A 56,603-nucleotide genomic window follows, 5' to 3' on the forward strand; every position below is an offset into this window, starting at 1 on the left:
CGAGCACCGGCAGGCCCAGCTCGAACACGCACTGCGGCGCACGGGGCGAGTCGAGCTCGATGACGGATTCCGGGCCACCGGCGAGGATGATGCCGTTGGGAGCGTACTCGCGGATCTCGGCCTCGGTGATGTCGAAGGCGCGGATCTCGGAGTAGACGCCGATCTCGCGCACGCGGCGGGCGATCAGCTGGGTGTACTGGGAGCCGAAGTCGAGGATCAGGATCTTGTGGGCGTGAATGTCGGTCATGAAGGGGCCACCGGCGGTTGCAAGGCAAGCAGCCGTGACGAGACGTCACGCGCTGCCGGTACGAAAACGGACGACAGAAGGAAGCAGGAAGGGTGAAGAAGGAAGGGGTTTCTTCCCTCTGACCTCTTCCTTCTTCCGTCTCGGGCGGGGTTAGCCGGCGCGATAGTTCGGCGCTTCCTTGGTGATCTGCACGTCGTGGACGTGGGACTCGTTGAAGCCGGCCCCGGTGATCTTCACGAACTCCGGCTTGGTGCGCATCTGTTCGATGTCGCGGCAGCCGGTGTAGCCCATGGAGGCGCGCAGGCCGCCCATCAGCTGGTGAACGATGGCGCCCATCAGGCCCTTGTAGGGCACACGGCCCTCGATGCCTTCCGGCACCAGCTTCTCGACGCCGGCGTCCTTGTCCTGGAAGTAGCGGTCGCTGGAGCCCTGATTCTGGGCCATGGCGCCCATCGAGCCCATGCCGCGATAGGCCTTGTAGGTGCGGCCCTGGTAGAGCTCGATCTCGCCCGGGGCTTCTTCGGTGCCGGCCAGCAGACCGCCGATCATCACCGCGCTGGCGCCGGCCGCCACGGCCTTGGCCAGGTCGCCGGAGTAGCGGATGCCACCGTCGGCGATCAGCGGGATGTCGTAGGGGGCAAGCGCCTCGGCGACGTTGGAGACCGCGGTAATCTGCGGCACGCCCACGCCGGCCACCACGCGGGTGGTACAGATGGAGCCCGGGCCGATGCCCACCTTGACGCCGTCGGCACCGGCCTCGGCGAGCGCCCTGGCGGCGTCCGCGGTGGCGATATTGCCGCCGATCACCTGGATCCGCGGGAAGTGCTCCTTGACCCAGGCCACGCGCTCGATCACGCCCCGGGAGTGGCCATGGGCGGTATCGACGATGATGGCATCCACGCCGGCCTCGGCCAGGGCGGCGATGCGGTCCGGCGTCTCGGGGCCGGTGCCCACGGCGGCGCCGGCCAGCAGGCGACCGTCGGCGTCCTTGGCGGCGTGGGGGAAGGTGCGGGCCTTCTCGATGTCCTGGAAGGTGACCAGGCCGCGCAGGCGGAACTCGTCATCCACCACCAGCATCTTCTCGACGCGGTGCTCCTGCATCTTGCCCTTGATCACGTCCAGGCCGGTGCCCACCGGCACGGTGACCAGCTTCTCGCGGGGCGTCATGATGTCGGCCACGCTGTCGCCGTGATTGGGCTGGAAGCGCATGTCGCGCTCGGTGACCAGGCCTACTAGGGCCTCGCCTTCCACCACCGGGAAGCCCGAGAAGCCATGCTCCTTGGCCATCGCCAGCAGGTCGGCCAGCTTGGCCTTGGGCCCCACGGTGACGGGGTCCTTGACGATCACGCTCTCGTGCTTCTTGACCTTGCGTACCTCGGCGGCCTGTTGCGCGATAGTCATGTTCTTGTGGATGATGCCGATGCCCCCTTCCTGGGCCATGGCGATGGCCAGGCGCGCCTCGGTGACGGTATCCATGGCGGCGGAGACGAGGGGGATGTTGAGATAAAGGTCGCGGGACAGGCGAGTCCGCAGGCTGACGTCCTTGGGCAGGACCTCGGAGTAGCCGGGAAGGAGTAATACGTCATCGAACGTAAGAGCTTCTTGGGCCATACGTAGCATATCGGCAACACCCAATTTGAACAGATGAGGAGTGGGGCTGGGAGAAGTTAATCTACCATTATAACGGCCAGGGCCAGGGTCGGGCAATCGGGGGCAGCCTTGCCGCCCTCAGTCGTCGCGGCGCTGGGGGTCGACGAAGGCCAACAGCGAGGCATTGAGGGGAATCGGGTAGAGCCGCTCGCCCACCTGGTCACGTAGCCGCGCCGCCGTGTAGGGGCCGACGACGTCGGGGCGCACACTGAACAACGGGGTCTGGCCGGCCAGCACCCGCTGACCCTCGCGGCCGAGCAGGAAGTCGACAAAGGCCTCGGCGGCCTCGGGATGCGGCGCGTCGCGGTGGATGAAGGCCATGCGCATCATCACCAGCGCGTAGTCCTGGGGCACCTGCACGATCACCTCGGGATGGTCCTGGGCCCAGACCATGGCGTAGGAGCCCAGCAGGTTGTAGCCGAGCCAGTAGCGCCCCTCGCTCAGGCCCTCGAGCATGGCCCGGGTGCTGGCCTCGAGGCGGGCGTCGACCCGGCCCATGCCGGCCACCAGGTCCCAGAAACGCGGCGTGTAGCGGGCGTCCTGCTGGAAGAGGGTGTAGCCGACGCCGCTCTCCAGCGGCGAGTAGGTGGTCACCCGCCCCGCCAGCCGCGGCTGTTCGGTGGTCAGCAGGCGGTGCAGGTCGGCGTGGGTCTGGGGCGGCTCCATGTGCCGCGACAGGTCGAGCCGGTAGGCCATGACGATGGGCTCGAAAGTGAAGCCGAAGACCTCGTCACGCCACTTGGCCCAGGCCGGCCAGCGCCGGGCCGCCGGGGAGTCGAGCCGCCGCGCGTAGCCCTCGTTGACCCGGGCCATCTGCCAGGGCATCGCCGAGCTGATCACCACGTCTGGCGCCGGGCGCTCCTCCACGCTGGCGTCCACCTCCAGGGTGGAGCGGTCCTGGAAATCGAGGGCAATGTCGGGATGCGCCTCACGGAAAGCCGCCAGCAGCGGCGCCACCACCTCGCGATCCAGTGCCGCCTCCACCACCAGCGCCGTGCCCTGGGCCCGGGCCGGGTCGCCGAGAACCAGCGACAGTCCCAGGGCCATCAGCGCCCCGATGAGTCGGCCGCCAGGCCGCAGGTGTGTGAAGATCATGGCGTGTCCTCTGGAACGCACAGGGGCAGATGGAGTGTCACCACCAGGCCATGGGGCTCGCGCCCTTCCAGCACCAGCCGCGCGCCGAGCCGCCGAGCGATGGAATCGACGATGGCGAGCCCCAGCCCGGAGCCGTCGGTGTCCTGGCGTCCGCCCCGTTCGAAGGGCTGCATCAGGCGCTCGCGGGCCTCCATGGGCACGCCCGGGCCATCGTCCTCGACGAACAGCACCACCTCGTCGCCGTGCCCCGCCACGCCCAGGGTGATCACGCTGCCCGGCGGCGTGTAGCGCAGGGCGTTGTCGATCAGGTTGCCGAGCAGTTCGCGGATGGCCCACCCCTCGGCACGCACCCACAGGGGGCCGGCGGGCAGCTCGGCGAGGCCCAGGTCATGGTGCCTGGCCACCTCGCGTCCGGCCCAGTCGAGCACGACTTCGCGCAGCACGGCGACGAGATCCAGGAGGGGCACCTTCGCAGCCTCGCCGAGATGGCACAGGCGGGCGAGGCTCAGCAGCTGACCGGCCAGGCGACTGGTGCGCCCGGCCCCCTCGTGCACCGCCGTCAGGGCCGCCTGCCAGTCCGCCGGGTCCTCGCTCTGCAGCCCGGCCAACGGCGTCTTGAGCTGATGGCTGGCATCGGCGGTGAAGCGCAGCAGGGTTTCGCGGCTCTGGCGCTGGCGGGCGAACAGGTGATCGAGGGTCTGGGCCAGCTCACGCATCTCCTCGGGCACCCGGCCATCGAGGGGCCGCATGTCGTCGGCATCCCGATGGCGGAGCTGACGACGCAGCCGGCGCATGGGGCCGAGCGCCACGCGCAGGGCCATGGCCATCAATACTCCGGCCAGCAGCACCATGGCCACGAAGCGGGTCAGGGTGCGCTCGAACAGCGTATCGGCAAGCGCTCGGCGGCCCTGTCGGGTATGGCCCACCCAGATCTGCACCGGCTCCTGGGAGACCCAGCCTGCCGAGTCGACCTCGCGGCCGTAAAGCCGCCAGGCAGCGCCGTCGAGGCGGGTGGTCAGTGCCATGGGCGCGCTGGTCACCTGCTCACGCCAAGCCGGGGCGATGACGAAGGGCAGGTTGGTGGATACCGCCAAGGCGGGCGACATCAACCCGCGCGACCTGCGCTATGTGGCCTTCGAGGGCGGCGGCGAGGCGCTGGCGGCGCTGCTCGGCGATCACAGGCGACCTCTCCGAGCTTCGCTCACAGCTCGAGAGCGGCAAGATCCGCGTACTGGCCGCCCTCTCCGAGGAGCGCATGGGCGGGCCCTACGCCGAGAAGCGTGAGGCCCGCGGCCTGTTCCCGATGTCGCGCTTCGGGGACGACTTCGACAGCTATGTGAAGGAGCAGGTCGCCGGCTTCAAGACTCTGGCCGAAGAGGTTGGCCGGAAATGAAGCTTGCCGCGGACCGGCTTCTAGGCATTGTCCTGATCGGCCTGGCGGCGTTCGTCGCCGTCCAGGCCATCAACCTGGAAGTTCCCTTCAGCTACGAGCCCGTGGGACCACGGGCGTTTCCCCTGGGTCTTTCGATCCTGCTCGCCGCCCTGTCGCTGGTACTAGTGCTCAAGCCCGGCACCGACGGCCACTGGCCCCACCAGGCCCTGGCGCTGAGGCTACTGCTGGTGCTGGGACTGCTGCTGGCCTACGCCATGCTGTTTACCCGCCTGGGCTTCATGCCCACCTCGCTGCTGGTGGTGGCGGCCCTGGCACGGCTGTTCGGTGCCAGCTGGGGCAAGGCGCTGATCACCGGGGCCTTGATGGCAGTGGGCAGCGACTTCCTGTTCACCGCGGGGCTGGGCATCGCGTTGCCCACCGGGTACTGGCTCGCCGCCATCCTCTAGAGGAGCGCCACCATGTTTGATTTCCTGATCGAGGGCTTCGGCGTCGCGCTGAGCCCGTTGAACCTGGGGCTGGCCTTCCTCGGCGCCCTGCTCGGCATCCTCTTCGGGGCCTTGCCGGGCATCGGCCCGATCAACGGCATCGCCATCCTGATGCCGCTGGCCTACACCCTGGGCCTGCCGGCCGAGTCGGCACTGATCCTGCTGGCCGGCATCTACACCGGCGCCGAGTACGGCGGTCGCATGTCGAGCATCCTGCTCAACGTGCCCGGTGACGCCGGTGCGGTCATGACCACCCTGGACGGCCACCCGCTGGCCAAGAAGGGCCTGGCCGGCCCGGCGCTGGGCCTCTCGGCGGTGAGCTCCTTCGTCGGCGCCACCATCGCCATCATCGGCCTGACGCTGTTTGCACCGCTGCTGGCCGAGGTGGCGGTGATGTTCGGCCCCGCCGAATTCTTCGCGCTGATGGTGTTCGCCTTCTCGTCGATGGCGGTGATGATGGGCAAGGACCCGGTCAAGACCGCCATCGGTGCGGTGCTCGGGGTGCTGATCGCTACCGTGGGTGTCGATGCCGGCACCGGCGTGATGCGCTACACCTTCGGCATGGCCGAACTCTATGATGGCATCGACTTCGTGGTGATGATCATCGGGCTGTTCGCGATCAGCGAGATCCTGCTGATGCTCGAACACGCTCACCGCAAGGACGTCGACACCGAGATGCCGCCCTTGGGCCGGGTCTTCGTCAGCCTCAAGGAGGTGCTCTACTGCAAGGGCGCCATGGGCCGCTCGGGGCTGCTCGGTTTCATCATCGGCGTGCTGCCGGGTACCGGCGCCTCGGTGGCCGGCGCGGTGTCCTACACCACCGAGAAGCGCCTCTCCGACAAGGACGGTACCTTCGGCCATGGCGACATGCGCGGCCTGGCGGCCCCGGAGGCGGCCAACAACGCCTCGGCGGCAGGCTCCTTCGTGCCCATGCTGACGCTGGGCATCCCCGGCTCCGGCACCACCGCCGTGCTGCTCGGCGCGCTGATGCTCTACAACATCACCCCCGGGGCCGATGCTGTTCACCGAGCGCCCCGAGGTGGCCGGCGGCCTGATCGCCTCGTTGTACATCGGTAACATCGTGCTGCTGGCGCTCAACCTGCCGCTGGCCGGGGTCTTCGCCCGGCTGCTGGTGCCGGCCATCGCCATCCTGGCCTTCGTCGGCGTCTATCAGTTGCACTCGGACCTCACCGCCATCTACCTGATGCTGATCATCGGTGTGTTCGGCTACCTGCTGCGCAAGCTGGGCTTCTCGCTGGCGCCGGTCATCCTCGGCTATGTGCTGGGCGGGCTGATGGAACAGAACCTGCGCCGGGCGCTGTCGATCAGCGGCGGCGACGTCGATATCCTTTGGCAGTCCGGCATCTCGCTGGGACTATGGATCGCCGCGGCTGCATTGCTGGTCTTGCCCTGGCTGCTGCCGAAGCTGCTGGCAGGCGCTTCACCCCGTGAGGATGTCGAGAACGGTTGAGATCATCCCCTTCCCTTCAGTGCCCCGGGCCTGTCACGACGGGCCCGGGGCGTTTGATCAGAGCTCATAACGATCAGAGGCCATGGAATAGTGCACGATACCCTCACCACCCGGCTGGCCGCCCTGGGCCGCTTCCTGCCGACACTGGCCCTGGGGCTGGCCGGCGGCGGCCTCGCCTACTGGCTCGAGGTTCCCCTGCCCTGGCTGCTCGGGGCCATGTTCGCCACTACGCTGGCGAGCCTGGCCGGCGTCCGGCTGCGCTCGCCGGGGCGCGGTCGCAAGGGTGTGCTGGTGGTGATCGGCGTGATGCTCGGCGCGGCCTTCACCCCGGAGATGTCCGGCGATCTGACGCTGTGGGGCGCCAGCCTGAGCATGATGCTGCTGGCCACGGCGGTGATGATGGCTTTCTCGGTATGGTTCTCGCGGCGGGTGGCCGGCCACTCGCTGGACACCGCCCTCTACGCCGGGGTGCCCGGGGGCGTGTCGGCGGTTACCGGCATGGCGCTGGACTCGAACGCCGACCTGCGGGTGGTCGGCATGACCCATGCGGTGCGCATCCTGGTGCTGCTGGTCGCCATTCCCCCGGTGCTGAAGGCCATCGGCCACGTCGACCTGGGCAGCGCCACGCCGGACCCGGCCCAGTGGCTATGGTTGCCCGGCCCGGTGGATAGCGCCTGGCTGGCCGGCGCCGGGGTGCTGGGCGCCTGGCTGGGACACCGCGCGCGCCTGCCCAATGCGCTGTTGTTCGGCCCGGCGCTGGTCTCGGCGGCGCTGCATCTGAGCGGCGTGACCCATGCCGCTATTCCGCCGACGCTGATCGCCCTGGCCCAGGTGATCATCGGCATCTCGGTGGGGGTTCGCTTCACCGGAACCTCGCTGGCCCGGGTCGGCCATACCCTGGTGATGGCCACCCTGCAGGCGCTGTGCCTGCTGGCGATCGCCATCCTCGCCGCCTGGGGCATCCACGCCGCGATGGGGGTGTCGCTGCCGGCGGCGCTGCTCGCCTATATGCCGGGCGGCGCCCCCGAGCTGAGCCTGGTCGCGCTGTCGCTGGGCATCGACCCGGCCTTCGTCACCGCGCACCACCTGCTGCGCATCACGGTGCTGATCCTTTTGATGCCGGTGGTGTTGAGTGCCTGCCGGCGCTCGAGCGGCAAATTATGGCCTTGACCTATCCTCACAGCCGTTTTTTTGTACCAGATTAGACGGTCGGTACAGCTCACGTTCACTACCTATCGAAATAGGCTGTTAGGCCTGGGAGAGGCCAATCAGCACTACTCCGTCGCCGCCTTGATGCGCGTGATGAACGGCGCGGTCGTGAAGGTGAAGTCCTGGTCGGCGACCTGGCGATGGCACTCGAAGCACGAGTCCATGCTCTGATCGTCCCGCCGGCTGCCGTCGGATCGGAACCAGGCATATTCCCACTCGCCGTTGCGCTTGTCCTCAGCATACTCCGCCCCCCAGCCGGGCTGTTTTTCCTGTACGAAGACGTTGGTGACTTCGTGGGTGGGGATGAAGCGCCCATCGGCGTCGCGGCGCGGCTCACCGGACTCGTTCAGCTCGGCCTCGTGATCCTCCATGACCACCACGGTGCCGTGCGGCAACGGCTCACCCGGCCGAGCCTCCGCCAGGGCATCGGGATTGATATACAGAAAGCGGATGATGGGCGGGTCGCGATCCGGCTTGTCCACCGTCGTGTAACGCACGAAGGTACCGGCATAGTTCTCCGGGAAGTCGACGTTCTCCGGTCCGGCCGCGACGCTGCCAGCCATCAACAGCGCGAGGCTCGCCGTCAGGCCCGATCCGCGAATGTGCCATGAGTGTGCCATGGTGCCCCTCCGGTCGGTGGGCCCCCGGGCCCTGTAAATCTAGGCTTAGGTCAGCGCCTCCCGGCCGTCAAACCCCGACCAGCTGAAAGGTGGCCAGTAGCCGGCCCCGCCACCTGCTGGTGCTCACCTCGCCCATTCAGCGGCATCACACTCCGAAACGGTCCGAAACCGACTTTGACTTACAGCCCCAAGAACGTGATCTAGCTTGAAGTGCACACAGTGGCCCCGGACAGGAGAGTGCTATGCAAAAACGTCTACTGACGATCGCCGTTGCAGCCGTTACGGGAAGTTTCGCCTTTGGCACCCAGGCGGTGGCAGCTGAACATGGCAACGAAAACGGACAGCAGAATAACCAACAGCAGAACGAACAGCGGTCGGCACAGGGACTCTATTCCGCCAATGACCTGATCGGCTCCGATGTCTATCTGGAGAGTGATCCCGAGGAAGATGTGGGTGACGTCGAGGATATCTTGCTCGACGACCAACAGAAAATCAGCTCTCTGGTGATTTCCACGGGCGAGGTCCTGGGCTTGGGGGGTCGCGAGATCGTTGCCGACATCAAGGACATCAGCCTGGAAACCGAACATGATGAGAGCCAGGAGTTCGGAGAGGGCTACGTCACGCATCGCATCTTTATCCATGCCGAAACCGAGGATCTCGAGGGCTTTCCGGAGTATGAACGAACGTGGTTTGATGAGGAGCGCGAGCGGCGTCGCAGCGATCTCATCGGTCCCGGCACCTGGCAAGCTGACGGTGTCCCCGGTGGCACCATGGGCAACGAGGAGTGATGTCCACGCACGAACAAGTGCCGGGCCTGGCTCGGCGCTTTTTGTGCCCTGCTTTCCGTCAGCCGGCATCGCTTGCCCCACCGGCCAGACGCCCTGGCCTGTGGCGACCATGCTAGGATAAGCGGCGTTTCGACCCGAGTTGACGCCATCATGACCCGCAATCAGGACGCTTCCCTCTCCGTTACCGAGCTCAACCGCCTCGCCCGCCAGACGCTGGAGCAGGAGGTCGGCGAGGTCTGGGTGGAGGGCGAGCTGTCCGGGGTTTCGCGGCCGTCCTCGGGGCATGTCTACTTCACCCTCAAGGACGCGCGGGCCCAGCTGCGCTGTGCGCTGTTCCGCCAACGGGCACGCTTCGTCGCCACGCCGATGCGCGACGGCGACCACGTCAAGGTGCGCGGCCGGGTCTCGCTGTTCGAGCCACGGGGCGACTACCAACTGATCGTCGAGGCGGTGCAGGCGGTGGGCGAAGGTGAGCTGCTGGCCGCCTTCGAGCGTCTCAAGGCCAAGCTCGACACCGAGGGGGTGTTCACCAACGCTCGGCCCCTGCCCTACCCGCCGCGCCACCTGCTGGTGCTCACCTCCCCCAGCGGAGCGGCGATCCGCGACGTGCTGGCGGTGCTCTCCACGCGCTGGCCGCTGGTCCAGGTGACGCTGATCCCGGTGCCGGTCCAGGGCCGCGAGGCGGCCCCGGCGATGATCGCCGCGCTCGGGCTGCTCAATCGCCAGTCGGCCCTGGACCCCGCGCGGGACGCCATCCTGGTCACCCGTGGCGGCGGCAGCCTGGAGGACCTGTGGGCCTTCAACGACGAGCACCTGGCCCGGGCGATCTTCCATTCTCGGCTGCCGGTGATGTCGGCGGTGGGCCACGAGGTGGACGTGACGCTCGCCGACTTCGCCGCCGACCGGCGCGCGCCCACGCCCTCGGCGGCGGCGGAACAGCTGGTGCCGGACCGCGCCGAGCTGCTCGCCCGGCTGCGCATGCTGGAGACCCGGCTGGTGCGCGCCCAACGCGCCCGGCTCGACACCGAGGCCCAGCGTCTGGATCACCTGCGCGCCCGGCTGCGCCACCCCGGCGAGGTGCTGGCCTTCCGGCGTCGGCAGCTGGAGCAGCTGGAGGGCCGCCTACATCGAGCGATGCGCGCCCGGCTCGAGACGGCCCGGCAATGGGAACACCAGTTGCGTCAGCGCCTGGCGTTGCGCTCACCCACCACACGGGTGATCCAGGCCGAACAACGTCTGGCGCTGGCCCGCCACCGGCTGCACCAGGCCATGCCCCGCGAGCTGGCCCGCCACTGCGAGCGGCTCGGTGCCCTGGCCCGCGAGCTGCAGGCGGTCAGCCCCCTGGCGGTACTGGGGCGGGGCTATGCGATCCTGGAGAACGACCAGGGCCGGGTGATCCGCCGGGCGGCGGACACCCGACCGGGCGAGCACCTGACGGCACGGCTCGGCGAAGGGCGGCTGGGCATGGAGGTCAAGGAGTGCCTCGACGAGGCCTGAGCAGGCCGGTGACGCCACTTGACGAGCGTGCACACGGCATAAGAGTCGAACGATATGCCATAAACGACTGTTTGCAATGCTTTTCTCTTGCCTTCTGGCGCCCCGGATGTGCTACTTTCCAAGATTGCGTCATGCCCGACGCCCCACCGGGACGTCGGCGACACGGCCTCGCTCACCGCGGAGCGCCGAGATTTCTTTCTCCCAGAAGGAGGCACTGCACCATGTCACTGCGTATCAATGACGTCGTTCCGGATTTCGAGGCCGAGACCAGCCAGGGCCCGATCCGCTTCCACGACTGGATCGGCGACGGTTGGGCGATTCTGTTCTCGCATCCCAAGGACTTCACCCCGGTCTGTACCACCGAGTTCGGCGCCGTCGCCCAGCTCAGTGAAGCGTGGAAACAGCGCGGCACCAAGGTGATCGGCGTCTCGGTGGACGGCCTGGAAGAGCACAAGGGCTGGATCGGCGACATCGAGAGCTACTGCCAGGGTCACGTCGACTTCCCGATCATCGCCGACGAGGACCTCAAGGTCGCCAAGCTGTTCGACATGCTGCCGGCCGAGGCCTACCTGCCGGATGGTCGCACCCCGGCCGACAGCGCCACGGTGCGCTCGGTATTCATCATCGGCCCGGACAAGCAGCTCAAGCTGTCGATGACCTATCCGATGACCGTGGGGCGCAACTTCGGCGAGATCCTGCGCTCCCTGGACGCCCTGCAGGCCACCACCCGCAAGGGCATCGCCACCCCGGCGGACTGGACCGTGGGCCAAGACGTGATCATCCCGCCGTCGGTCTCCGACGAGGAGGCCAAGACCAAGTTCGGCGAGTTCGAGACGATCTTCCCTTACCTGCGCAAGACCAAGATGCCCGAGTGAGTCTCGGTGGATGCGCCGATGCCTATCCATCCCACAAGCCAGCCCTCGCCCTTCGGCGGGGGCTGGCGTTTCGGGACGGATCAGCTCGCCGGCTTGAAGGCCGAGGGCTCGAGCTCGTGGCGGGCCAGCAGCTTATAGAAGTCAGTGCGGTTGCGTCCGGCGATTCGCGCGGCCTGGGTGACGTTGCCCTCGGTGATCTTGAGCACCTTGACGAGATAGCGGCGCTCGAAGCCGGCCCGGGCATCGTTGAAGGTGGGCAGGGCGTTTTCCTCGGCGGCGAGCGCCTGGGCCACCAGGGCCTCGGGGATCATCGGCGCACTGGTCAGGGCCACGCACTGCTCCACCACGTTGACCAGCTGGCGCACGTTGCCCGGCCAGGCACTACTGGCCAGCAGGTTGAGGGCCTCCCGCGAGAAGCCCTTGACGAAGGGCTTGTGCCGCGCGGCCGCCTGGGCCACCAGGTGCTTGGCGAGCAGCGGCACGTCCTCGGCCCGTTCCTTGAGCGGCGGCAGCCTGAGGTTGACCACATTGAGTCGGTAGTAGAGGTCCTCACGGAACTCCCCCTCGTGCATGGCGCGGTCCAGATCGCGGTGAGTGGCCGAGATCAGGCGCACATCGACGGGCACCGAGGCGGTGGAGCCGAGGGGTCGCACCTGGCGGTCCTGAAGCACCCGCAGCAGCTTGACCTGCAGTGGCAGCGGCATGTCGCCGATCTCATCGAGGAACAGGGTACCGCCGTCGGCGGCCTGGAACAGACCCTGGTGCTCGCTCACCGCCCCGGTGAAGGCCCCCCGGGCGTGGCCAAACAGCTCGCTCTCCAGCAGCTGCTCGGGCAGCGCCCCGCAGTTGATGGCGATGAAGGGCTTGCCAGCCCGAGGACTGACCTTGTGGATGGCATTGGCCAGTAGCTCCTTGCCGGACCCCGAGGGGCCGGTGATCAGCACGCTGACGTCGGAGCCCGCCACCATGCGTGCCTGCTCGAGGATACGCTCCATCTCGGGGCTGCGGGTGATGATCGCCTCACGCCAGCTCTCGTCGCCATCGGCGCCGGCCGTTGAGGTCTGGGCCAGGGCGTCCTCGATGGTCGAGAACAGCTCGTCACGGTCCACCGGCTTGGTCAGGAAACCGAAGACCCCCTGGCGGGTGGCGCTGACGGCATCGGGGATCGAGCCGTGGGCGGTGAGGATAATCACCGGCAGGCCCGGGACTCGGCGCTGGATCTCCTGGAACAGGGCCAGGCCGTCCATCTCGTCCATGCGCATGTCGGACAGCACCAGATCGGGCCGGGCCGTTTCCAGTCGCCGCAGGGCCTCGCGGCCACTCTCAGCGGTGGTCACGCGATAGCCGCGGCTTTCCAGGCGCATGCCCAGTAGTTTCAGCAGGCTGGCATCATCGTCGACCAGCAGGATCTGGGCGTGATGCTGGCCGGCAGCAGAAGGGCGTCCGGGGGGCGTCATAGGGTCTCTCCGCATCACTCGGTCTGTTGTCGCAGGTTGATGTTACGCTCGATGTCGGTCAGGGCATCGAGCTTCTCGGCCAGGGCCTTGTTGTCGGTCTTAAGGGTCGCGAGCGCCCGGCGACTCTCGGCCAGCCGGCCGGCCAGGGCACGTCGCCCTTCCACCTCGTTGAGCCAGTAGCGCAGTAGCGGCTGCAGTGCCGGGGGCGCGGCGTGCAAGTCGGCCTTAAGCAGCACCGACGCCCGGTCCCACTGCGCCTCGCCCCCCCAGGCCAGCAGCACGGCACGCGCCAGGCGCTGCTCGGCCGCCGCGCCCTCGAACAGGCCGAGCATGCCTTCCCGCCAGGCGTGGTCGCCCCGCTGGGAGGCCAGGCCGAAGGCCACCCAGTCATGCAGCAGGCAGGCCTCGTCGTCGAAATCAGGCATCTCGGACACGCAGGCGGGGCTTGCGGCCTGGGAGGCCGATCGCGACGCCCCGCCACTTGGCGACAGGGAGTCCGGGGTCCACTGGCAGCCGGCCAGCCCGAACAGGACCAGACCTGCGAGCCATGGGCGTAACGTCATCGTCAGCTCCTTGCATCGGCGCCCTCGATCGCGGACGCCCTCTTTTCATCAGGAGTATCGCTTACCGCCACCTGCCGGGGCAGCGTCAGCCGGAAGCACACCGCCAGACGCGGGTCGTCCACCAACTCCAGGCGGCCGTGCTGCAGCCGTGCACAGTCGGCAGCCACCGAGAGCCCGATCCCCGAGCCCTTCAGGGCGCCCTTGCGTCGGACCCGGCCCTGGTAGAAGGGCTCGAAGAGTCGGGGGCGGTCCTCGGGGGGAATCGGCTCACCGCTGTTGGCCACCTCGACCACCAGCCGGTCATGACGGGGGTGGGCGCGAACCTCGAGCTCACCACCATCCTCGCCATAGGCGACGGCGTTGGAGATCAGGTTGTCGAGCACCCGAGAGATCGCCGTACGGTCGGCCTGCCAGACCAACGGCCCATCGAAGCAGGACACCGCCATCTCCTTCTGCAACAGCGCCAGGCGGTGCTTGGCGAGGACTTCCTTGACGATGGTGGCGATGTCCAGCCGCTCGGGGGTGAAGCGCTGCTGATGCTGCAGCAGGTTGTAGTCGAGCAGTTGCTCGATGAGCTGCTGCAGCTCGCCGCCGCTGACATCGATCAGGTCGAGGATCTCCCGCTGTCGGGGCGTGAGCTCACCCGCCACACCGTCGGCCAACAGCGAGGAGCCCTCACGCACACTGGCCAGGGGGGTCTTGAGCTCATGGGACATGTGGCGCAGGAACTGCTGCTTCTGCTCCTCGAGCTCCGATAGCCGCGAGGCGAGCCAGTCGAGTCGCTCGTCGAGGGACACCAGCTCGGCCGGGCCCTGGATCGCCGGGGTCGGCCCTGTCTGGGCTCCGCTGCCGATCCCCAGTATCCGCCGCTCGAGCTGGCGCACCGGCCGGATGATCAACCGCGTGAACAGCAGCATCAGCAGCAAGCTGGCCGAAACCAGCGCCGCCGTCTGCCACCACAGGCGGGTCTGCACGACCTCGGCCCGCACCCGTATCTCGTCGATCCGCGCATCGATACGCGCCCCGGTGGCCTGGCGCATGGCCTCGATGTGCCGGGCGAAAGGCAGGAAATCGTCGAGCCGCTGCCGGAACGCCTCCATGGGCAGCTCAGGCAGCCGGGCGAGTTCATCGACCTGCTCGCGCAGCGCCTGGACATCCGGGTCGTCGGGCAGCATCAGGGCGTGCTGGGCGAGCAACTGGCGGAACTCCCTGACCCGCTCGGCATAGATCTCGAGCAGGCTCGCCTCCTCCACCACCGCGTACTGACGTGCCCCGCGTTCCATCTCCAGCGCCAGCGCACCAAGGTTGCGGGCACGCCGGGTCTCCTCCACCGCCTGACGAGCACTGATATCGGCCAGGCGAGAGAGTTCGGAGAGCGCCTGACCGGCCTGGAACATCAGCACGGCGAGCGGCAGCATCACCATGAGGAATGCCAGCAGGACCAGCTGCAGCAGGGAACGGGGGCGCCAGCGACGCGTGACGGCGGTGGTCATGGCCAGCAATCTGTGAAGGTGGGTAAAGGGTGTTGCCATCCATCGCGTCCCAGAATACCAGAATTCGGCCGTTACCCTGTGATGGAGACACGCCTCCGGGGGCAGGCAAAAAAAAGGCCGGCAGAGCCGGCCCAATACGCAGGGAACTGAAGGGTCAGGAAGATCACTCGATCGGGGGCCTGGTCCCCCATCGCCCGATCCTCCTATGGGCCATGCGGCCCCCGAAGCCATGAGCCGACCACCGATCACCAGGGTGGTCGGCTCATGCGAGTGGCGGACCACTCCGCTTCGTTGCTGGCACCACCGCCGCGGCCGGGCCGCCGGCGATGGTGCGCGATTCGATCCCCCGGGCGGGGGAAAGGGCTTCCATGCCCGGACATCCGTGTCCTTTCGGTACACGTCCCTGACAGCGTCGGTACCGTCTCATCGCAACCTAACGTCACACATCGCTTGGAGCAGACGAGGCCGCCTCGAAGCCAGGCGCACAGGGCAGTGTTGGCTCTTGCTTCTCGGCAGCCGGGAAACGATTCGAGCCGTAAAACCGTTTCCCTCGCTCATTCATCACCTAGCCAAGATCATGCCATTAGCCATTTATTGTTTAATAAACAATTACTTGAAAACAACAAAGGTCATGCCGCTGTGTACTTTCCCCGGTATACCGGGCCGCCGGGCCGCGAATCTGTCGCCACCTAGCGACATCGCCGTTCCGGAAAAATAAAAAAAGTTTATAAAACATAGCATTATATCGTCTCTTCCTGGCGACGACCGACTGCCACTCAGGCCAACGGCTTGACCAGGATCTTGGACTTGCGGGCATGATTGTAGGCCTCCCGCTTCAGGGGCGGGAGCTCCTCGGTCTCGGCCAGGCGGAAGCCGTGTTCGAAGAACCAGTGGGTGGTGTGGGTGGTCAGGGCAAACAACGCCTCGAGACGACGCTGCCGGGCGCGCCGCTCGATCTCGGCCAACAGCAGCTCGCCCCGGGCTCCGCCGCGATAGCCGACGTGCACCGCCACGCAGGCCAGCTCCCCCATGGTCGCCTCACCGAAGGTATGCAGCGCCGCGCAGCCGATGATCATGCCGTCGCGGTCGATTACCACGTAGTCATCGATCTCGTATTCCAGGCGTTCACGGGAGCGCGGTACCAGCATGCCGCGGCGTTCCAGAGGGTCGAGCAGTTCGAGCAGTCCGCCGATGTCGCCGAGCTCGGCGGGACGCAGTTGCTCGTAGCGATGCCGAGTGATCATGGTCCCCACCCCATCGCGCGTGAACAGCTCGCCGAGCAAGGCGTCGTGGTCATGCCAAGAGAGCAGGTGAGTACGGGCCACGCCGTGGCGGGAGGCGGCGCAGGCGGCGCCGAGGTGGCGTGCCAGCTCTCCCTCCGGATCGGCCTGGGCGAGCAGCGACTCGGCATCGTCCGGGGTCAGCTGGCGCTGCAGCTGCCCACTGTGGTCGAACAGCCCGCTGGCCTCGCCAAGCAGGATCAGCTTGTCGGCGGAGAGCCCCATGGCGGCATGCTGTGCCACCTCGGCGGCCTCCAGGTCGAAGACCTCACCGGTGCTGGAGAAGCCCAGTGGCGGCAGCACCACCAGCGCTCCCTGGTCCAGCAGCCCCTGGATGGCCTGGGCCCGCACCCGCCGTACCTCGCCGCTGCGATCGAAGTCGACGCCGTCCCGCACGCCGAGTGGCTTGGCCATCACCAGGTTGCCGGAAACCACGGTCATCTCGACGCCATGCAGCGGCGTGTTGGGCAGGCCCAGCGAGAGGCGAGCCTCCAGCCACAGCCGTCGCTCGGCGGCGATGCGCTCCACCTGGGCCATGACCGCCTCGTCGGCCACCCAGCGTCCCTGATGGCGGCGCGGCGTGATGCCGGCCTCACCCAGGGCCTGGTGGACCTGCGGGCGGATGCCGAAGACCACCACCAGGCGCACCCCGAGGGTGTGCAGCAGCGCCAGGTCCTGGATCAGCTGCTCGCCCCGCCCCTTCGCCACCGCCTCGCCCTCGACCAGGATGACGAAGGTGCGTCCGCGGTGGGCATTGATGTAGGGCGAGGAATTGCGGAACCAGTCGACGAAGGGGAAGCGAGTATCCAAGGCCGCACTCCGGCAGCGGGTGAACGAAAGCGAACGGGGAAGCCTCGACTATAGCAGAGCCACGAAAACGGCGGCACCACCGCGGCGCCGCCGTTTCGGGCTTCGGGCTTCGGGCTTCGGGCTTCGGGCTTCGGGCTTCGGGCTTCGGGCTTCGGGCTTCGGGCTTCGGGCTTCGGGCTTCGGGCTTCGGGCAGGATATTACCCCTGCCCTGCTCGTAGCTCGTAGCTCGTAGCTCGTAGCTCGTAGCTCGTAGCTCGTGGCTCGTGGCTCGTGGCTCGTGGCTCGTGGCTCGTAGCCGGGGTTAGCTGAACATCCCCTTGAACATGAAGAAGAACAGAATCGACAGCCCCGCCCCGGCCGGCAGGGTAATCAACCACGACATGGCGATGGTGCCGATGACGCGCAGGTTGAGCGCGGCCATGCCGCGCGCCAGACCCACGCCCAGCACCGCCCCCACCAGGGTATGGGTGGTGGAAATCGGCAGGCCGGTGCCCGAGGCCAGCACCACGGTAATGGCGGCGGCCAGGGTAGCGGCGAAGCCTCGGCTGGGGGTCAGCTCGGTAATGCCGGTGCCCACGGTGGCGATCACCTTGTGGCCGTAGGTTATCAGGCCGACGACGATGCCGCCGCCCCCCAGTACCAGCACCCACCAGGGCACCAGGGCCGCACCCTCGATCTCGCCACCGGCTTGCACCACGCTGATGACCGCCGCCAGAGGACCCACGGCGTTGGCCACGTCGTTGGATCCGTGAGCGAAGGCCATGGCGCAGGCGGTGAAGATCATTAGCACGCCGAACACCCGCTCCACGCCGGTGAAGCCGAAGTGATCGGCCTGGCGACTGGAGGCCTTGACGCGGCGCTCCATGACCACGCCGAGCCCCGAGATCACCAGGGCCAGCAGGATCGAGAACAACAGGCTGGCCCCGAAGCCAAGATCGAGCCCGACATGCTTGAGCCCCTTGACGAGGGTGACCATGGCCACGGCGAAGCCCATCAGGAAGACGTACATGGGCACATAGCGCTTGGCCGCGGCGAAGGGATCATCGGCTTCGAAGATCAGGTTCTGTACCGAGCGAAAGAGCGTGAAGGCGATGGTACCGGAGAGCAGCGGCGAGACCACCCAACTGGCAGCGATCTTGCCCACGCCGCCCCAGTCCACGGCGGCCGCCCCCAGACCGGCCACGGCGAAGCCGACGATGGCGCCGACGATGGAGTGGGTGGTGGAGACCGGCCAGCCACGCATCGAGGCGATAAGCAGCCAGGTCCCCGCCGCCAGCAGAGCGGCCAGCATGCCGTAGACCAGCAGCTGGGGGTCCTCCTGCAGCAGCTCGGGGTCGATGATCCCCTTGCGGATGGTGTTGGTGACCTCGCCCCCGGCCAGCCAGGCGCCGAGGAACTCGAAGATCACGGCGATGATGATCGCCTGCTTGATGGTAATGGCCCGGGAACCCACCGAGGTGCCCATGGCGTTGGCCACGTCATTGGCGCCCACGCCCCAGGCCATGAAGAAGCCGAAGAGGCAGGCGAGGAGGATGAAGACGTCGCCGTGCTGCGCGATAATCGACATGAGGAAGCTTCCGTCGTTGCGGTCGTGAGATGGCGTACGGACAGCGGCCCCGGGGTCACCGGGGCCGCAGGATTCAATGGGCCGTCATGATCTGCAGGCGGCTGCCCACGCGCTCGGCGCGATCCGAGAGCTCACCTACCCAGTCGATGATCTTGTAGAGGAACATCACGTCCACCGGCGGCAGGCGATCCTCCAGCTCGAACAGCTGACGGCGGATGGCGATTTGCTGACTGTCGGCCTGCTGCTCGAGCACGTGCAGCTCGCGTATCATCTTCTGCATCACGTCGCTGACGTTGCGCCCGAAGCCGGACTCCAGCAGGTCCTTGAGCTCCTCCAGGGCGTGGCGTGCCTGGGCCACGCAGGCCACGGCGGTGCGCATGTAGTCGCGCATCGGCTGGGCCAGCGCGTCGGGCACCTGCATCCGGCGGCCGAGCATGATACCAGTGATGTCACGCACCTTGTTGGCGATCTTGTCCTGCACGCTGATCAGGTCCAGCAGGTCGGAGCGCGACACCGGCAGGAAGAGCGTATTGGGCAGGTTGAGCCGCAACTCGGTCTTGAGTTCGTCGGCCTCATGCTCGAGACGCGTGATCGTCTCGCGATACACGGCCGCCTCGTCCCATTCGCCCTGGAGGGTGGCCTCGAGGAACGGCAGGAGCTGATCGGCGCATTCGTTGGCCTTGACGATGTGGGCCAGCAATGGCTGGAATGGCGAGCGACCGAACATCGCGGAAAAGGGATTGGATGTCACCATGGGGGCATCTGGCACTGGGAAATGGCGGCGACAGTATAGTGACTGCCTCTGACGTCGTCATGAAAAAATCATTGAATCTTCATCGACATGAGGTGGCAGCGCCATGGCGAACGAGATCGAGCTCAAACTGGCCCTGGCCGAGACAGGCCCTGAGGCCCTGCACCACCATCCGCGCCTGGCCGGCCTGCCCACCACGACCACCCGGCTGGGCAACACCTACTTCGACACCCCTGAGGGCGAGTTGGAAGCCGCGCGCCTGGCCCTGAGGCTGCGCCATGACGACACCCGACTGGTGCAGACCCTCAAGACCAGCGGCCGAGGCGGCGGGGGCCTGTCGAACCGCGGCGAATGGGAGTGGGAGGTGCTCGGGCCTGGGCTCGATTTGAGCAAGCTCGCCGACCTGCCGCCCATGGCATCGCTCGGCGAGGGCGTACTGGGGCGCCTGACGCCACGCTTCTCCACCGACTTTTCCCGCGAGATCTGGTGGTGGGAGGACGACACCGCCACCCTCGAGGTGGCCCTGGACCTCGGCGAGATCCGTGCCGGGGAGCGTACCGCCACCATCCGCGAGCTGGAGCTGGAGCTCAAGGACGGCGACGAAGCCGCCATGCTCGACCTGGCCGAGATCCTGGCGAAGACCGTGCCGCTGCGCCCCTCCGACACCAGCAAGGCCGCCCGCGGTGCCGCCCTGCTGGCCGGTTGCTGGACGCTACCCGAGGGCGGCACGGCCAGCGCCTGGCTGCACCGGGCCGTGGTGGCCCTGGACGCCCTGGCCGATACCGGCGAGGACGCCTGGCGGGACACGGCCCGGCAGGCCTTGTGGCGACTGGCGGCTCTCCAGGATGCTAGGGTGAGCGAAGACGCTCAGCGACTGGCCGAGGCCCTGCACCAGACGCACTGGCTGACCGAAGACTTCGGCCGGCGGGCCCTGGGCCTGGCGCGTCGCCTGCCCAAGGTCGCGCTGGGCTGAGCGACTCACCAAGGACCTTGCCGTGAACCACGAGCACCTCAAGCCCGCCGCGGAGGGCCTGCGCACGCGGGTCTTCCAGATCATCTTCGAGTCCGATACCCCCCTGGCCAAGGGGTTCGATATCGTCCTGATCGGGGTGATCCTGACCAGCGTGTTGGTGGTGATGCTGGAGAGCATCCCCAGCCTGCGAGACGATTACGGCGCCTGGTTCATTCGGCTGGAATGGGGCTTCACCCTGCTGTTCACCTTCGAGCTGGCGGTGCGCCTGTACTGCCTGGAGCGTCCCTGGCAGTACCTGAAGAGCTTCTACGGCATCATCGACCTGGTGGCGATCCTGCCCACCTGGCTGGCCCTGCTCGTGCCCGGTTCCCAGTCGCTGGTGGTGGTGCGCCTGCTGCGGACCCTGCGCATCTTCCGGGTGCTGCGGCTGATGGAGTTCGTCGGCGAGGGGCGGCTGCTGATCGGCGCGCTGCTGCGCAGCAGCCACCAGATCTTTTTGTTCCTGTTCACCGTCTTCATGCTGGTGACCATCTTCGCCTCGCTGGTCTATCTCATCGAACCCGAGGAGGCCGGCTTCACCAGCATCCCCACCGCCATCTACTGGGCCGTGGTGACCCTGACCACGGTGGGCTACGGTGACATCACCCCGGTGACGCCGCTCGGCCAGGCCATCTCGGTGCTGGTGATGCTGATCGGCTACTCGATCATCGCCGTGCCCACCGGGGTCTTCTCGGCGGAGGTGATCCGCTCGATCCGCGCCGACCGCTATTCCGAGGAGGCCTGCCCCGGGTGCGGCCATGACCGCCACGAGCGGAGCGCTCGATACTGCCTGAAGTGCGGGACCTGGCTCGACGAGACCACACCGGACCCGCGGCTGGCGGACAAGACGCGTGAGGACGGCAAGACCACGCCCCGGGCGGACGACGAGGACGACGCGCCGCCAGACCACTGAGCCGGCGGCGCGGCCGGGTCACTCCCGGAAGGGGGCGGTGTCGCCGCGGCCTTCCCGGACGATTCGTGGCGGCAGCTCGCGCAGGTCGATCACGCTGGTCGGCTCGAGGTGGCAGGCACCACCGTCGATCACCAGGTCCAGATGGGCACCGAAGCGCTCGCGGATGGCCTCGGCGTCGGTCATCGGCAATTCCTCGTCCTCCGGGATCAGGGTCACGCTCATCAGCGGCTCGCCGAAGGTGTCGAGTAGGGCCCGGGTAATGTTGTGATCCGGCACCCGCACCCCGATGGAGCGCCGCTTGGGATGCAGCAGACGCCGCGGCACCTCGCTGGTGGCATCGAGGATGAAGGTGTAGGGCCCGGGGGTATGCGCCTTGAGCAGGCGGAAGACCGCATTGTCCACCTTGGCGTAGGTGCCGATCTCCGAGAGGTCGGAGCACACCAGGGTGAAGTTGTGCTTGTCGTCGAGGGCACGCAGCCACTTGATCCGCTCGATGGCCTTCTTGTCTCCCAGATGACAGCCCAGGGCATAGCCGGAGTCGGTAGGATAGGCGATCACCCCCCCGTCGCGGATGATCTGGACCGCCTGGTCAATGAGTCGCTTCTGCGGGTTGTCCGGGTGGATCTGGAAGAACTGGCTCATGGGCACTCCCTGTTCATTGTGCATGTTAGTGATGTCGACGCTATCACGGCCTCAAGCGGCCGAGGCCGACAGGCCAATAAGGGCCGCCAGCCGGGGGTGAGTCCAGACCGGCGGTGTCGCCGTGCGCGGCACCCGGCTCATGCTGCCTGGCGCCAGATGACCGCCGGGGAAGTGAAAGTCACTGCCGACCGAGGCATAGAGCCCGCGCTCCTGAAGCTGGCGCGACAGGTCCCGGGTCACATCGGGATTCTGGAAGCCGCTGACCAGTTCGGCGGCCTGGCCGCCAGCCGCGGCGAAATCATCGAGCAGCAACCCGCGCTTGCGCCGGGTCAGCCCGTGACACAGCGGATGCGCCAGCACGGCCACACCGCCGGCATCGAGGATCCAGGCCACGGCCTCGGCGAGATACGGCCAGTGGGCCTTGATATCGCCGGGCTTGCCGTTGCCCAGGTACTTAGCGAAGGCACTGCCCATGTCGGGCACCAGACCGGCTGCCACCAGAGCGCGAGCGAAATCCGGCCGGCCCAGCGGACGGTCGGCGTCGGCCTGCTCCCGGGCACGGTCGAGAGCATGGTCGAGGCCAGCCTTCTCCAGACGCTCGGCGATCGCCAGAGCCCGCCGGTGGCGGGCCTCGGCCTGGGCAACGAGGCCCGCCACCAGGTCCCCCTGAGCGCCCTCGGGCAGCAGCCCCACCACATGGATATTGATACCGCGCCACTGGGTGGAAAGCTCGGTGCCTGGCACCACCCGCAGGCCGGCCGTCTCGCCGGCGGCACGAGCCTCCTCGACGCCGGCCATGGTGTCATGGTCGGTGAGCGCCAGGTGGGTTACCCCGCGTTCGCGACACAGTGCCACCACCCCGGCCGGCGAGAGGGCGCCGTCGGAGGCGGTGGAGTGCATGTGCAGGTCAATGGTGAGGGGGTCGCCCTCGAAGCGCACGGGAAGTGCTGACATGGGCATGACGCCGGCAGGTGACTTTGTCAGAATATCCTTCCATGTTGCTCGCCGGGCTCGAGACGGTCAATGCCGGGCCCCGGCGCGAGCCGCCCACCACCGAGGAACACCCGAGATGCTCTACGCCATCATCAGTGACGATGTGAACAACAGCCTGGAGCGGCGGCTGGCCGCTCGTCCCGACCATCTGGCCCGCCTCGAGGCGCTGCGCGACGAGGGTCGCCTGGTGCTGGTCGGCCCCCATCCCGCCATTGACAGCGAGGACCCGGGCGAGGCCGGCTTCACCGGCAGCCTGGTGGTCGCCGAATTCGAGGATCTGGAGAGTGCCCAGGCCTGGGCCGACGCCGATCCCTACATGATCGCCGGCGTCTATTCGAAGGTGACGGTCAAGCCCTTCAAGAAGGTGCTGCCGTGAGGTAACCCACCTCGATTTTGCACAGCATCTGTGGATAACACTGTTGAAACACCGCGGATGCCTGGCGCCAGCCACCATGCCAGGCATCTCGGCACGACCGATCAAATCCTGACCACCGCCTCCCTACTTCCGGAGCCTCGCCTTGACCGCCGCCCCCGATACCCTGCCCCCGCTCGCCGGCCTGGAGACCGCCCGCCTGGACTGGCGAAGGGACGACGGCGGTGAGGAGGCGCCCCACTCCATGGCCTTCGACGATGTCTACTTTTCCCGCCACGACGGCCGTGCCGAGACCGAGCATGTGTTCCTCGCCGCCAACCGGCTGCCCGAGCGCCTCCAAGACTGGCGGGAGGCACGCCCCTTCGTGATCGGCGAGACCGGCTTCGGCACCGGGCTCAACCTGCTCTGCGCCTGGGCCTGCTTCGATGCCCAGGCCCCGGCCAGGGCTCGCCTGCACCTGGTCTCCACCGAGAAGTATCCGCTGGGCCGAGACGATCTGGCCCGGGCGCTCGCCACCTGGCCGGATCTCGCCGAGCGGGCGGCCGCCCTGCTCGCCCAGTGGCCCGAGCCGGTGGCCGGCGTGCATCGGCTGTGGCTCGATGATCGGGTGACCCTCGACGTGCACCTGGGCGATACCGTGGAGCGGCTGCGCCTGCTCGATGGCCGGGTCGATGCCTGGTTCCTCGACGGCTTCGCCCCGGCCAAGAATCCCGAGATGTGGCAGCCGGCATTGTTTGCGGCCATGGCCGAGCGCTCGCGGCCCGGCGCCACCTTCGCCACCTTCACCTGCGCCGGGGTGGTCAAGCGTGGCCTCAAGGCCGCCGGCTTCAGCTGGCGCAAGGTGCCCGGCTTCGGTCGCAAGCGGGAGATGCTGGCCGGCGAGATCGTCGCCCCGCCGGCGGACACGCGCCGCCGCGCCACACCCTGGTGCACCCCGCCCGCGCCGCGGCCGGCCCGCCGGGTCGCGGTGATCGGCGCCGGCATCGCCGGGGCCAGCGTGGCCGCTGCCCTGGCCCCGCGCGGGGTCGAGGTCTCCCTGATCGACCGCGAAAGGCCCGGTGCCGGCGCCTCCGGCAACGCCCAGGGCGCCCTCTACGTCAAGCTGGCCGCCGAGACCAACCTGCAGAGCCGCGCCTATCTGGCCGGGCTGCTGCATAGCCGGCGCTGGCTCGAGGCCCTGGATCCCGCGCACACCCTCTGGTCGCCCTGCGGGGTGCTGCAGCTCGCCACCACCGACCGCGAGGCGCGACGCCAGGTGCGCTTCCTCGACCACCATTCTCTGCCGGCCAGGGTGGTGCACGGGGTCTCGGCGGCACAGGCCAGCGACCTGGCCGGGGTGGCGATCGCGCATGGCGGCCTCTACTACCCCCTGGCCGGCTGGGTGCGCCCGGAGGACCTGTGCCGCCGCCTGGCGGCCACGGCCGGCGTAAGCACTCATCGGGGCGAGGTCCAGGCACTCATCCCGACTACCGATGGCTGGCGGCTGACGCTGGCCGGCGAGCACGGAGAACACCCTCTCGAGGCCGACCAGGTGGTCATCGCCACGGCAACCGGCGCGAACCGTTTCCCCCAGACCGCCGCCCTGCCGCTGCAGCCGGTACGCGGCCAGATTTCGCGCCTGGCCCTGCCCCAGGGGGCACCGGCGCCGGCCCGGGTGGTCTGCGCCGGGGGCTACGTGATGCCGCCTCTCGACGGCTGGCTGACCTTCGGGGCGACCTTCTCTCCCCACGAGGCCGACGGCGCGGTGCGAGAGACCGATCACGCCGCCAATCTCGACGAGCTTGCCCGCACCCTGCCCGGCTATCCGGAGGCCCTGGTGGCGGCGGGTGTTACGCTCACCCCCGAATGCCTCGCGGGCCGCGCCGCGGTGCGCGCCGCCAGCCCCGACAAGACGCCCTATGCCGGACCGGTCCCCGACGCCGAGGCCTGGCAGGCCGACTATGCCGTGCTGTCCAAGGACGCCACCCGCGTTCCCGACATCCCCGGCCGCCATCACTCCGGACTGTGGATCAGTGCGGCCCACGGCTCCCGGGGACTCGCCAGCGCACCGCTGTGTGCCGAGCTACTCGCGTCAAGGATCTGCGACGAGCCCCTGCCCCTGGAGGCGCCCCTGGCCGACCACCTGCACCCGGGACGGCGCATCATTCGCAAACTGATCCGGGGCGACTGACGGCGTCAATCGTGCAGCAGGGCTGCCCTTACTCCTCGCACCATGCCTCGCCCGCAGCCCAGCCTACCCCTCCTCGTCGTCGGCCAGGTCACGGCCGAAGGCCCGCCACTGGGCGAGCGTCATCACCTCGGTGCTCTCGGTCCTGAGGTCATGGACGATCAGCAGTTCGCCGCGCGCGAGCTGGCACTTGAGCTCCATGACCCAACCGCGCATGCCCTCGCCAGTATCGGTGGTGTCGTAGCCCTGGCGGGTGACGAAGGCCTCGAGCAGGCCGTCCAGGGTCTCCCCCGGCAGCATCCGATACGGCACCTCGATGAAGCGGCCGTCACCCATGGTCGTCCTCCCCCTTTTCCCAGCGGGCCAGGCGACGCAGGAACTCGGCCTCGTCGATCACCTCGACCCCGAGCTGCTCGGCCTTGGTCAACTTGCTGCCGGCGGCCTCCCCGGCTACCAGGCAGGCGGTCTTCTTCGAGACGCTACCGGTGACCTTGGCGCCCAGCGCCTGAAGACGTGCCTTGCCCTCGTCCCGGGTCATGCTCTCCAGGGTGCCGGTGAGCACCCAGGACTGGCCCTCCAACGGGGTGGGGCCGCGTGTCACCTCGGCCTCCTCCCAGTCCACACCGGCGTCGATGAGCGCCTGAATGGTCTCGCGGTTGTGGGGCTGGCGGAAGAAGGTGTGCACATGGGCGGCGACGATGGGACCTACGTCGTTCACCGACTCCAGGGCCTCCTGGTCGGCCTCCATCAGCGCGTCTAGGGTGCCGAAATGCTGGGCCAGGTTGGCGGCGGTGGCCTCGCCTACCTCGCGGATCCCCAAGGCGAAGATAAAGCGCGGAAGCGTCGTATGTCTGGCCTTTTCGAGGGCCTTGACCAGGTTCTCCGAGGATTTCTGGCCCATGCGCGGCAGCGCGGCCAGGTCCTCGACGGACAGGGTGAAGAGGTCCGCCGGGGTCTGCACCCAGCCGCGCTCCACCAGCTGGTCGATCAGCTTGACGCCCAGGCCGTCGATGTCCAGGGCGCGGCGGGAAGCGAAGTGCTTGAGGGCCTCCTTGCGCTGGGCGGCGCAGTAGAGTCCCCCGGAGCAGCGTGCCACAGCCTCGCCTTCCAGGCGCTCGATCTGTGAGTCGCACACCGGACAACGTTCGGGGAAGACGATCTCTCGGGCATCGGATGGCCGGTCTTCCTCCAACACCCGTATTACCTGAGGGATGACGTCGCCGGCGCGGCGGATGGCCACGGTATCGCCGATCATCACGCCGAGTCGGGCGATCTCGTCGGCGTTATGCAGGGTGGCGTTGGAGACGGTGACGCCGGCCACCGAAACCGGCTCGAGGCGCGCCACGGGGGTGATCGCCCCGGTACGCCCGACCTGGAACTCCACGTCCTTGAGCCGGGTGGTCTGCTCTTGGGCGGGAAACTTGTAGGCGATAGCCCAGCGCGGCGCTCGGGCCACGAAGCCCAGTTCGCGCTGCAGGCGCAGGTCATCGACCTTGATCACCGCCCCGTCGATGTCATAGCCAAGGGTATCGCGCTTCTCGCCTAATCGGCGACAGTAGTCGATCACGCCCTCGATGCCCTGCACCACCGAGAGGTCGCGACTGGTGCGAAACCCCCAGGTATTGAGCCGCTGCATCAACTCGCCATGGGTAGCCTCGCCATCCTCGGGTTCGAGGCGAGCCACCTGATAGGCGCTGAACTCCAGAGGGCGGCGGGCGGTGATACGCGGGTCGAGCTGGCGCAGGCTGCCGGCGGCGGCGTTGCGGGGGTTGGCGAACACCTTGCTGCCCTCCTCCCGGGCGCGCGCGTTGAGGTCCTCGAAGCCCGCATGGCTCATGATCACCTCGCCGCGGACCTCGAGAAGCTCGGGGGCTTGGCGGCCACGCAATCTGAGCGGAATGGAACGCAGGGTGCGCAGGTTGGAAGTGATGCCCTCACCGGTACGGCCATCGCCCCGGGTGACGCCAGTGGTCAGCTCGCCCTGCTCGTAGACCAGGGAGACGGCAGCCCCGTCGAGCTTGGGCTCGCAGCAGAAGGCGATGTCCTCGGGATCGGTCTCCAGACGGTCGGCCACCCGGCGCCCAAAGGCTTCGAGCTCCTCTTCATCGAAGGCATTGTCCAACGACAGCATGGGTACCGCGTGTTCCACCTCGGGGAAGCCCTCGGCGGGCGCGGCCCCGACCCGCTGGGTCGGCGAGTCTGGGGTGACCAGCTCGGGGTACTCGGCCTCGATCTCCTGCAGGCGGCGCAGCTTGCGATCATAGTCGGCATCGGTGAGCCGGGGGTCGTCGAGCACGTAGTAGCGGTAGTTGGCGTCCTCGAGCTCGGCACGCAGGCGCGCCGCCTCGTCACGGGTGTCCTTATCGGGCTGGGTCATGGAGTCCTGGTTCTCGGTCTATAGCGAAAGCCGCGAAGCTCGACGGCAGCGTAAACCAAACCACCCCCATAGCAAGGCTACGGAGGTGGTTTTCTTCCAGCTTCAAGCTTACGGCTCCGGGCGAAGCCCGGCAAAGCTAATTGACTTGATAGCGGTTGAGGCGATTACGCCGCTCGAACTCCTGGACCCGCTGGCGGGCGAAGCCCACGGTCTGGGCGGTCATCACGCACTGGTGCTCGTCCTTCAGCTCGCCGCCGAGATGACGGACGATGACCATGGCGGTCTCGACCATCGCCTCGAAGGCGGCGGCGGTGTCCTCGGCCCCCGGCAGGGGCATGAGCAGCGTGACGCCAGGCGTGCGGAAGTCATCCATGGACTGGATGGGAAAGGTGCCGGGCTTGACCACATTGACCATCGAGAACTGCAGGCGACTCTCGGGGTCCTCGGTCTCGAAGCGGTGAAAGATGCCCATGTCGCGGCCATAGCGCAGTCCGCAGGCCAGCATCAGGTCGAGCAGCGCGGTGCCCGAGAAGCCCTCCTCATCCCGGGACATCACGCTGATCACGATGATTTCCTCGGACTGGCTCAGGGTATCCCGGGCGTGCTCGGCGGTGACATCGTGGCGCAGCGCCTTCTCCAGCACCGGGTGGGGCCGGACCACGTCCTCCTCCGCCAGCGTATCGGGCGCCGACACGGCTGCGCCCGCCGCCTGCTGCTCGGCCAGGGCCTCGGCCTCGCGATGACGACGCTCGGCGTCCTCGGCCGCCTGCGCCTCCTCGGCCTGCTGGCGACGGGACGCCTCCAGGGCGGCCTGCTCGGCCTTTTCCTGCTCGCGCCGGATCCGCTCACGGCGCTTCTGCGCGCGACGCTCGGTGATCGACTTCTGCAGCGAGGCGCCGAGGCGGTGCATCGACGAGCCCATGCGCTTCGAGCTCGTCTTCAGCGAATCGCCCATCCCCTCGAGGTCCACCAGACGATAGCGTTCCTCGTCGTCGAGGCCCTCATGGTCCTCGGGATCGGCCGCCAACGGCCCGGTGTGCCCGTCATCGCGGGGTTCCGTGCGCGCGTCACCGGCACTGTCCAGCGACGCGATCCCCGGCTCGCGTCGGGTCTCGCCGCGGGACGCCTCGACCGGGGACGGCGCACCGGGGACTTCATGGGAGGCCGGCTCGGGGCCCGTGGTGGTCATGGTGGCCTCGCGCTCGGCGCGCTCCGACTCGCGGGCCGGCGCCGCGGCGGCTGACTCGGCAGGGGCCGGGGACGCCGTGTCGCCGGTGCCGCGCCGGAACTCGGAGAGCACCCGGGAGGGGCCGGGATGCTCCTGACGCTGCAGCTTGGGCTTGGCTTGCACACCACTGTAGTCCGCGGGCCTGACGACACGCGCGCCGCCATTGGGCAATTCCCAGTTGATTTCGGCCTCGCGGGCCGCCGCTTCGGGGTCAATGTCGCGCTCCGCCGCCACCTCGCCAGTGGGCCGGTCGTCGCCGACCTGGTCGAGACGGGGAACACGACGCTGACGCTGCAGGCGCCGCACGCCGTCGATGACGATCAGCGTCACCAGCGCCAGCCCCAATATGATCAGCCACTCTCTAAGTTCCATGGGTCGTCATGCCTTTATGATAAGGCGCCATGCCTAGGGTTATCCGTGGTACAGCATAGCGCGATCGCCGAAAAAATGGCCACCGTTTTTATTTGTCAAGCCCGGCGATCTCCTGCCGGCTTTCCGGGATGGCCTGCGCAATCGCCCTTCAGGAATCCCGTTGCGTTCGTGCAGCGCAACATTATCGCCACTTTCCTTGTAAACCCATTTGCTCATCGCGTTCAAGCCCGTCAGGCCAGGGTTATCGCAGATAGCTTCCATCGCTCGGGGCTGATCTGGCGACAAGCCTATGAGGAGGCGCTGTAAACCCCTCCCTGGGCGCTACCGACGCCATCCCTGGCGTAGGACCTCCTCTTCGGCTTGCCGCCGGCGCCCCTCGCTTTGGGTAACTGCGATAGCCCTGCCGTCAGGCCTCGGCCAGGGCCGCCGCCTCCTCGACACCCACCGATACCAGCCGGGAGACCCCGGGCTCCTGCATGGTGACCCCCATCAGGCGTTCCGAGGCCTCCATGGCGATCTTGTTGTGGGTGATATAGATGAACTGGACCGAGTCGGACATCTCTTTTACCAGCTTCGCATAACGCCCCACATTGGCATCATCCAGCGGGGCGTCCACCTCGTCGAGCATGCAGAAGGGGGCCGGATTGAGCTGGAAGATGGCGAACACCATCGACAGGGCGGTCAACGCCTTTTCTCCGCCGGAGAGCAAATGGATGGTGCTGTTCTTCTTGCCGGGCGGCCGGGCCATGATGGCGACCCCCGTCTCCAGCAGGTCGTCGCCGGTCAGGGTCAGCCAGGCAATGCCCCCGCCGAAGACCTTGGGAAAGAGGGTCTGCAGGCCGGTATTGACCCGCTCGAAGGTATCACGGAAACGCGTGCGGGTTTCCTGGTCGATTCGGCGGATCGCCCGGTCGAGGGTCTCCAGGGCCTCACCGAGCTCGGCCTGCTGAGCCTCGAGATAGTCGCGACGCTCGGCCTGCTGGTCGTACTCCTCGATGGCCGCCAGGTTGATCGCCCCCAGCCGCCGGATGCGCTCGCCGACCTCCTCCAGGCGGGTCTGCCAGGCGGACTCGGTGGCATTGGGGTCGAGGGCCTCGGCCAGGGCATCCGCGTCGTGGCCCAGCTCGCGCAGCTGCTCGTCCTGGGTCTCGGCCTTGAGCGCCAGGGCCTGCACGTGCATGCGTGCTTCCTGGAGACGCTCGCGGATGCCCTCGAGCTGGCGCTCATGCCCCTGCCGGGCCTGTTCATCCTGACGCAGCCGTTCCACGAGCTCGACGGCCCGGGCGCGCGCCTCATTCAGGTCGCGCTCCTCACGCTCACGGCGATGGAGCAACTCGTCGAGGCGCTCGCGGCGTTCCTCGTCGGGTTCGTATAGCCCCTCGCGAGCCTCCTCGAGTTCGGCGCAGCGTTCCATGAGCCGCTCCCGGGCCTCTCCGGCGCGGTCCTGCTGCTCGGCCAGGCCGGCGCGCTCGGCGGTATGGCGCTCCACCTCCAGTGCCAGGCGCTGTGCCTGCTCGGCCAGCGGTCGCTGACGGGCACGCAACGCGGCCAGCCGCTCGCGCGCCTCGCGGCGCTCGCGCTCCAGGCGCTCGCGGGTCTCGGCGCCCTCCTCCAGCCTCGCCATGGCCGCCTGCCACTGCTCCCGGACCTCCTCGATGGCCAGGCGGCTCTCCTCTGCCGCCTCGGCCAGCTCCTCGAGTTCCTCAGCGAGTTCCCCGGCCCGTCCCTGGAGATGTTCGAGTCGGCTGGCCAGTCCACTGTCCTGGACGGCCAGCTGCTGGCGATGCTGCTCGAGGTCGCGTTCCTCCAGACGCAGCCGCTCCAGGTCGGCCTCCCAGCGCTCGACCCGCTCGGTCGCCTCGGCCAGGCGAGTGTCTGCGGCCGCCAGGCGCGCCTCGACCGCCTCCAGCTCGGCCCGCGCCTCGGCCTCCCGACGCCGGCTGACCAGCAGGGCATCCGGACCTGCGTCCTGGCCGCGATGCCGGGCCCAGCCATCCCCCAGCCACAGGCCATCGGCGGTGATCAGGCTCTCGCCTTCGGTCAGCGAGGCCTGGCGTGCCCAGGCCTCGTCCCGCGTCGCGACGCAGTACACCCGGGTCAGCCACTGAGCGGCGGCCCCGGCGCCGCTGACCCGGGCGGCCAGGCTCTCCGGCGTCGCCGGCCGCCCTTCGCCCTCGAGCAGGCCCAGCTCCGCCGACAGGGCGGGAGTGAGCAGGGTATCTCTCCCGGTTATGGGTGCCAGGCGGGCCCTGAGCCAGGGCGCCAGCACCCAGGACACCACCTCCTCCCAGCCCGGGGTAACCTCGAGGCGCTCGCCGAGGTGCGGGGCCTCGGCCAGGCCGTGCTCGGCCAGGTGCGCGTCAAGGGTCTCGTCATGGTCGGTCAGGGCGGCCTCGATCAGCGCCTCCAGGGAGGCCAGCTCGCCCTGCAGGGTACTGCGCCGCTGGCGATCGGTCTCGCGGGCCGCCTCGGCCTCGCGCACCGCTTCCCGAGCGGCATCACGGTTCTCCTGCCCCTCGGCCCTCTGGGCCTCGATCCCGGCCAGCCGCTCGTCGAGTTCGGCCAGCCGCTCGGTCAGTTCGGCACGCTGTGCCGTCAGCCCCTCGATGTCGGGCAACTCGCCGTGCTGCTGGCGGCGGCGCTGGCTATCGGCCTCGAGACGCTCGAGGCGCGCCTCCTGCTCACGCAGGCGGTTCTGGGTGCGTTCCGCCTCTCGATGATGGGCCTGCCAGCGCTCACCGAAGGCCTCCCAGGCGGCATCGGCCTCCTCGGCCAACGGCTCGGCTTCTTCGAGGGCGGCCTCCAATTCGGCGAGGCGTTCGGCGACTTCTTCCTGCTCGGGCCCCAGGGTCTCGAGGCGCTCATCGAGACGCGCGAGGCGCTCGCCGTCGTCTTCACCGAGCCGCAAGAGTTCGCCGAGCTCACGTCGGGCACTCTCCAGGTCCCGGGCCAGCTGCTGATCCCGGGCACGGCTGTGCTCGAGGTCCTGCTCCAGGCGGGCGATGGCGGTGGTGGTCTCGTGGAAGCGGGACTGGCGGCCGTCGAGTTCGGTGGCCAGCCGGTCGTGCTCGGCACGGTCCGTCTCCAGGCGCGTCTCGCACTGGCGCAGGCCCAGCACTTCCCGCTCTACCGCGGTCTCGAGCTCCCGGACCCGGGCCTCCTCCTCGTCCTGGCTGGCCCGCAAGGCGCGACTGCGCAGCAGCGCCAGCTCGCCCTTGAGCCGGTATTCCTCCTGCTTGAAGGTCTGGTAGCGCCGCGCCGCCTCGGCCTGGCGCTTGAGCCGTTCGAGCTGCTTGTCGAGCTCCTCACGGATATCCTCCAGGCGCTCCAGGTTCTCCTGGGTGCGGCGCATGCGGTTCTCGGTCTCGCGGCGGCGCTCCTTGTACTTGGAGATGCCGGCGGCCTCCTCGAGGGTCGAGCGCAGCTCCTCGGGACGCGCCTCGATCAGCCGCGAGATCATGCCCTGGCCGATGATCGCGTAGGAACGCGGCCCCAGCCCGGTACCCAGGAACAGATCGGCGATATCGCGGCGACGGCACTTCTGGCCGTTGAAGAAGTAGCTGGACTGGCTGTCGCGGTTGACCTGGCGCTTGACCGAGATCTCGGCGTACTGGGCGTAGGGGCCGCCCAAGGCGCCGTCGCGGTTGTCGAAGCGCAGCTCGATGGCAGCCTGGCCGACCGGCTTGCGGCCGGTGGAGCCGTTGAAGATGACATCGGTCATCGACTCGCCACGCAGGGTCTTGGCCGAGGACTCCCCCATGACCCAGCGCACCGCGTCGATGATGTTGGACTTGCCACAGCCGTTGGGCCCGACGATGGCGGTCATGTTGCCGTCGAAGGGCACGGTCACGGGGTCGACGAAGGACTTGAACCCGGCCAGGCGGATCGACGTGAGACGCATGGCTTACTCGACGACCCGATCGATCATCACCTGGGCGGGCTCGCCGTCGGCTTCGCCCACCGGCACCGCGTCACGCCGCCCCATCAGGTCGCCGGGTTGCGGCGTGGCCTGACCGCTCGGCGAGACGCGCACCACCAGCCGGGCCTGCTCCACTTGGGAAAGCCGGGCCATCGGCGCCATAGCATCGCCGTCGTCCAGGGTGACGGTCAGCGGCAGCTCGCCCACGGTGACCCGGGTCACGGCCAACGGCGGCAGCTCACCCGCCATGTCCCGGGCGACCACGAAGACCGTGGTGGTGTCGGGCACACGGCCTTCGAGCTCGGGCGCCAGACGCACTTCGACGCGCAGGCCGGCCCCGCTCTCGGCGGCCTCGGGACTCACCCCGAGGCGCTGCTGGGCGACCCGGATGCCCTGGCGCAGGGCCTCGGCGGCGTTCGGATCCTGCATGCCGGCGATGGCCCGCCGCCAATGGTCGATGGCCGCCTCGTAGTCACCCTGCTCGAAGGCCTCGATGCCCAGCAGGCCAAGCACCGTCGGCTCACCAGGCGCCTCGGCCAGGGTCTCGTCCACCAGCGCCTGCACCTCGGGAGTAAGCTTACGACCGGCGGCGAAGTAGCGCAGCTGAGCCAGTTCGGCCAGCAGCCAGGGCTGGCGCCCCTCGAGTTCGAGCAGCCGCGTGAGGGTCGCGTCGGCCTCGGCCACCCGACCGCTATCGCGGTAAAGCGGGAACAGCGCGCGCCAGACCTTGGGGTTCTCCGGCTGGCGGGCGGCCTGCGCCTCCAGACGCCGGATTAGCTCGGGCAGCGAGGCCTCGGGGTCGCTCATCACCTCCTGCTGCACCGCATACAGGGCCAGGTCGCCCTCGGCGCCCTCGAGGCGATACCACGCCACGCTGGCGATGACCACCAGCACCATCACCACCGGCACCAGGCGCTTGCCGGCGCCGGCGGCCTTCAGTGGCGCTCGCCGGAGACGCTCGGTGTCCTCCAGCAGGCTGCGCTCGAGTTCCAGGCGATCCTCCTCGAAACGGGCATCGTCGATGTCGCCGCGGTCCCGGGCCGCTTCCAGGGAGGCCAGGCGACGCTGGTAGATGGCCACGTTCTGCTCGGCGGTCCGGTCGTTGGCCTCGACGTCACGCTGGGCCGCGGCCACGGCGGTGGCACGGCGCAGCGGCAGGATCAGCAACCAGAGGGCCGGCAGCAGCAGCATGGCAAAGGCGAGCCAGAGCAGCATCATTCGGTCCTCTCGCGCTTGATCAGGGCATCCAGGCGAGCCCGCTCCTCGGCACTCAGTTCGCGGGCCGAGGTGCGACGACGAGCGCGCACCATCAGCACCACCACCAGGGCCCCCAGCAGCACCAGGGCGGCAGGCAGCCCCCACAGCAGCAGGGTGCGACCCTCGAGCCGCGGGTTATAGAGCACATAGTCGCCGAAGCGGTTGACCATGAAGTCGAGAATTTCCTTGTCGGAGCGGCCATCCTGCAGCAGGGTGTAGACGCGATCCCGCATGTCGCCGGCGATGGGCGAGTCGGAGTCATCGATGGCCTGGTTCTGGCACTTGGGGCAGCGCAGGGTCGCGGTCAGGTCCTGGTAGCGCCGCTCGAGGACGGGATCGTCGAACTGACGCACCTCGATGCCGCCCGCCAGAGCGAATAGCGGCAGCAGTATCAGCAAGGCCAGCAGGGGCCGAATCATTCGTGCCATCTTTTCACCTCCGGCAGGATCACGTCGCGCACGTCTGCCGGCTTGATGTAGCCGGTGTGGTGGTAGCGGATGACCCCGTCGGCATCCACCAGGAAGGTCTCCGGGGCCCCGTAGACGCCCAGGTCGAATCCGAGCGAGCCCTCGGGATCGAAGATATTGACCTCGAAGGGGTTGCCGAACTCGGCGAGGAACTCACGGCCCTTCTCCCGGGTATCTTTGTAGTCGACCCCGATCAGGCGCACGCCACGCTCGGCCAGGTCGAGCAGTTGGGGCATCTCCTGTTTGCAGGTCGGGCACCACTCGCCCCAGACATTCACCAGGGTGACCTGGCCCTCGAGCAGTGACTCGTCCACCACCCGCCCGGGGTCCTCTAGGGTGGTCAGCTCGAAGGCCGGGAACGCCCGGGCCATCAGCGCCGAGTCGCGCTCGAAGGGGTTGATCGACAGCCCCTGATAGAGGAAGCCCCCCAGCACCAGGAAGCCGGCCAGCGGCAGCAGCAGCAAGAGGCGACGCGTCATGCGGCCACCTCCCTGGCGATGCGTTCCGGGTCACGGGCAGTGGCGGTGCGCCGGTAGCGTCGATCGATGACCGCCAGCACGCCGCCGGCCGCCATCAGCAGCGCACCGAGCCACAGCCAGCGCACGAAAGGCTTGTACTGGATGCGCATCGCCCAGCTGCCGTCCTCGAGATCCTCCCCCATGGCCACGTAGAGATCCCGGAACAGGCCCGGGCGCAGGGCGACGTCGGTCATCGGCATGCCGCGGGCGATATACAGGCGCTTCTCCGGGGTCATCACGAAGTGGCGCGCACTGTCGCCGCGACGCACCTCGATGCGCGCCGTATCGGCCACGAAGTTGGGGCCGCGGCGGCTGCCGAGCTCGGTCATGGTGAAGGTGTAGCCGGCCAGCGTGGCGCTGTCGCCCACCGCCATGCGGACGTTGCGGTCGACGGCGTAGTTCGACACCACGGTCACGCCGATGATGGTCACCGCCAGGCCCAGATGCCCCACCACCATGCCCCAGTGGGCGAGCGACAGCTTCTTCAGGCCGGCCAGGCGCGAGCCGCCGTTGCGGCTCTTGTCCCAGAGGTCGCGCACCAGCGGCAGTACCACCCACAACGCCGCCACCAGCCCCAGCGAGACCCGGAGGTTCCATTCGCCGTCATACAGCAAGGGCGCCGCGGCGCCGATCGTCAGCGCCAACGCCCCGGCCAGCCAGCTGCGCCGCAGCAGCTCGCGGCCGCGCATGCGCTTCCACTGGGCCAGGGGCCCGAGCCCCATGAAGAGACAGAGGATCACCGTCAGCGGCACGAACAGCGCATTGAAATAGGGTGGGCCCACGCTGATCTTGCCCAGGTTCAGGGCATCGAGCAGCAGCGGATAGACGGTACCCAGCAGCACAGTCACCGTCATGATCACCAGCAGGATGTTGTTGATCAGCAGGAGCGCATCGCGAGACAGCCAGGTGAAGCCCACCTGGTGGCTGACGCGGGGCGCCCGCAGGGCGAACAGCAGCAGCGAGAGCCCCACGGTGATGCCCAGCAGCACCAGGATGAACAGCCCCCGGGAGGGGTCGTTGGCGAAGGCATGCACCGAGGTGAGCACCCCGGAGCGCACCAGGAAGGTGCCCATCAGCGACAGCGAGAAGGTGGAGATGGCCAGCAACACGGTCCAGCTCTTGAAGGCGCCGCGTTTCTCGGTCACCGCCAGGGAGTGGATCAGCGCGGTGCCCGCCAGCCAGGGCAGCAGCGACGCATTCTCCACCGGGTCCCAGAACCACCAGCCGCCCCAGCCCAGCTCGTAGTAGGCCCACCAGCTGCCGAGCGCGATGCCCACAGTGAGGAAGGCCCAGGCGACGTTGGTCCAGGGCCGGGCCCAGCGGGTCCAGGCAGCGTCCAGGCGGCCGCCGAGCAGGGCGGCGATGGCGAAGGCAAAGACCACCGAGAAGCCCACATAGCCCATATAGAGCATCGGTGGATGGATGATCAGGCCGACGTCCTGCAGCAGCGGGTTGAGGTCGGCGCCGTCGGCCGGCACGTTGGGCAGCAGACGCGAGAAGGGGTTAGAGGTGAACAGCACGAAGGCCAGGAAGCCCACGCTGACCAGGCCCATCACGCCCAGCACCCGGGCCAGCATGTCCCGGGGCAGCTCCCGGGAGAAGCGGCTGACGGCGAAGGTCCAAGCACCGAGGATCAGGCTCCACAGCAACACCGAGCCCTCGTGGTTGCCCCACACGGCGCTGGCCTTGTAGTACCAGGGCAGCATCGAGTTGGAGTTGTTGGCCACGTTGGCCACGCTGAAGTCGTCCAGCAGGTAGCTGGCAGTCAGGCACAGGTAGGCGATGACCAGGAACAGGAACTGGCCGGTGGCCATGGGTCGGGCATAGGCCATCCACAGCGGGCGCCGGGTCGCCGCCCCGGCCAGCGGCATGATCGCCTGGACCACCGCCATCAGCAGGGCGATGATCAAGGCGAAGTGGCCGATTTCGGGGATCATCTTGATCAGCATGGCAGCTCCAGATCGGTTACTGGCCGGCGCTCGCGGCCCGGGCCTCCAGCCGCTTGCCCACCTCGGCGGCCTTGGCCTGATAGTCCTCCGGCGAATAGCCGGCCTCTTCCAGCGCCTGGGCGACCTCCGGCGGCATGTAGTTCTCGTCGTGCTTGGCCAGCACCTGGTCGGCGCGCAGCCAGCCCCCCGGCTGCAGCTCACCCACCACCACCACGCCCTGCCCCTCGCGGAACAGGTCGGGCAGGATGCCGCTGTAGCGCACCTCGAGGTCTTCGACGTAGTCGGTGACGGTGAACCCGACGTCGAGGCTGTCGGGGTTACGTGCCACCGACCCCTCCTTGACCATGCCACCGGCGCGGATCTGGCGCTCCATGGGGGCCTCACCCTCGACGATCTGCACCGGGCTGAAGAACAGGTTGATGTTGCTGCGCAGGGCATAGAGGGTCAGCCCCACGGCGATGGCGGCCAGGGCCACCAGCCCCAGGGTCACGAACAGCTTCTGCTTGCGTTTAGCTCTCACGGGGAGCCCCCTCGTCATGGAAAACCGATGATGCGGCACTGTGCTGCCGTGCGGCCAGCTGCGCCTCGCGACGGACCCGGCGCCTCAGGTCCCGCATCAGCCGGCGGCGCTCGAGCCGGGCATGGGCCACGACGCCGACCAGCAGGACGGCGGTGGCACCGTAGGCCGCCCACACATAGGGGCCATGGCCGCCCATGGCGAGAAAGGCCGCAAGGGAGTCGAAGGCCATCAGGTTCCCTCCTCGGCGGCCAGCTCGCGGACCCAGCGCTTGGACGACTCGCGGCGCAGGATCTCGCTGCGGGTGCGCATCAGGGTCACGGCGATGAAGAAACAGTAGAAGCCCAGCACCATGAGCAGCAGCGGCAGCCACATTTCGGTGGGCATCGCCGGGCGCGAGGTGATCGAGAAGGTGGCGGGCTGGTGCAGGGTGTACCACCATTCCACCGAGTACTTGATGATCGGGATATTGATCACGCCCACCATGGCCAGCACCGAGGCCGCCCGGGAGGCGCTGTCACGGCTGGCGAAGGCCCCGCGCAGGGCAATCACGCCGATATACAGGAAGAAGAGGATCAGCATGGAGGTCAGGCGAGCATCCCACATCCACCAGGTGCCCCAGGTGGGCATGCCCCAGACCGCGCCGGAGAACAGCGCCACGAAGGTCATGCCGGCCCCCAGCGGGGCCATCATCGCCGCCGCCATGTCGGCCAGCTTGATCCGCCAGACCATGAAGATCATCCCGGCCACGGCCATGGTGACGAAGATCGACTGGGCCAGGAAGGCCGCCGGCACATGCACGTAGATGATGCGGAAACTGTTGCCCTGCTGGTAGTCGGCCGGGGCGAAGGCCAGCCCCCAGACGCTACCGACCAGGATCAGCGCCACCGCCGCCCCCCAGCACCAGGGTTGCAGGCGGGCGCTGATGGCATAGAACCACTTGGGGGAACCGAGCTTGTGTATGAAGGCCCACATGCCTGTTCGATACCTCAACCGTTGATACTGATACGCAGCGAGGCCGCGATCGCCCAGGGAGCGAACATCAGGGCCACCGCCAGAAGCGCGCCGAGGATGGCCAGATGGGCCGCGACACCGGCACCCAGGATCGCCGCCTGGACGGCCCCGGCACCGAAGATCAGCACCGGGATGTAGAGCGGCAGCACCAGCAGCGAGAGCAGCACGCCGCCCCGGGAGAGACCGACGATCAGCGCTGCCCCGATGGCCCCGATCAGGCTCAGGCTGGCACTGCCCAGCGCCAGCGACAGGGCCAGCACCGCATAGCTGCCGGCCGGCAGCGACAGCATGATGCCGAGCACCGGTGCCATCAGCGCCAGCGGCAGGCCGGTGAGCAGCCAATGCACCGCCACCTTGGCCAGCACCAGGGCCGGTAGCGGCTGGGGCGAGAGCAGTAGCTGCTCCAGCGAGCCATCCTCGAAGTCGCTGCGAAACAGGCTGTCCAGCGACAGCAGGGCCGCCAGCAGGGCCGCGACCCACAACAGACCGGGCGCGATGCTGGCCAGCAGCGCCGGATCCGGCGAGATGCCGATCGGAAACAGGGTGATCACCAGGGCGAAGAACACCAGCGGGTTGAGCACCTCGCTGCGCCGCCGCAGCATCAGCACCAGATCACGCTTCAAGGTGGCCCGAACTGCGACAGCGGTTCCCTCCCGGGGTTCCCGGCAGGCCACCCCCGCCTGTTGTTCGCTGACCGGTGAGGCATCAGGCCCCGGCATCGTCACCTCCCTGCCCCAGGCGAATACGCCGCAGGGCAGATGACGCCGCCAGGGCGTGGTGGGTGGTGACCAGCACACAGCCCCCCTGCCGGGCATGGGCCGAAAGCCGTGCCTCCAGGGCCACCACGCCGTCGCGGTCGATGGCGGTGAAGGGCTCGTCGAGCACCCACAGGGGACGCGGGATCAGCGTCAGCCGGGCCAGGGCCACACGCCGCTGCTGGCCGGCGGAGAGCTGACCCGCGGGCACCTCCTCGAAGCCGACGAGTCCCACCGAGGCCAGGGCCTCGAGGCGGGCGGCCGCGTCGTCGGGCTCACCGGCCAACGCCTGGTACCAGGCCAGGTTCTCCAGCGGCGTCAGCGCCGCCTTGACCCCCGGGGAGTGCCCCAGATAGAGCAGGTTGGCGAGAAACGCCTTGCGCGAGCGGCGCATCGGCGCCTCGTTCCAGAACAGCTCACCGTGGTAATCGGCCAGCTGTCCCGAGAGAATCTTGAGCAGGGTGGTCTTGCCGCTACCGTTGGGCCCCTCCACCCGCACGATCTCCCCGGCGCGGATGTCGAGGTCGAGACCACGGAACAGCCAACGGTCGTCCCGCTCACAGGCCAGCTTTCGAGCTTGGAGACGCAGGCTCAAGGCACACTCCCGGCATGGGTGATTTCGCCCGGGACTGTACACGGAATGGGCCTTGCCTGCCAGTCGGCCCGGCTGCGTCAGCCGGTCGCAGTTGCCTTGGGTCAAGTCGCGTGGCGAAGCGGGCCGCTTGCCAGATCGCGGGGCCCTGCTATGCTTTCCCGGAACTGTATGCATGAACAGTTATCGAGGATCAGGGAGACATCGCATGCCTCACGTCACGTCGCAGTACCTTCAGCGCCGGCCCAACCTGCCGATCGCCTCGTCCTGGGCCCCCCTCGCCGCCGAGCACCTGGTCGAGGTGCCCCTGCTCGGCCGGGTCCCGGCCGGACTGCCCCTCGAAGCCTGCGTCGACAGTGCGCGCATCGCGGTGCCATCACGCATGGTGAAGCGCAATACCTACGCCCTGCGGGTCTGCGGCGACTCGATGATCGATTGCCAGATCTTCGACGGGGATGTGATCATCATCGAACGCCGCGAAAGCGCCGAGAACGGCGAGACTGCGGTAGTGATGATCAACGGTCAGGAGGTCACCCTGAAGAAGCTCTATATCGAGAGGTCCGGCGTGCGCCTGCAGCCGGCCAACGAGCACATGCCGCCGATCTACCTGAGGAACAGCGATATCCAGGTACTGGGCCTGGTGATGGGCGTGGTGCGCCAGTCGGAGCGGGCCGCCTGATGCGCTACCCCATCCCCGACCTGCCCCCCGGCGAGTGGCTCGAGCGCGAACTCGAGGTAGAGAAGAGTCGCTTTATCACCTGGGTCTGCCACGCACCGGATGTGGCCGCCTTCGAGGCGCTGCTGGCAGGCGCGCGGCGCACCCATCCCGGTGCCAGCCATCACTGCAGTGCCTTTATCGCCGGGCCGCCCGGGGAGCAGCAGGCCATCGGTTTTTCCGATGACGGCGAGCCCGGTGGCACCGCGGGACGGCCCATGTACCAGGTGCTCAAGGGGGCCGGCCTCGGCCAGATCGGCTGCGTGGTGATCCGCTACTTCGGCGGCACCAAGCTCGGCACCGGCGGCCTGGCCCGCGCCTATGCCCAGGCGGTGGCCGAGGCCCTGGACGCCCTGCCCTGCCGCGAGGTGGTCGAGCGCACCGCCCTCAAGCTGAAGGTGACCTTCGCCGGCGAGGCCGAGGCGCGTGGCTGGCTGAGCGAGCACCAGGTGCCGGTAGAGGCGGTCGACTACGGTGCCGACGGGGTGGTGCTCACCGTGGGCTGGCCGCGCGATGCCGAGGTCGACCTGGCGCCCCTGGAAGCCCGCCTGCGCGGCCGGCTAGCACTGCTGGACGATTGACCCACTACCACGACGAACGGCGCCCGAGGGCGCCTTACCCCAGATACTTGATCATCACGCCCGCGGCCACCGCCGAGCCGATCACCCCGGCTACGTTGGGCCCCATGGCGTGCATCAAGAGGAAGTTGTGGGGATTGGACTCCAGTCCCACCTTGTTGGACACCCGCGCCGCCATGGGCACCGCCGAGACCCCGGCGGAGCCGATCAGCGGGTTGATCGGCATCTTGCTGACGGTGTTGAGCAGCTTCGCCATCAGGATCCCGCAGGCGGTGCCGATGGCGAAGGCCACCATGCCCAGCGCCAGGATCCCCAGGGTCTCCAGGGCCAGGAAGCGGTCGGCCATCAGCTTGGAGCCCACCGAAAGCCCCAGGAAGATGGTCACGATGTTGATCAGGGCGTGCTGGGCGGTGTCCGAGAGCCGCTCCACCACCCCGCACTCGCGCATCAGGTTGCCGAAACAGAACATCCCCAGCAGCGGCGCGGCATCCGGCAAAAACAGCACCACCAGGATCAACAACGACAGCGGGAAGACGATCTTCTCCAGCTTGGACACCGGGCGCAGCTGGGTCATAGTGATCTCGCGCTCCTGGAGCGAGGTCAGCGCCCGCATGATCGGCGGCTGGATAAGCGGCACCAGCGCCATGTAGGAGTAGGAGGCCACAGCGATGGCGCCCAACAGCTCCGGCGCCAGGATGCTCGACACATAGATCGAGGTCGGCCCGTCGGCGCCGCCGATGATGCCGATGGCGGCGGCCTGGTTGAGCGAGAAGTCCATCCAGCCCATGGCCGACATGCCCACCGCCCCGAGCAGGGTGGCGAAGATGCCGAACTGGGCGGCGGCGCCCAGGAACAGGGTGCGCGGATTGGCCAGCAGCGGACCGAAGTCGGTCATCGCCCCCACGCCCATGAAGATCACCAGCGGCGCGATGCCCGAGGCAATCGCCACGCTGTAGAACTGATAGAGCATGCCGTGGGCGTAGCCACCGTCCATGGCCGCATCGTTGGCGGCGCGGAGCAGGGCCGGTGAGGTATCGCCGTGCAACACCTCACTCAGGGTGTGGCGCCAGGTCTCGAGGCCGGCGGCCGGGTCCAGGTTCACCTGCAGGGTCGCCGCCATCCGCTCGAGCAGCTCGGGCCTGGCCAGGTGGGCCGCCTGCTCGGCGGCGGAAAGCGCGAGCCCCGCCTCGGGAATGTTGGCGAGGATGCCGCCGAAGCCGATCGGCACCAACAGCAAGGGCTCGAACTTCTTGGCGATGGCCAGCCACAGCAACACCAGCCCCACCAGTACCATCACCGCCTGGCCGAAGCTCAGGTTGTAGAGCCCCGAGCCGACCCACAAGGTCAATAGCTTGTCCGTCATGAGTCCCGTCCTTAGAGTACGACCAGCGGATCACCGACCGCCACGCTGTCGCCTTCGCTGACCTTGATGGCGGAGACGGTGCCGGCACTGGCCGCGCGCACCTCGGTCTCCATCTTCATGGCCTCGAGGATGATCACCACGTCACCCGCCTCGACGCTGTCCCCCTCGCCCACATTGACCTTGAAGATGTTGCCGGCCAGCGGCGCGGTGATCGTCTCCCCGGTGGAGGTCGCCGGCGCGCTCGCGGGCGGCTGGCTGCCGCCCTGCTCGGTCACCTGACCGATCTCGCCCCCCTCGGCCACCTCGACCACGTAGGCCTTGCCGTTGACCTTGACGGTATAGGTCTCCGGGTCGGCGGGGGCAGCGGCCGGCGCCTCGGCCTTCGCCGGCGGCTGGGCAGCGGCTCCCGGGGTCTCTTTCCCGGGGGCTTGGGGCACCGGCTCGAAGGCGTCGGGGTTGTCGCGGTTCTTGAGGAACTTGAGTCCGATCTGCGGGAACAGCGCATAGGTGAGCACGTCATCGATCTCGCGCTCGCCCTCGGCCAGGCGGATGCCCTCGGCCTTGGCCTTCTCCTTGAGCTCGGCGGTCAGCCGGTCCATCTCCGGGTCGAGTCGGTCGGCCGGGCGGCAGGTGATGGGCTCGCCGCCCTCCAGCACGCGCGCCTGCAGCTCCTTGTTGAACGGCGCCGGGGCCGCGCCGTACTCGCCCTTGAGCAGCGCCTGGACCTCCTTGGAGATCGACTGGTAGCGCTCCCCCATCATCACGTTCATCACCGCCTGGGTGCCGACGATCTGGGAGGTCGGGGTGACCAGCGGGATGAAGCCCAGATCCTCGCGCACCCGCGGGATCTCCTTGAGCACGTCGTCGAGCTTGTCGCCGGCGCCCTGCTCCTTGAGCTGGCCTTCCATGTTGGTGAGCATGCCGCCCGGCACCTGGGCGATGAGGATGCGCGAGTCGATGCCCTTGAGCGAGCCCTCGAAGGCGGCGTACTTCTTGCGCACCTCGCGGAAGTAGGCGGCGATTTCCTCGAGCAGCTCGAGGTCCAGGCCGGTGTCGCGTTCGGTGCCCTGAAGGATGGCGACGATAGACTCGGTAGGGCTGTGGCCATAGGTCATCGACATCGAGGAGATGGCAGTGTCGACGTTGTCGATGTCCGCCTCGGCGGCCTTGAGCGCGGTGGCGGTGGACATGCCGGTGGTGGCGTGGCACTGCATGTGGATGGGGATGTCCACCGCGGCCTTGAGCTTGGTGACCAGCTCATAGGCGTCGTAGGGCTTGAGCAGGCCGGCCATGTCCTTGATCGCCAGGGAGTCGGCGCCCATCTCGGCGATGCGCTTGCCAAGCTCCACCCAGCCGTCCAGGGTGTGCACCGGGCTCACGGTATAGGAGAGCGTGCCTTGGGCGTGGCCCTCGACCGTCTTCACCGCCTGGATGGCGCGCTCCAGGTTGCGCGGATCGTTCATGGCATCGAAGACCCGAAAGACGTCGACGCCGTTGGTCCTGGCGCGCTCGACGAAGCGGTCGACCACGTCATCGGCGTAGTGGCGGTAGCCGAGCAGGTTCTGGCCCCGCAGCAGCATCTGCTGCGGGGTGTTGGGCATGGCCGCCTTCAACGCCCGTATCCGCTCCCACGGATCCTCGCCGAGGTAGCGGATACAGGCGTCGAAGGTGGCCCCGCCCCAGGATTCCAGTGACCAGAAGCCGACGCGGTCGAGCTTCTCGGCGATGGGCAGCATGTCCTCCAGGCGCAGGCGGGTGGCGAACAGCGACTGGTGGGCATCGCGCAGGACGACATCGGTGATGCCAAGTGGGCGTGTCGAGTCAGTCATGGGGAGACCTTGTCGTGAAAGAAGAGGTAAGGAAAGCGGGCCCGACGGGTCAGCGACGGCGGCGCTTGCGGTAGCGGTGGACCGCGGCGGTGATGACCGCCACCAGGTCCTCGTCCTGGCGGCCGGCCGAAGACTGGCGCCCGGTCGCCGGCAGGGGGGCGGCCGGCTCGGGGAAGAAACGGCCGATGAATTTGGACATCAGGGTCGTGACAATCACTAGCACGGTAAGAAAAACAAAGACGAAGCCCATGCCCAAGGCCATCAGCGCCAGCCCTTCGTTCAGTAACTGTGCATTCTCCATGTGGCATTATCCTCGCTTTTGCGCCCATATCAGGCCTAATTCATAACGGCAGGCCGGCTTGTGCATTTTTTTGGATCATATAACCTGCCACATTATCGACAGATTGCAAGGGCGCCATGGTGGAAATCACCGTTGTTAATTTACTACAAAATGAGCGGATCGGACTAGCACCCATGGAAGGGGTCATCGACAGCGTGACCCGGGACCTGCTGACCCGCCGCCCCGGCTTCGACTGGACGGTGACCGAATTCGTGCGGGTCGTGGATGCTCGGCTGCCACCGCGCGTCTTCCACCGGCATTGCCCAGAGCTGCAGGCGGCCGAAGGGCCCAGCACTCCCAGCGGCGTCCCGGTGCACCTGCAGCTACTGGGCTCGGACCCGACGGCCCTGGCTGCCAATGCTCGCCAGGCTCGGCGACTGGGCGCCACGAGCCTCGACCTCAACTTCGGCTGTCCGGCCAAGCTGGTCAATCGCCATGATGGCGGCGCCTCGCTGCTGCGCGACCCAGCCAGGGTCCACGCTGCCGTGGCGGCGGTTCACGAGGCCGTGGGCGAGGCCATCCCGGTAACCGCCAAGATCCGCCTGGGCTTCTCCAACCGGCGCCTGGCGCTGAGCTGCGCCTTGGCCGCCCAGGACGGTGGCGCCCGACAGCTGGTGGTGCATGGCCGCACCCGTGATGAGGGATATCGGCCGCCGGCCCACTGGGAGTGGATCGGCCGAATCCGTCACCGGCTCGACATCCCGGTGGTGGCCAACGGCGATATCTGGACCCTGGAGGACTACTGGAAGGCCCGCACCCTGTCCGGCTGTCGGGACGTGATGCTCGGGCGGGGCGCCCTGGCCGATCCCTGGCTGGCCCCGCGCATCCGGCACTGGCTGCTGACCGGAGAGCGATTGCCCGAAACGCACTGGGCCGACCGCGCCGCCGTCATCGCGGAATATGCGGCATTACAGCGCGCCACCCTTCCGCCCCGCGTGGTCATCTCCCTGGTCAAGCAGTGGCTCAATCAGATGCGCGCCCGGGACACCGAGGCGACGCGTCGCTTCCAGGCGCTCAAGCGGATCACCGACCTGGGCGCCCTGCTCGAGGGCCTCGAGGCCCCGGCCTCCTCGCCGGTGCCCACTTCGACACGACGCCCCCTGCAGCCCGCGTGATCCGCCGGGCAAGGGCACACACGATGCTGGATGCCGGAGAAAGAATACAAAAAAAGAGGCGCTCATCGCGTTGCGACGGCGCCTCAAACGATCGCGGGGCCGACGGTTGTCGGCCCCGGCTAGCGACAAGGGGCAAACAAAAAACCCGCCCTTGCGAGAAGGACGGGTCGAGATCTGGCGCGCCCGGGAGGATTCGAACCTCCGACCACCTGATTCGTAGTCAGGTACTCTATCCAGCTGAGCTACGGGCGCGTAGCAACGAGGCGACTCGTCACGATGGAGACAGGCTATCTTCCTATCCGGTGAAGATGGCGCGCCCGGGAGGATTCGAACCTCCGACCACCTGATTCGTAGTCAGGTACTCTATCCAGCTGAGCTACGGGCGCTTGATCTTCGATGCCGAAACGTTCACAAGGAACGTGGCGGAGAGGGAGGGATTCGAACCCTCGAAGGGGCTATAAACCCCTTACTCCCTTAGCAGGGGAGCGCCTTCAGCCACTCGGCCACCTCTCCCTCATCGGCACGGTGCGTATCCTACCGTTGTGCCTGGCCATTGTCCAGCCGGCCGGCGAGTTTTTTCGCCTGACTGGCACGCGACAGGTTCAGGTGCCCTGACCGCCTTCATCGGCATCGGCTTCCGATTTCTCGCGCTGGATACGCTGGTAGATCTCCTCACGATGCACGGCGACATCCTTGGGGGCATTGACACCGATGCGGACCTGATTGCCCTTGACACCAAGGACGGTCACGGTGATGTCATCACCGATCATCAAGGTCTCGCCGACGCGGCGTGTCAGGATGAGCATGACTGATCTCCTTCTCAGACTTCTGGCAACGGGATGCTCGACGCCATATGACACCTCCTACCCCCGTTGAAGGTAAGCCCTGTCTCACGGGTGCCATGGACTTTCCTACAAGCGTAGAAGGTGTCGCCGATGGTTGAGCGGGTTATTCGCTCTCGATATCCCGCTTGTCGAGACCGAAGGCCTTGTGCAGGGCCTTGACCGCCAGTTCCATGTGCTTCTCGTCGATCACCACGGAGATCTTGATCTCGGAGGTGGAAACCATGCGGATGTTGATGTTTTCCTCGGCCAGCACACGAAACATCTTGGACGCTACGCCGGCGTGGGAGCGCATGCCGACGCCCACCAGGGACACCTTGGCGATGTTGTCGTCACCCTTGACCTCGCCCTCGCCCAGCTCGGGCAGCACCTGCTCGTTGAGGATCTTGAGGGTCTGCTTGTAGTCGCCCTTGGCCACCGTGAAGGTGAAGTCGGTGTAATCACCGGCCGGCGCCACGTTCTGGACGATCATGTCGACCTCGATGTTGGCCGCGGCGATCGGCCCCAGGATGCGCGAGGCCACGCCCGGCACGTCGGGAGTGTTGAGCAGGGTCAGCTTGGCCTCGTTGGCGGTAAAGGCGATACCGGAGATCAGCGGTTCTTCCATGGAGTCCTCGTCTTGGTCGGAATCTGCAACGATCAGGGTGCCGGGGCCGTCCTCGAAGCTGGACAGCACGCGCAGCGGAACATTGTACTTGCCGGCGAACTCGACGGCGCGGATCTGCAGGACCTTGGAGCCCAGGCTCGCCAGTTCCAGCATCTCCTCCACGGTAATGGTGTCGAGGCGCTGGGCCCGGGAGCAGACCCGCGGGTCGGTGGTATAGACGCCATCGACGTCAGTGTAGATCTGGCACTCGTCGGCTTTCAGCGCCGCGGCCAGCGCCACGCCGGTGGTGTCGGAGCCACCGCGACCGAGGGTCGTGATATTGCCCTCCTCGTCGACGCCCTGGAAGCCGGCGACCACCACCACTTGGCCGTCATCCAGATCGTCCTGCAGGTCATCGGTCTCGATACGCTGGATGCGCGCCTTGGTATGGGCGCTGTCGGTGAGGATGCCTACCTGGGAGCCGGTGTAGGAGGTAGCCGGCACCCCCAGCTTGTGCAGGGCCAGCGCCAGTAGGGAGATGGTGACCTGCTCGCCGGTGGAAACCAGCATGTCCATCTCGCGCGGCGTGGGCTCATCGTTGATCTCGTTGGCCATGCCGATCAAGCGGTTGGTCTCGCCACTCATGGCGGAGACCACGACCACGACCTGGTGGCCATTGTCGCGGAAACCCTTGACCTTCTCGGCTACGGCCTTGATGCGCTCGACAGAGCCCACCGAGGTGCCGCCGAACTTCTGTACGTATAATGCCATTTGCCGTTTTCCCTCGTGTGGCGAGTGCGGATAGCGCTCGTGATGAGTGAAAGATAAATCCAAGCGAAGGGCCGGAGCCTTTCGACCTCCGGCCCTGCCAAAACCTGCTACAGCCGCTGTTCGACCCAGGCGGGCACGCTTGCCAGCGCCCCCGGGAGGGCCGCCACGTCGCTGCCCCCCGCCTGAGCCATGTCCGGACGACCGCCGCCCTTGCCACCGACCTGGCCGGCCACGTGATTGACCAGCTCGCCGGCCTTGACCTTGCCGGTCAGGTCATGGGTAACACCGGCGATCAGGCTCACCTTGCCGGCGGCCTCGTCGGCCACGCCCAGCACGATGATGCCGGAGCCCAGCTTGTTCTTGAGCTGGTCGAGCATGCCACGCAGTTCCTTGCCGGCCACTCCGTCCAGGCGCTTGGCCAGCACCTTGACGCCCTTGATCTCACGGGCCTCGCTGGCCATGTCGCTGCCGGCGGCACTCGCCAGCCTGGCCTTGAGCCGCTCGAGCTCCCGCTCCAGGGTACGGTTGCGCTCGACCAGCGACTCGACGCGCTCCTCGACCTGCTCCGGCCGGGCCTTGAGCCGCTCGCCGATGCGGGCCAGGCAGGCCTCCTGCTCGCGGAACCACTCGAGTGCCCTTTCGCCGGTGATCGCCTCGATACGCCGCACGCCGCTGGCGATGCCGCTCTCGGCGACGATATGGAAGCAGCCGATGTCACCGCTGCGCGCCACGTGGGTGCCGCCGCACAGCTCGATGGAGAAGTCGTCGGCACCGATGGTCAGCACCCGCACGTCCTCCGCGTACTTGGCCTCGAAGAGCGCCGCGGCGCCCTTGGCCTTGGCCTCCTCAAGACTCATCTGCTCGATTCGGGTCGGCGCATTCGCGAGGATCTGCTCGTTGACCAGGCGCTCCACCTCGGCCAGCTGCTCGGGGGTCATCGCTTCGAAGTGGCTGAAATCGAAGCGCAGCCGCTCGGGGGTGACCAGCGAGCCCTTCTGCGCCACATGCTCGCCTAGCACCAGGCACAACGCCTTGTGCAGCAGGTGGGTGGCGGAGTGGTTGCGCACCGTGGCCGCGCGCAGCTCGGCGTTGACTTCGGGGCGCACCGCAGCGCCTACCACCAGCGCCCCCTCGAGCAGCACGCCATGATGGAGATGGTGGCCGGCCTGCTTCTGGGTGTCGGTGACCAGGAAGCGACCACCGTCCGCCAGATGGAGGTAGCCCGTATCGCCCACCTGGCCGCCGGACTCACCATAGAAGGGCGTGCGGTCAAGCACCACCACGCCATGCTGCTCCGGCTCGAGGCCGGCCAGGCCATTGCCCTCGCGGTCGACGAGGGCGGTGACGGTGGCGCGATCTTCCAGGCGGTCGTAGCCGGTGAAGGCGGTCTCGCCCTCGAGGTCCAGGGCCGCGCCATAGTCGGCGCCGAACTGACTGGCCGCCCGGGCCCGCTCACGCTGGGCCTCCAGTTCGCGCTCGAAGCCGGCCTCGTCCAGGGAGACGCCGCGCTCGCGGCAGATATCGGCGGTCAGGTCATAGGGGAAACCGTAGGTATCATAGAGTTTGAACACCGTCTCGCCAGGCAGCGTATCATCCTCGAGGCCGGCCAGCGCCTCCTCGAGCAGCCCCATGCCATGCTCGAGGGTGCGGGCGAACTGTTCCTCCTCCTTGAGCAACACGCGCTCGATCTGGTGGCGCGCCTCGCGCAGTTCCGGATAGGCGCCCCCCATCTCCACATCCAGCGCCCCCACCAGCTTGTGGAAGAAGTTGCCCTGGGCCCCCAGCTTGTGGCCATGCCGGATGGCGCGGCGGATGATCCGGCGCAGCACGTAGCCACGCCCCTCGTTGGAGGGCAGCACACCATCGGCCACCAGGAAGGCGCAGGAGCGGATATGGTCGGCGATCACCCTGAGCGAAGGGGTGGTGGTATCGGCGTGACCGGTGGCCCGGGCCGCCGCCTCGAGCAGATTCTGGAAGAGGTCGATCTCATAGTTGGAGTGCACGCCCTGCATCACCGCGGCGATGCGCTCCAGGCCCATGCCGGTATCGATGGAGGGCTTGGGTAGGGGGTTCAGATGGCCCGCCGCATCCCGGTCGAACTGCATGAACACCAGGTTCCAGATCTCGATGTAGCGGTCACCATCCTCCTCGGGGCTGCCGGGCGGCCCGCCCCACACCTCGGGACCGTGATCGAAGAAGATCTCCGAGCTCGGCCCGCAGGGGCCGGTGTCGCCCATCTGCCAGAAGTTGTCTTCGTCGAGCCGGGAGAAGCGTGCCGGGTCGATGCCCATCTCGTCCTTCCAGATGCGCTCGGCTTCGTCGTCGCTGACGTGGACGGTGACCCACAGTTTCTCCCTGGGCAGTCCCAGGGTTTCGGTGAGGAAGGTCCAGGCGAAGCGGATCGCCTCACGCTTGAAATAGTCCCCGAAGCTGAAGTTGCCCAGCATCTCGAAGAAGGTGTGGTGGCGCGCCGTGTAGCCGACGTTGTCGAGGTCGTTGTGCTTGCCGCCGGCGCGCACGCAGCGCTGGGCCGAGGTGGCGCGGACATAGGGCCGCGGGTCGCGCCCCAGGAAGACGTCCTTGAACGGCACCATCCCGGCATTGGTGAACAGCAGGGTCGGGTCGTTGCCCGGCACCAGGGAGCTGGACGGCACGATGGTGTGGCCCTGCTCCTCGAAGAAACTCAGGAAGGCCTGTCTGATGTCTGCGCTTTTCATGGAATATCCGTGATGATGAGCGGGTGACCCGGCAGGCCGGCGGGGACCGGACCCGGCCCGTTCTGGCGGCGCCGAGAGCCGGTGGGTGCGCCGCCCGGGGCGGTTGCAAAGGGAGCCATTATAGCGCAGTCGTCAAGCGACTAAAGGGGCGGGGTGATCAGGCGTCGTCCCAGGCGTGGTCCAGGGCATGACGCAGCTGGTCGAAATCGAAGCCGCGGCCGGCCAGGAAGCGCTCGCGTCGAGCCCGCTCCCGGGGCTTTTCGCCAGGGCCCGAGAAGCGCCGGGCCAGCACCTCGGCGGCCAGGGCGAACCAGTCGACCTTTTCATCGGCCTCCCGGAAGGCCTGGCGAACGGTATCGTCGTCCACACCGCGCCGGGTGAGCTCGGCGCGGATCTTGACCGGTCCCTGGCCACGCGCCACCCGGGCGCGCAGGAGGCTCTCGGCGAAGCGCGCATCGGACTGCAGGCCCTGCTCGACCAAAGCGTCGAGGCAGGCCTCGATCTCGTCGGTCGCGTGGCCCTTGGCGGCGAGCCGCGTATGCAACTCGCCCCGGGCATACTCGCGCCTCGCCAGCAGGCGGAGGGCGTCGTCGCGGGGCGAGGTGTCGCCGGCGGCGTGCTCACGCATGGCTTACAGCAGGTCGTCGTCGCGGCTGTCCTCGACCTCGGCCACCTCGGCGCCTTCCTTCTCCTTGTCCCTGGGCTCGGGGGGAGCGAGCAGCTGGGCACGGATCTGGCTCTCGATCTCCTCCATCACCGCCGGGTTGTCCTCGAGGAACTGGGCAGCATTGGCCTTGCCTTGGCCGATCTTGTTGCCCTGATAGCTGTACCAGGCGCCCGCCTTGTCGATCAGCTTGCACTGCACGCCCAGGTCGACCACCTCGCCGGCATGGTAGATTCCCTTGCCGTAGAGGATCTGGAACTCGGCCTGGCGAAACGGCGGGGCCACCTTGTTCTTGACCACCTTGACCCGCGTCTCGTTGCCCGTCACCTCGTCGCCCTGCTTGACCGAGCCGGTGCGGCGGATGTCCAGGCGCACGCTGGAGTAGAACTTGAGCGCGTTGCCGCCGGTGGTGGTCTCGGGGCTGCCGAACATCACGCCGATCTTCATGCGGATCTGGTTGATGAAGACCACCATGCAGTTGGCGTTCTTGATGTTGCCGGTGATCTTGCGCAGGGCCTGGGACATCAGGCGCGCCTGCAGGCCGACGTGGGAGTCGCCCATCTCGCCCTCGATCTCGGCGCGCGGCGTCAGGGCCGCCACCGAGTCGATGATGATCACGTCGACGCCGCCGGAACGCACCAGCATGTCGCAGATCTCGAGGGCCTGCTCGCCGGTGTCCGGCTGGGAGACCAGCAGGTCATCCAGGTTGACGCCAAGCTTCTCGGCGTAGCTCGGGTCCAGGGCGTGTTCGGCATCGATGAAGGCGCAGGTCTTGCCCTGCTTCTGGGCCTGGGCGATCACCGACAGGGTCAGGGTGGTCTTGCCCGAGGACTCGGGGCCGAAGATCTCGACCACCCGGCCCAGCGGCAGGCCACCGATGCCCAGGGCGATATCCAGGCCCAGCGAACCGGTGGAGACCGACGGCATCACCACGCGCGGGGCATCGCCCAGGCGCATCACGGTGCCCTTGCCGAACTGGCGCTCGATCTGGGAAAGCGCCGCATTCAGCGCCTTGCTGCGGTTGTCGTCCTGTGCCATGAAGAACCTCCTGAGTGGTCGCCGTCATCGACGGCGACATGGCCAAATAGTCGGGAACGGCGGGACAAGGGCCCGCTCGAAGCACTGTATGACTGCACAGTAGTATGACGAAAAAGGCAACGCTCGACCAGCCAGGACGACGCCCTTACGTCCGCCGGTCGACACTCGCCTCCAGACAGGCGACCAGGCCGGCCAGGGCAGCGCAGACCGCCTGCTCGCGCACCGCCCGGCGATCGCCGGGGAGGTGCCGGCACTCGGCGCGGGTTCCGGCGGCGTCGGCCCAGGCCAGCCAGACGGTGCCCACCGGCTTGTCGACACTGCCACCGCCGGGACCGGCCACGCCGCTGACGGCTACCGCCAGGTCCGCACCGCTCTCGCGGCAGGCCCCGGTCGCCATGGCCTCGACCACCTCGCGGCTGACCGCACCATGGGTGGCAAGGAGCGCCTCGGGGACCCCCAGCAGGCGCGTCTTGGCGCCGTTGGCATAGGTCACGTAGCCGGTCTCGAAATAGTCGGAGCTACCGGCGATGTCGGTGATCGCCGCGGCCACGCCGCCACCGGTACACGACTCGGCGGTGGTCACCATTATCCTCCCGGCCCGACAGGCCTCGCCGAGACGCTCGGCGAGTTGCCGCAGGTCGAGCGTCCGCTGCGTATCGAGGTCCGGCATGGGCATTCTCCGATGACAGGCACGGGACACGCCCTGGCGCTCCTGACGTCGGGCGTGCTTGTGCGTAGAATACTGCCTTTGTTCACGACATGCATGGCACTTGAGACGCGGTGCCACCCCCTTCAGTTCATCATCATCACCATCGCCAGCCAAGGAACCCCATGTCACAGGCCAGCACCCCGCATACGCCGATGATGGCCCAGTACCTGAAGATCAAGCGCGAGCACCCCGAGGGGCTGCTCTTCTATCGCATGGGCGACTTCTACGAGCTGTTCTTCGAGGATGCCAGGCGCGCCGCCGCCCTGCTCGACATCACCCTGACCCAGCGTGGCCAATCGGCGGGCCAGCCGATCCCCATGGCCGGGGTGCCCTATCACAGCGCCGAGGGATATCTCGCCCGGCTGGTCCAGGCCGGTGAATCGGTGGCGATCTGCGAGCAGATGGGCGATCCCGGCGCCGCCAAGGGGCCGGTGGAGCGCAAGGTAGTGCGCGTCGTCACTCCCGGCACCCTCTACGATGAGGCCCTGCTCGATGCGCGGCGCGACAATCTGCTGGTGGCGATCCATGCGGCCGGGGAGCGCTGGGGGCTGGCCTGGCTGGAGCTCTCCAGCGGGCGCTTCAGCGTGCTCGAGGTGGAGGGCGAGGCGGAGATGCTCGCCGAGCTCACCCGCCTGGACCCGGCCGAGCTGCTGGTGCCGGAGAGCCTGGCCTTGCCGTCGGCGCTCGCCGAGCGCCGCGGCCTGCGCCGCCAGAGCGACTGGCTGTTCGACCCCGAGAGCGCAACCCGCACCCTGTGCAACCAGTTCGCGGTCCAGGACCTGCGCGGCTTCGGCTGCGCCCACCTCGGTGCCGCCCTCACCGCCGCCGGGGTGCTGGTCGACTACGCCCGGGATACCCAGCGCTCGGGACTGCCCCATGTCACCGCCATCGGTGTGGAGAACCGCGACGACGCCGTGGTGATCGACGCCGCCAGCCGGCGCAACCTGGAGATCGACGTGAACCTCGGCGGCGGCGCCGACAACACCCTGGCCAGCGTGCTCGACACCACCGCCACCGCCATGGGCTCACGCCTGCTCAAGCGCTGGCTCAACCGCCCGCTGCGCGACCGGGCCCAGGTCGGGGCGCGCCAGGCCGCCGTGGCGCTGCTGCTGGACCAGGACGCCTTCGAGCCGCTGCGCGAGACTCTCAAGGCGATCGGCGACGTCGAGCGTATCCTGGCGCGGGTTGCCCTCTACAGCGCCCGCCCCCGGGACCTGGCCCGCCTGCGCGATGCCCTGGCCGCCCTGCCCGGGCTTGAGGCGTCGCTGGCGGCCTTCAGCGAGGGCACGACGCTCGACGACTTGAAACGCCATGTGCGCCCTTATCCCGGGCTTGCCGACACCCTGGCCCGGGCCCTGGTGGAAAATCCGCCGGTGGTGATCCGCGACGGGGGGGTGATCGCCGAGGGCTTCGACGCCGAGCTCGACGAGCACCGCGGGCTCGCCGAGCACGCCGGCGACTATTTGGTCAGGCTCGAGGCCCGGGAGCGCGAGCGCACCGGCCTGCCCGGTCTCAAGGTGGGCTACAACCGGGTGCATGGCTACTACATCGAGATCCCCCGCGCCCAGGCCCGGGATGCGCCCGCCGACTACATCCGCCGCCAGACGCTGAAGAACGCCGAGCGCTTCATCATCCCTGAGCTCAAGGAGTTCGAGGACAAGGCCCTGTCGGCCAAGTCCCGCGCCCTGGCCCGGGAGAAGCTGCTCTTCGAGAGCCTGCTCGACGACCTCAACGCCGAGCTCGGCGCCCTGCAGGCCAGCGCCCGCGCCCTGGCCAGCCTGGACGTGCTGGCCGCCTTCGCCGAGCGGGCCCGGGCGCTCGACTTCGTGCGCCCGGACCTGCCCGAGGCCCCTGGCCTGGCCATCCTCGGCGGTCGCCATCCGGTGGTGGAGCGAGTCAGCGAGGCGCCCTTCGTGCCCAACGACCTGCACCTGGACGACGAGCGCCGCATGCTGGTGATCACCGGCCCCAACATGGGCGGCAAGTCGACCTACATGCGCCAGGCCGCGCTGATCACCCTGCTCGCCCATACCGGCAGCTTCGTGCCCGCCGACGCGGCGGTGATCGGCCCGGTGGACCGTATCTTCACCCGTATCGGCTCCTCCGACGACCTGGCCGGGGGGCGGTCGACCTTCATGGTGGAGATGACCGAGACCGCCAGCATCCTGCACAATGCCACCGACCAGAGCCTGGTCCTGATGGACGAGATCGGCCGCGGCACCTCGACCTTCGACGGCCTGTCCCTGGCCTGGGCCAGCGCCGAACACCTGACCCGCACTCGGGCCTTCACGCTGTTCGCCACCCACTACTTCGAGATGACGGCGCTGGCCGACCAGGCCGAAGGCGTGGCCAACGTCCACCTGACGGCCACGGAGCATCGAGACGGCATCGTCTTCATGCACCGCGTGGAAGACGGCCCGGCCAGCCAGAGCTATGGCCTGCAGGTAGCGCAGCTGGCCGGCGTGCCCCAGGGCGTGATCAGCCGAGCCCGGGAGAAGCTCGCCGTCCTGGAGCAGCAGGAGATCGACCAGGGGGGCAAGACGCGGGGCGACACGCCGCCACCGCAGCAGGCAGACCTCTTCGCCAGCGCCGCGCACCCCCTGCTGGATGAACTCGCCACCCTGGACCTGGATGACCTGACGCCACGCCAGGCCCTGGAGTGCCTCTACCGCTGGCGAGACCGCCTGTGACACGCCGGCATCTCGCTTGCGGGAGGGACGACGGCGCGACTAGAATGACCGGATTGAGGTCTGCATATTATAACAACGACTATTTCTTATAGCATATTGATCTTATAACCGATTGATAAACGATGACTCATCATTCACGACAGATCGGCCGCGGCCTGCCCCGGCCCGAGGAAGGGAGACTGGCATGACATTCGTCGTCACCGAAAACTGCATCAAGTGCAAGTACACCGACTGTGTCGAGGTCTGCCCGGTGGACTGCTTCTATGAAGGCCCCAATTTCCTGGTGATCCACCCCGACGAGTGCATCGACTGTGCCCTGTGCGAGCCCG

Annotated in this window: 50 protein-coding genes, 3 tRNA genes and 1 pseudogene (2 of these 54 only partly in view); 16 read left to right on the plus strand and 38 right to left on the minus strand. The window is 68.0% G+C overall.

The window, feature by feature from the left end; translation table 11 throughout:
- From guaA to FHR94_RS09750, 4 genes are all read right to left on the minus strand, one after another.
- On the minus strand, positions 1-247 hold the beginning of the coding sequence (gene guaA / locus FHR94_RS09735) for a glutamine-hydrolyzing GMP synthase (protein ID WP_183325518.1). 1,331 nt of this gene lie to the left of the window's left edge; the window shows 247 of its 1,578 coding nt (coding positions 1-247); it begins with the start codon at positions 245-247; the stop codon falls past the left edge of the window.
- Positions 248-397: 150 nt separating this feature from the next.
- Positions 398-1,867 carry an IMP dehydrogenase gene (gene guaB / locus FHR94_RS09740; RefSeq protein WP_183325519.1) on the minus strand — a complete coding sequence of 490 codons (1,470 nt, stop codon included), beginning with the start codon at positions 1,865-1,867 and terminating at the stop codon, positions 398-400.
- A 108-nt stretch (positions 1,868-1,975) separates the two neighbouring features.
- Positions 1,976-2,992: an ABC transporter substrate-binding protein gene (locus FHR94_RS09745; RefSeq protein WP_246389884.1), complete on the minus strand. Its 1,017-nt coding sequence runs from the start codon at positions 2,990-2,992 to the stop codon at positions 1,976-1,978.
- Positions 2,989-4,098 carry a sensor histidine kinase gene (locus FHR94_RS09750; RefSeq protein WP_183325520.1) on the minus strand — a complete coding sequence of 370 codons (1,110 nt, stop codon included), beginning with the start codon at positions 4,096-4,098 and terminating at the stop codon, positions 2,989-2,991. The genes FHR94_RS09745 and FHR94_RS09750 overlap by 4 nt, the downstream gene beginning before the upstream one ends.
- Positions 4,099-4,118: 20 nt before the next feature.
- Here FHR94_RS09750 and FHR94_RS09755 point away from each other — a divergent pair, with 20 nt between their 5' ends.
- The 4 genes and pseudogenes from FHR94_RS09755 (at position 4,119) to FHR94_RS09770 (ending at position 7,511) form a co-directional block, all read left to right on the plus strand.
- Positions 4,119-4,385 (plus strand): hypothetical protein, encoded by a 267-nt coding sequence (locus tag FHR94_RS09755; protein WP_246389885.1) that lies wholly within the window; start codon positions 4,119-4,121, stop codon positions 4,383-4,385.
- Positions 4,382-4,831, plus strand: coding sequence for a tripartite tricarboxylate transporter TctB family protein (locus tag FHR94_RS09760; RefSeq protein ID WP_183325521.1), 450 nt, complete (start codon positions 4,382-4,384; stop codon positions 4,829-4,831). Before FHR94_RS09755 ends, FHR94_RS09760 begins: the two co-directional genes overlap by 4 nt.
- 12 nt (positions 4,832-4,843) lie before the next feature.
- Positions 4,844-6,341, plus strand: a pseudogene (locus tag FHR94_RS09765) (tripartite tricarboxylate transporter permease).
- Positions 6,342-6,431: 90 nt separating this feature from the next.
- Complete coding sequence (locus tag FHR94_RS09770) at positions 6,432-7,511, plus strand: AbrB family transcriptional regulator (protein WP_183325522.1); 1,080 nt, start codon at positions 6,432-6,434, stop codon at positions 7,509-7,511.
- Between the two features lie 104 nt (positions 7,512-7,615).
- Here FHR94_RS09770 and FHR94_RS09775 read toward each other — a convergent pair whose 3' ends face one another.
- The gene (locus FHR94_RS09775; protein WP_183325523.1) at positions 7,616-8,170 is read right to left on the minus strand and encodes a cytochrome P460 family protein; all 555 of its coding nucleotides are present in this window, start codon (positions 8,168-8,170) and stop codon (positions 7,616-7,618) included.
- Between the two features lie 242 nt (positions 8,171-8,412).
- Here FHR94_RS09775 and FHR94_RS09780 point away from each other — a divergent pair, with 242 nt between their 5' ends.
- From FHR94_RS09780 to FHR94_RS09790, 3 genes are all read left to right on the plus strand, one after another.
- The gene (locus tag FHR94_RS09780) at positions 8,413-8,958 is read left to right on the plus strand and encodes a PRC-barrel domain-containing protein (protein WP_183325524.1); all 546 of its coding nucleotides are present in this window, start codon (positions 8,413-8,415) and stop codon (positions 8,956-8,958) included.
- A 150-nt stretch (positions 8,959-9,108) separates the two neighbouring features.
- Positions 9,109-10,455, plus strand: coding sequence for an exodeoxyribonuclease VII large subunit (gene xseA, locus FHR94_RS09785; protein WP_183325525.1), 1,347 nt, complete (start codon positions 9,109-9,111; stop codon positions 10,453-10,455).
- A gap of 221 nt (positions 10,456-10,676) precedes the next feature.
- Positions 10,677-11,330, plus strand: a complete 654-nt coding sequence (locus FHR94_RS09790; RefSeq protein ID WP_183325526.1) for a peroxiredoxin — start codon at positions 10,677-10,679, stop codon at positions 11,328-11,330.
- 80 nt (positions 11,331-11,410) lie between these two features.
- Here the strand turns inward: FHR94_RS09790 and glrR are convergent, their stop codons facing one another.
- The 6 genes from glrR to FHR94_RS09820 form a co-directional block, all read right to left on the minus strand.
- Positions 11,411-12,787: a two-component system response regulator GlrR gene (glrR, locus tag FHR94_RS09795; protein ID WP_183325527.1), complete on the minus strand. Its 1,377-nt coding sequence runs from the start codon at positions 12,785-12,787 to the stop codon at positions 11,411-11,413.
- Between the two features lie 14 nt (positions 12,788-12,801).
- Positions 12,802-13,350, minus strand: a complete 549-nt coding sequence (locus tag FHR94_RS09800) for a hypothetical protein (protein WP_183325528.1) — start codon at positions 13,348-13,350, stop codon at positions 12,802-12,804.
- Between the two features lie 2 nt (positions 13,351-13,352).
- The gene (locus FHR94_RS09805) at positions 13,353-14,882 is read right to left on the minus strand and encodes a sensor histidine kinase (protein WP_246389886.1); all 1,530 of its coding nucleotides are present in this window, start codon (positions 14,880-14,882) and stop codon (positions 13,353-13,355) included.
- Between the two features lie 737 nt (positions 14,883-15,619).
- The gene (argA, locus tag FHR94_RS09810) at positions 15,620-16,933 is read right to left on the minus strand and encodes an amino-acid N-acetyltransferase (protein ID WP_183325529.1); all 1,314 of its coding nucleotides are present in this window, start codon (positions 16,931-16,933) and stop codon (positions 15,620-15,622) included.
- A 302-nt stretch (positions 16,934-17,235) separates the two neighbouring features.
- Entirely contained in the window at positions 17,236-18,501 is a 1,266-nt protein-coding gene (locus FHR94_RS09815) for an inorganic phosphate transporter (protein ID WP_183325530.1), read from the minus strand.
- A 73-nt stretch (positions 18,502-18,574) separates the two neighbouring features.
- Positions 18,575-19,255 (minus strand): TIGR00153 family protein, encoded by a 681-nt coding sequence (locus tag FHR94_RS09820; protein ID WP_183325531.1) that lies wholly within the window; start codon positions 19,253-19,255, stop codon positions 18,575-18,577.
- A gap of 103 nt (positions 19,256-19,358) precedes the next feature.
- Here FHR94_RS09820 and FHR94_RS09825 point away from each other — a divergent pair, with 103 nt between their 5' ends.
- Positions 19,359-20,225 (plus strand): CYTH domain-containing protein, encoded by an 867-nt coding sequence (locus tag FHR94_RS09825; RefSeq protein WP_183325532.1) that lies wholly within the window; start codon positions 19,359-19,361, stop codon positions 20,223-20,225.
- Positions 20,226-20,247: 22 nt separating this feature from the next.
- Positions 20,248-21,177 carry an ion transporter gene (locus tag FHR94_RS09830; RefSeq protein WP_183325533.1) on the plus strand — a complete coding sequence of 310 codons (930 nt, stop codon included), beginning with the start codon at positions 20,248-20,250 and terminating at the stop codon, positions 21,175-21,177.
- An 18-nt stretch (positions 21,178-21,195) separates the two neighbouring features.
- On the opposite strand, the gene FHR94_RS09835 is transcribed toward FHR94_RS09830, so the two are convergent.
- Both FHR94_RS09835 and FHR94_RS09840 read right to left on the minus strand, forming a co-directional pair.
- Positions 21,196-21,819: an L-threonylcarbamoyladenylate synthase gene (locus FHR94_RS09835; RefSeq protein WP_183325534.1), complete on the minus strand. Its 624-nt coding sequence runs from the start codon at positions 21,817-21,819 to the stop codon at positions 21,196-21,198.
- Between the two features lie 51 nt (positions 21,820-21,870).
- Complete coding sequence (locus tag FHR94_RS09840; RefSeq protein ID WP_183325535.1) at positions 21,871-22,779, minus strand: PHP domain-containing protein; 909 nt, start codon at positions 22,777-22,779, stop codon at positions 21,871-21,873.
- A 109-nt stretch (positions 22,780-22,888) separates the two neighbouring features.
- Here FHR94_RS09840 and FHR94_RS09845 point away from each other — a divergent pair, with 109 nt between their 5' ends.
- Together FHR94_RS09845 and mnmC are read left to right on the plus strand one after the other, a co-directional pair.
- On the plus strand, positions 22,889-23,188 hold the full coding sequence (locus FHR94_RS09845) for a YciI family protein (RefSeq protein ID WP_183325536.1): 300 nt from the start codon (positions 22,889-22,891) through the stop codon (positions 23,186-23,188).
- 142 nt (positions 23,189-23,330) lie between these two features.
- Positions 23,331-25,355 (plus strand): bifunctional tRNA (5-methylaminomethyl-2-thiouridine)(34)-methyltransferase MnmC2/FAD-dependent 5-carboxymethylaminomethyl-2-thiouridine(34) oxidoreductase MnmC1, encoded by a 2,025-nt coding sequence (gene mnmC / locus FHR94_RS09850; RefSeq protein ID WP_183325537.1) that lies wholly within the window; start codon positions 23,331-23,333, stop codon positions 25,353-25,355.
- A gap of 63 nt (positions 25,356-25,418) precedes the next feature.
- Here mnmC and FHR94_RS09855 read toward each other — a convergent pair whose 3' ends face one another.
- From FHR94_RS09855 to ccmA, 13 genes are all read right to left on the minus strand, one after another.
- Positions 25,419-25,688, minus strand: a complete 270-nt coding sequence (locus FHR94_RS09855; RefSeq protein WP_183325538.1) for a YheU family protein — start codon at positions 25,686-25,688, stop codon at positions 25,419-25,421.
- A complete protein-coding gene (gene ligA, locus FHR94_RS09860) occupies positions 25,681-27,729 on the minus strand; it encodes an NAD-dependent DNA ligase LigA (protein ID WP_183325539.1) in 2,049 nt (682 codons plus the stop codon). The genes FHR94_RS09855 and ligA overlap by 8 nt, the downstream gene beginning before the upstream one ends.
- Positions 27,730-27,865: 136 nt before the next feature.
- On the minus strand, positions 27,866-29,329 hold the full coding sequence (gene zipA / locus FHR94_RS09865; protein ID WP_183325540.1) for a cell division protein ZipA: 1,464 nt from the start codon (positions 29,327-29,329) through the stop codon (positions 27,866-27,868).
- A gap of 406 nt (positions 29,330-29,735) precedes the next feature.
- Complete coding sequence (locus FHR94_RS09870) at positions 29,736-33,230, minus strand: chromosome segregation protein SMC (protein ID WP_183325541.1); 3,495 nt, start codon at positions 33,228-33,230, stop codon at positions 29,736-29,738.
- A gap of 3 nt (positions 33,231-33,233) precedes the next feature.
- On the minus strand, positions 33,234-34,466 hold the full coding sequence (ccmI, locus tag FHR94_RS09875; protein WP_183325542.1) for a c-type cytochrome biogenesis protein CcmI: 1,233 nt from the start codon (positions 34,464-34,466) through the stop codon (positions 33,234-33,236).
- The gene (locus tag FHR94_RS09880) at positions 34,463-34,933 is read right to left on the minus strand and encodes a cytochrome c-type biogenesis protein (protein ID WP_183325543.1); all 471 of its coding nucleotides are present in this window, start codon (positions 34,931-34,933) and stop codon (positions 34,463-34,465) included. Before FHR94_RS09880 ends, ccmI begins: the two co-directional genes overlap by 4 nt.
- Positions 34,921-35,451: a DsbE family thiol:disulfide interchange protein gene (locus FHR94_RS09885; protein WP_183325544.1), complete on the minus strand. Its 531-nt coding sequence runs from the start codon at positions 35,449-35,451 to the stop codon at positions 34,921-34,923. Before FHR94_RS09885 ends, FHR94_RS09880 begins: the two co-directional genes overlap by 13 nt.
- Positions 35,448-37,439 carry a heme lyase CcmF/NrfE family subunit gene (locus FHR94_RS09890; RefSeq protein ID WP_281375984.1) on the minus strand — a complete coding sequence of 664 codons (1,992 nt, stop codon included), beginning with the start codon at positions 37,437-37,439 and terminating at the stop codon, positions 35,448-35,450. Before FHR94_RS09890 ends, FHR94_RS09885 begins: the two co-directional genes overlap by 4 nt.
- A gap of 16 nt (positions 37,440-37,455) precedes the next feature.
- Positions 37,456-37,959, minus strand: coding sequence for a cytochrome c maturation protein CcmE (gene ccmE, locus FHR94_RS09895; protein WP_183325545.1), 504 nt, complete (start codon positions 37,957-37,959; stop codon positions 37,456-37,458).
- Positions 37,949-38,188, minus strand: coding sequence for a heme exporter protein CcmD (gene ccmD / locus FHR94_RS09900; protein ID WP_183325546.1), 240 nt, complete (start codon positions 38,186-38,188; stop codon positions 37,949-37,951). Before ccmD ends, ccmE begins: the two co-directional genes overlap by 11 nt.
- Positions 38,188-38,931 carry a heme ABC transporter permease gene (locus FHR94_RS09905; RefSeq protein ID WP_183325547.1) on the minus strand — a complete coding sequence of 248 codons (744 nt, stop codon included), beginning with the start codon at positions 38,929-38,931 and terminating at the stop codon, positions 38,188-38,190. Before FHR94_RS09905 ends, ccmD begins: the two co-directional genes overlap by 1 nt.
- 14 nt (positions 38,932-38,945) lie before the next feature.
- Positions 38,946-39,689, minus strand: a complete 744-nt coding sequence (gene ccmB / locus FHR94_RS09910) for a heme exporter protein CcmB (protein WP_183325548.1) — start codon at positions 39,687-39,689, stop codon at positions 38,946-38,948.
- Positions 39,676-40,320 (minus strand): cytochrome c biogenesis heme-transporting ATPase CcmA, encoded by a 645-nt coding sequence (ccmA, locus tag FHR94_RS09915; protein WP_183325549.1) that lies wholly within the window; start codon positions 40,318-40,320, stop codon positions 39,676-39,678. Before ccmA ends, ccmB begins: the two co-directional genes overlap by 14 nt.
- A 205-nt stretch (positions 40,321-40,525) precedes the next feature.
- Here ccmA and FHR94_RS09920 point away from each other — a divergent pair, with 205 nt between their 5' ends.
- Complete coding sequence (locus FHR94_RS09920; RefSeq protein ID WP_183325550.1) at positions 40,526-40,996, plus strand: LexA family protein; 471 nt, start codon at positions 40,526-40,528, stop codon at positions 40,994-40,996.
- Entirely contained in the window at positions 40,996-41,613 is a 618-nt protein-coding gene (locus FHR94_RS09925; RefSeq protein WP_183325551.1) for an IMPACT family protein, read from the plus strand. Before FHR94_RS09920 ends, FHR94_RS09925 begins: the two co-directional genes overlap by 1 nt.
- A 34-nt stretch (positions 41,614-41,647) precedes the next feature.
- Here FHR94_RS09925 and FHR94_RS09930 read toward each other — a convergent pair whose 3' ends face one another.
- Genes FHR94_RS09930 through FHR94_RS09940 form a run of 3 tightly spaced genes read right to left on the minus strand, consistent with a single transcriptional unit; the run spans position 41,648 to position 45,103 of the window.
- Positions 41,648-42,973 carry a sodium ion-translocating decarboxylase subunit beta gene (locus FHR94_RS09930; protein ID WP_183325552.1) on the minus strand — a complete coding sequence of 442 codons (1,326 nt, stop codon included), beginning with the start codon at positions 42,971-42,973 and terminating at the stop codon, positions 41,648-41,650.
- A gap of 11 nt (positions 42,974-42,984) precedes the next feature.
- On the minus strand, positions 42,985-44,802 hold the full coding sequence (gene oadA, locus FHR94_RS09935; protein ID WP_183325553.1) for a sodium-extruding oxaloacetate decarboxylase subunit alpha: 1,818 nt from the start codon (positions 44,800-44,802) through the stop codon (positions 42,985-42,987).
- Positions 44,803-44,851: 49 nt separating this feature from the next.
- A complete protein-coding gene (locus tag FHR94_RS09940) occupies positions 44,852-45,103 on the minus strand; it encodes an OadG family protein (protein WP_183325554.1) in 252 nt (83 codons plus the stop codon).
- Between the two features lie 173 nt (positions 45,104-45,276).
- On the opposite strand from FHR94_RS09940, the gene FHR94_RS09945 reads away from it, so the two are divergent.
- Positions 45,277-46,257: a tRNA dihydrouridine synthase gene (locus FHR94_RS09945; RefSeq protein WP_183325555.1), complete on the plus strand. Its 981-nt coding sequence runs from the start codon at positions 45,277-45,279 to the stop codon at positions 46,255-46,257.
- A 175-nt stretch (positions 46,258-46,432) separates the two neighbouring features.
- Here FHR94_RS09945 and FHR94_RS09950 read toward each other — a convergent pair.
- The 9 genes from FHR94_RS09950 to FHR94_RS09990 all read right to left on the minus strand — a co-directional run bounded on the left by FHR94_RS09950 (position 46,433) and on the right by FHR94_RS09990 (position 53,545).
- A tRNA-Arg gene (locus tag FHR94_RS09950) sits at positions 46,433-46,509 on the minus strand.
- 57 nt (positions 46,510-46,566) lie between these two features.
- Positions 46,567-46,643 (minus strand) — tRNA-Arg (locus FHR94_RS09955).
- Positions 46,644-46,677: 34 nt separating this feature from the next.
- Positions 46,678-46,770: transfer RNA gene (locus FHR94_RS09960), tRNA-Ser, on the minus strand.
- Positions 46,771-46,859: 89 nt separating this feature from the next.
- Positions 46,860-47,063 carry a carbon storage regulator CsrA gene (gene csrA, locus FHR94_RS09965; protein WP_183325556.1) on the minus strand — a complete coding sequence of 68 codons (204 nt, stop codon included), beginning with the start codon at positions 47,061-47,063 and terminating at the stop codon, positions 46,860-46,862.
- 142 nt (positions 47,064-47,205) lie between these two features.
- Complete coding sequence (locus FHR94_RS09970; RefSeq protein ID WP_183325557.1) at positions 47,206-48,456, minus strand: aspartate kinase; 1,251 nt, start codon at positions 48,454-48,456, stop codon at positions 47,206-47,208.
- Between the two features lie 107 nt (positions 48,457-48,563).
- Positions 48,564-51,173, minus strand: coding sequence for an alanine--tRNA ligase (gene alaS, locus FHR94_RS09975; RefSeq protein ID WP_183325558.1), 2,610 nt, complete (start codon positions 51,171-51,173; stop codon positions 48,564-48,566).
- Between the two features lie 157 nt (positions 51,174-51,330).
- On the minus strand, positions 51,331-51,801 hold the full coding sequence (locus FHR94_RS09980) for a regulatory protein RecX (RefSeq protein WP_183325559.1): 471 nt from the start codon (positions 51,799-51,801) through the stop codon (positions 51,331-51,333).
- 3 nt (positions 51,802-51,804) lie between these two features.
- Complete coding sequence (gene recA, locus FHR94_RS09985; RefSeq protein ID WP_183325560.1) at positions 51,805-52,875, minus strand: recombinase RecA; 1,071 nt, start codon at positions 52,873-52,875, stop codon at positions 51,805-51,807.
- Positions 52,876-53,020: 145 nt separating this feature from the next.
- Complete coding sequence (locus FHR94_RS09990) at positions 53,021-53,545, minus strand: CinA family protein (protein WP_183325561.1); 525 nt, start codon at positions 53,543-53,545, stop codon at positions 53,021-53,023.
- A 161-nt stretch (positions 53,546-53,706) separates the two neighbouring features.
- Here FHR94_RS09990 and mutS point away from each other — a divergent pair, with 161 nt between their 5' ends.
- A complete protein-coding gene (mutS, locus tag FHR94_RS09995) occupies positions 53,707-56,274 on the plus strand; it encodes a DNA mismatch repair protein MutS (protein ID WP_183325562.1) in 2,568 nt (855 codons plus the stop codon).
- Between the two features lie 184 nt (positions 56,275-56,458).
- Positions 56,459-56,603 carry the 5' end (the start) of a ferredoxin FdxA gene (fdxA, locus tag FHR94_RS10000; protein WP_183325563.1) on the plus strand. The gene runs 179 nt beyond the window's last position, so the window shows 145 of its 324 coding nt (coding positions 1-145); its start codon is at positions 56,459-56,461; its stop codon lies beyond the right edge, outside the window.

The organism is Halomonas cerina (assembly GCF_014192215.1).
GTDB classification, from domain to species: Bacteria; Pseudomonadota; Gammaproteobacteria; order Pseudomonadales; family Halomonadaceae; genus Halomonas; species Halomonas cerina.

Bases quoted from the DNA above. Each gene is read 5' to 3' on its own strand.
- glrR (WP_183325527.1), bottom strand. From the start codon at position 12,787: ATGACGCCCCCCGGACGCCCTTCTGCTGCCGGCCAGCATCACGCCCAG.
- FHR94_RS09775 (WP_183325523.1), bottom strand. From the start codon at position 8,170: ATGGCACACTCATGGCACATTCGCGGATCGGGCCTGACGGCGAGCCTC.
- zipA (WP_183325540.1), bottom strand. From the start codon at position 29,329: ATGGAACTTAGAGAGTGGCTGATCATATTGGGGCTGGCGCTGGTGACG.
- oadA (WP_183325553.1), bottom strand. From the start codon at position 44,802: ATGACTGACTCGACACGCCCACTTGGCATCACCGATGTCGTCCTGCGC.
- FHR94_RS09925 (WP_183325551.1), top strand. From the start codon at position 40,996: ATGCGCTACCCCATCCCCGACCTGCCCCCCGGCGAGTGGCTCGAGCGC.
- FHR94_RS09970 (WP_183325557.1), bottom strand. From the start codon at position 48,456: ATGGCATTATACGTACAGAAGTTCGGCGGCACCTCGGTGGGCTCTGTC.
- FHR94_RS09835 (WP_183325534.1), bottom strand. From the start codon at position 21,819: ATGAGCCAGTTCTTCCAGATCCACCCGGACAACCCGCAGAAGCGACTC.
- ccmB (WP_183325548.1), bottom strand. From the start codon at position 39,689: ATGCCGGGGCCTGATGCCTCACCGGTCAGCGAACAACAGGCGGGGGTG.
- FHR94_RS09800 (WP_183325528.1), bottom strand. From the start codon at position 13,350: ATGACGTTACGCCCATGGCTCGCAGGTCTGGTCCTGTTCGGGCTGGCC.
- recA (WP_183325560.1), bottom strand. From the start codon at position 52,875: ATGGCACAGGACGACAACCGCAGCAAGGCGCTGAATGCGGCGCTTTCC.
- csrA (WP_183325556.1), bottom strand. From the start codon at position 47,063: ATGCTCATCCTGACACGCCGCGTCGGCGAGACCTTGATGATCGGTGAT.
- FHR94_RS09990 (WP_183325561.1), bottom strand. From the start codon at position 53,545: ATGCCGGACCTCGATACGCAGCGGACGCTCGACCTGCGGCAACTCGCC.
- FHR94_RS09905 (WP_183325547.1), bottom strand. From the start codon at position 38,931: ATGTGGGCCTTCATACACAAGCTCGGTTCCCCCAAGTGGTTCTATGCC.
- FHR94_RS09885 (WP_183325544.1), bottom strand. From the start codon at position 35,451: ATGACGCGTCGCCTCTTGCTGCTGCTGCCGCTGGCCGGCTTCCTGGTG.
- FHR94_RS09840 (WP_183325535.1), bottom strand. From the start codon at position 22,779: ATGCCCATGTCAGCACTTCCCGTGCGCTTCGAGGGCGACCCCCTCACC.
- guaB (WP_183325519.1), bottom strand. From the start codon at position 1,867: ATGCTACGTATGGCCCAAGAAGCTCTTACGTTCGATGACGTATTACTC.
- FHR94_RS09825 (WP_183325532.1), top strand. From the start codon at position 19,359: ATGGCGAACGAGATCGAGCTCAAACTGGCCCTGGCCGAGACAGGCCCT.
- mutS (WP_183325562.1), top strand. From the start codon at position 53,707: ATGTCACAGGCCAGCACCCCGCATACGCCGATGATGGCCCAGTACCTG.
- FHR94_RS09845 (WP_183325536.1), top strand. From the start codon at position 22,889: ATGCTCTACGCCATCATCAGTGACGATGTGAACAACAGCCTGGAGCGG.
- ligA (WP_183325539.1), bottom strand. From the start codon at position 27,729: ATGACCCAGCCCGATAAGGACACCCGTGACGAGGCGGCGCGCCTGCGT.
- FHR94_RS09855 (WP_183325538.1), bottom strand. From the start codon at position 25,688: ATGGGTGACGGCCGCTTCATCGAGGTGCCGTATCGGATGCTGCCGGGG.
- xseA (WP_183325525.1), top strand. From the start codon at position 9,109: ATGACCCGCAATCAGGACGCTTCCCTCTCCGTTACCGAGCTCAACCGC.
- FHR94_RS09920 (WP_183325550.1), top strand. From the start codon at position 40,526: ATGCCTCACGTCACGTCGCAGTACCTTCAGCGCCGGCCCAACCTGCCG.
- FHR94_RS09870 (WP_183325541.1), bottom strand. From the start codon at position 33,230: ATGCGTCTCACGTCGATCCGCCTGGCCGGGTTCAAGTCCTTCGTCGAC.
- FHR94_RS09815 (WP_183325530.1), bottom strand. From the start codon at position 18,501: ATGTCGATTATCGCGCAGCACGGCGACGTCTTCATCCTCCTCGCCTGC.
- ccmD (WP_183325546.1), bottom strand. From the start codon at position 38,188: ATGGCCTTCGACTCCCTTGCGGCCTTTCTCGCCATGGGCGGCCATGGC.
- FHR94_RS09780 (WP_183325524.1), top strand. From the start codon at position 8,413: ATGCAAAAACGTCTACTGACGATCGCCGTTGCAGCCGTTACGGGAAGT.
- FHR94_RS09880 (WP_183325543.1), bottom strand. From the start codon at position 34,933: ATGGCACGAATGATTCGGCCCCTGCTGGCCTTGCTGATACTGCTGCCG.
- FHR94_RS09940 (WP_183325554.1), bottom strand. From the start codon at position 45,103: ATGGAGAATGCACAGTTACTGAACGAAGGGCTGGCGCTGATGGCCTTG.
- FHR94_RS09760 (WP_183325521.1), top strand. From the start codon at position 4,382: ATGAAGCTTGCCGCGGACCGGCTTCTAGGCATTGTCCTGATCGGCCTG.
- FHR94_RS09930 (WP_183325552.1), bottom strand. From the start codon at position 42,973: ATGACGGACAAGCTATTGACCTTGTGGGTCGGCTCGGGGCTCTACAAC.
- FHR94_RS09790 (WP_183325526.1), top strand. From the start codon at position 10,677: ATGTCACTGCGTATCAATGACGTCGTTCCGGATTTCGAGGCCGAGACC.
- alaS (WP_183325558.1), bottom strand. From the start codon at position 51,173: ATGAAAAGCGCAGACATCAGACAGGCCTTCCTGAGTTTCTTCGAGGAG.
- FHR94_RS09945 (WP_183325555.1), top strand. From the start codon at position 45,277: ATGGAAGGGGTCATCGACAGCGTGACCCGGGACCTGCTGACCCGCCGC.
- FHR94_RS09820 (WP_183325531.1), bottom strand. From the start codon at position 19,255: ATGGTGACATCCAATCCCTTTTCCGCGATGTTCGGTCGCTCGCCATTC.
- FHR94_RS09805 (WP_246389886.1), bottom strand. From the start codon at position 14,882: ATGGCAACACCCTTTACCCACCTTCACAGATTGCTGGCCATGACCACC.
- FHR94_RS09745 (WP_246389884.1), bottom strand. From the start codon at position 2,992: ATGATCTTCACACACCTGCGGCCTGGCGGCCGACTCATCGGGGCGCTG.
- FHR94_RS09750 (WP_183325520.1), bottom strand. From the start codon at position 4,098: ATGTCGCCCGCCTTGGCGGTATCCACCAACCTGCCCTTCGTCATCGCC.
- FHR94_RS09980 (WP_183325559.1), bottom strand. From the start codon at position 51,801: ATGCGTGAGCACGCCGCCGGCGACACCTCGCCCCGCGACGACGCCCTC.
- FHR94_RS09755 (WP_246389885.1), top strand. From the start codon at position 4,119: ATGTGGCCTTCGAGGGCGGCGGCGAGGCGCTGGCGGCGCTGCTCGGCG.
- FHR94_RS09890 (WP_281375984.1), bottom strand. From the start codon at position 37,439: ATGCTGATCAAGATGATCCCCGAAATCGGCCACTTCGCCTTGATCATC.
- ccmI (WP_183325542.1), bottom strand. From the start codon at position 34,466: ATGATGCTGCTCTGGCTCGCCTTTGCCATGCTGCTGCTGCCGGCCCTC.